Origin of the sequence: Streptomyces sp. NPDC048643, assembly GCF_040650615.1 — a bacterium.
In the GTDB taxonomy this organism is placed as follows: Bacteria; Actinomycetota; Actinomycetes; order Streptomycetales; family Streptomycetaceae; genus Streptomyces.
Genome location: NZ_JBEZHO010000022.1, coordinates 1 through 57,671, shown reverse-complemented (window position 1 = coordinate 57,671; position 57,671 = coordinate 1). Strand labels below are relative to the sequence as shown.

47 protein-coding genes and 1 pseudogene (1 of these 48 running past the window's edge) are annotated in these 57,671 nt (G+C 71.5%); 18 read left to right on the top strand and 30 right to left on the bottom strand.

Annotated features, from left to right (window positions below; genetic code table 11):
* Positions 1-2,141 carry the 3' portion of a RecQ family ATP-dependent DNA helicase gene (locus AB0C62_RS22300; protein WP_362975635.1) on the top strand. 64 nt of this gene lie to the left of the window's left edge, so the window shows 2,141 of its 2,205 coding nt (coding positions 65-2,205); its start codon lies beyond the left edge, outside the window; its stop codon occupies positions 2,139-2,141.
* A 224-nt stretch (positions 2,142-2,365) separates the two neighbouring features.
* A complete protein-coding gene (locus AB0C62_RS22295) occupies positions 2,366-2,998 on the top strand; it encodes a hypothetical protein (protein WP_362975633.1) in 633 nt (210 codons plus the stop codon).
* A gap of 460 nt (positions 2,999-3,458) precedes the next feature.
* Here AB0C62_RS22295 and AB0C62_RS22290 read toward each other — a convergent pair whose 3' ends face one another.
* The 3 genes from AB0C62_RS22290 to AB0C62_RS22280 all read right to left on the bottom strand — a co-directional run bounded on the left by AB0C62_RS22290 (position 3,459) and on the right by AB0C62_RS22280 (position 5,575).
* Entirely contained in the window at positions 3,459-4,085 is a 627-nt protein-coding gene (locus AB0C62_RS22290; protein ID WP_362975632.1) for a hypothetical protein, read from the bottom strand.
* A gap of 68 nt (positions 4,086-4,153) precedes the next feature.
* The gene (locus tag AB0C62_RS22285; protein WP_362975630.1) at positions 4,154-4,855 is read right to left on the bottom strand and encodes a ribonuclease HII; all 702 of its coding nucleotides are present in this window, start codon (positions 4,853-4,855) and stop codon (positions 4,154-4,156) included.
* Between the two features lie 96 nt (positions 4,856-4,951).
* Positions 4,952-5,575 (bottom strand): TetR/AcrR family transcriptional regulator, encoded by a 624-nt coding sequence (locus AB0C62_RS22280; RefSeq protein WP_362975628.1) that lies wholly within the window; start codon positions 5,573-5,575, stop codon positions 4,952-4,954.
* A gap of 238 nt (positions 5,576-5,813) precedes the next feature.
* On the opposite strand from AB0C62_RS22280, the gene AB0C62_RS22275 reads away from it, so the two are divergent.
* On the top strand, positions 5,814-7,361 hold the full coding sequence (locus tag AB0C62_RS22275; RefSeq protein ID WP_362975626.1) for an MFS transporter: 1,548 nt from the start codon (positions 5,814-5,816) through the stop codon (positions 7,359-7,361).
* A gap of 97 nt (positions 7,362-7,458) precedes the next feature.
* Here the strand turns inward: AB0C62_RS22275 and AB0C62_RS22270 are convergent, their stop codons facing one another.
* The 4 genes from AB0C62_RS22270 to AB0C62_RS22255 all read right to left on the bottom strand — a co-directional run bounded on the left by AB0C62_RS22270 (position 7,459) and on the right by AB0C62_RS22255 (position 12,172).
* Positions 7,459-8,934, bottom strand: coding sequence for a DUF4173 domain-containing protein (locus tag AB0C62_RS22270; RefSeq protein ID WP_362975751.1), 1,476 nt, complete (start codon positions 8,932-8,934; stop codon positions 7,459-7,461).
* A gap of 946 nt (positions 8,935-9,880) precedes the next feature.
* Positions 9,881-10,789, bottom strand: coding sequence for an ADP-ribosylglycohydrolase family protein (locus tag AB0C62_RS22265; protein WP_362975624.1), 909 nt, complete (start codon positions 10,787-10,789; stop codon positions 9,881-9,883).
* A 12-nt stretch (positions 10,790-10,801) separates the two neighbouring features.
* Complete coding sequence (locus AB0C62_RS22260) at positions 10,802-11,461, bottom strand: histidine phosphatase family protein (RefSeq protein ID WP_362975622.1); 660 nt, start codon at positions 11,459-11,461, stop codon at positions 10,802-10,804.
* Positions 11,462-11,566: 105 nt separating this feature from the next.
* Entirely contained in the window at positions 11,567-12,172 is a 606-nt protein-coding gene (locus tag AB0C62_RS22255; RefSeq protein WP_362975620.1) for a DUF4937 domain-containing protein, read from the bottom strand.
* A gap of 155 nt (positions 12,173-12,327) precedes the next feature.
* Here AB0C62_RS22255 and AB0C62_RS22250 point away from each other — a divergent pair, with 155 nt between their 5' ends.
* A complete protein-coding gene (locus tag AB0C62_RS22250; RefSeq protein ID WP_362975618.1) occupies positions 12,328-12,861 on the top strand; it encodes a TerD family protein in 534 nt (177 codons plus the stop codon).
* 178 nt (positions 12,862-13,039) lie between these two features.
* Here AB0C62_RS22250 and AB0C62_RS22245 read toward each other — a convergent pair whose 3' ends face one another.
* Together AB0C62_RS22245 and nrdR are read right to left on the bottom strand one after the other, a co-directional pair.
* Positions 13,040-15,943 carry a vitamin B12-dependent ribonucleotide reductase gene (locus tag AB0C62_RS22245; protein WP_362975616.1) on the bottom strand — a complete coding sequence of 968 codons (2,904 nt, stop codon included), beginning with the start codon at positions 15,941-15,943 and terminating at the stop codon, positions 13,040-13,042.
* Between the two features lie 162 nt (positions 15,944-16,105).
* Positions 16,106-16,657, bottom strand: coding sequence for a transcriptional regulator NrdR (gene nrdR, locus AB0C62_RS22240; protein WP_362975614.1), 552 nt, complete (start codon positions 16,655-16,657; stop codon positions 16,106-16,108).
* A 519-nt stretch (positions 16,658-17,176) separates the two neighbouring features.
* Here nrdR and lexA point away from each other — a divergent pair.
* On the top strand, positions 17,177-17,953 hold the full coding sequence (gene lexA, locus AB0C62_RS22235) for a transcriptional repressor LexA (RefSeq protein WP_362975612.1): 777 nt from the start codon (positions 17,177-17,179) through the stop codon (positions 17,951-17,953).
* 222 nt (positions 17,954-18,175) lie between these two features.
* Here the strand turns inward: lexA and AB0C62_RS22230 are convergent, their stop codons facing one another.
* From AB0C62_RS22230 to AB0C62_RS22215, 4 genes are all read right to left on the bottom strand, one after another.
* Positions 18,176-20,242: an ATP-dependent DNA helicase gene (locus tag AB0C62_RS22230; RefSeq protein WP_362975610.1), complete on the bottom strand. Its 2,067-nt coding sequence runs from the start codon at positions 20,240-20,242 to the stop codon at positions 18,176-18,178.
* 187 nt (positions 20,243-20,429) lie between these two features.
* Positions 20,430-21,296 (bottom strand): GNAT family N-acetyltransferase, encoded by an 867-nt coding sequence (locus AB0C62_RS22225; protein ID WP_362975608.1) that lies wholly within the window; start codon positions 21,294-21,296, stop codon positions 20,430-20,432.
* Positions 21,297-21,332: 36 nt separating this feature from the next.
* Positions 21,333-23,294, bottom strand: a complete 1,962-nt coding sequence (locus tag AB0C62_RS22220; RefSeq protein WP_362975749.1) for an IucA/IucC family protein — start codon at positions 23,292-23,294, stop codon at positions 21,333-21,335.
* Between the two features lie 215 nt (positions 23,295-23,509).
* Entirely contained in the window at positions 23,510-24,856 is a 1,347-nt protein-coding gene (locus AB0C62_RS22215) for a diaminobutyrate--2-oxoglutarate transaminase family protein (RefSeq protein ID WP_362975747.1), read from the bottom strand.
* Positions 24,857-25,294: 438 nt separating this feature from the next.
* On the opposite strand from AB0C62_RS22215, the gene AB0C62_RS22210 reads away from it, so the two are divergent.
* Together AB0C62_RS22210 and AB0C62_RS22205 are read left to right on the top strand one after the other, a co-directional pair.
* Entirely contained in the window at positions 25,295-26,524 is a 1,230-nt protein-coding gene (locus AB0C62_RS22210) for a hypothetical protein (RefSeq protein WP_362975606.1), read from the top strand.
* A gap of 188 nt (positions 26,525-26,712) precedes the next feature.
* Positions 26,713-27,897: a hypothetical protein gene (locus tag AB0C62_RS22205; RefSeq protein WP_362975604.1), complete on the top strand. Its 1,185-nt coding sequence runs from the start codon at positions 26,713-26,715 to the stop codon at positions 27,895-27,897.
* Between the two features lie 88 nt (positions 27,898-27,985).
* Here AB0C62_RS22205 and hflX read toward each other — a convergent pair whose 3' ends face one another.
* The 6 genes from hflX to miaA all read right to left on the bottom strand — a co-directional run bounded on the left by hflX (position 27,986) and on the right by miaA (position 36,437).
* Positions 27,986-29,482 (bottom strand): GTPase HflX, encoded by a 1,497-nt coding sequence (hflX, locus tag AB0C62_RS22200; RefSeq protein WP_362975602.1) that lies wholly within the window; start codon positions 29,480-29,482, stop codon positions 27,986-27,988.
* 351 nt (positions 29,483-29,833) lie between these two features.
* Positions 29,834-31,342: a M1 family metallopeptidase gene (locus tag AB0C62_RS22195; RefSeq protein WP_362975600.1), complete on the bottom strand. Its 1,509-nt coding sequence runs from the start codon at positions 31,340-31,342 to the stop codon at positions 29,834-29,836.
* A 113-nt stretch (positions 31,343-31,455) separates the two neighbouring features.
* The gene (locus AB0C62_RS22190; RefSeq protein WP_362975598.1) at positions 31,456-33,642 is read right to left on the bottom strand and encodes an HD domain-containing protein; all 2,187 of its coding nucleotides are present in this window, start codon (positions 33,640-33,642) and stop codon (positions 31,456-31,458) included.
* 290 nt (positions 33,643-33,932) lie between these two features.
* Positions 33,933-34,802 (bottom strand): diaminopimelate epimerase, encoded by an 870-nt coding sequence (gene dapF, locus AB0C62_RS22185; RefSeq protein WP_362975596.1) that lies wholly within the window; start codon positions 34,800-34,802, stop codon positions 33,933-33,935.
* 49 nt (positions 34,803-34,851) lie between these two features.
* On the bottom strand, positions 34,852-35,391 hold the full coding sequence (locus AB0C62_RS22180) for a hypothetical protein (RefSeq protein WP_362975745.1): 540 nt from the start codon (positions 35,389-35,391) through the stop codon (positions 34,852-34,854).
* Between the two features lie 107 nt (positions 35,392-35,498).
* Positions 35,499-36,437: a tRNA (adenosine(37)-N6)-dimethylallyltransferase MiaA gene (gene miaA / locus AB0C62_RS22175; protein WP_362975594.1), complete on the bottom strand. Its 939-nt coding sequence runs from the start codon at positions 36,435-36,437 to the stop codon at positions 35,499-35,501.
* Between the two features lie 182 nt (positions 36,438-36,619).
* Between miaA and AB0C62_RS22170 the strand changes: the two genes are divergently transcribed.
* Together AB0C62_RS22170 and AB0C62_RS22165 are read left to right on the top strand one after the other, a co-directional pair.
* The gene (locus tag AB0C62_RS22170; protein ID WP_362975592.1) at positions 36,620-36,874 is read left to right on the top strand and encodes a hypothetical protein; all 255 of its coding nucleotides are present in this window, start codon (positions 36,620-36,622) and stop codon (positions 36,872-36,874) included.
* 24 nt (positions 36,875-36,898) lie between these two features.
* Positions 36,899-37,162 carry an antitoxin gene (locus AB0C62_RS22165; protein WP_362975590.1) on the top strand — a complete coding sequence of 88 codons (264 nt, stop codon included), beginning with the start codon at positions 36,899-36,901 and terminating at the stop codon, positions 37,160-37,162.
* Between the two features lie 430 nt (positions 37,163-37,592).
* On the opposite strand, the gene AB0C62_RS22160 is transcribed toward AB0C62_RS22165, so the two are convergent.
* The 5 genes from AB0C62_RS22160 to AB0C62_RS22140 form a co-directional block, all read right to left on the bottom strand.
* Complete coding sequence (locus AB0C62_RS22160; protein ID WP_362975588.1) at positions 37,593-38,321, bottom strand: class III extradiol dioxygenase subunit B-like domain-containing protein; 729 nt, start codon at positions 38,319-38,321, stop codon at positions 37,593-37,595.
* A 139-nt stretch (positions 38,322-38,460) separates the two neighbouring features.
* A complete protein-coding gene (gene miaB / locus AB0C62_RS22155) occupies positions 38,461-39,993 on the bottom strand; it encodes a tRNA (N6-isopentenyl adenosine(37)-C2)-methylthiotransferase MiaB (protein ID WP_362975586.1) in 1,533 nt (510 codons plus the stop codon).
* 174 nt (positions 39,994-40,167) lie between these two features.
* Complete coding sequence (locus AB0C62_RS22150; protein ID WP_362975584.1) at positions 40,168-40,590, bottom strand: hypothetical protein; 423 nt, start codon at positions 40,588-40,590, stop codon at positions 40,168-40,170.
* Between the two features lie 300 nt (positions 40,591-40,890).
* Positions 40,891-41,766, bottom strand: coding sequence for an alpha/beta hydrolase (locus AB0C62_RS22145; RefSeq protein ID WP_362975582.1), 876 nt, complete (start codon positions 41,764-41,766; stop codon positions 40,891-40,893).
* Positions 41,767-42,011: 245 nt separating this feature from the next.
* On the bottom strand, positions 42,012-42,395 hold the full coding sequence (locus AB0C62_RS22140; protein WP_362975743.1) for a MazG nucleotide pyrophosphohydrolase domain-containing protein: 384 nt from the start codon (positions 42,393-42,395) through the stop codon (positions 42,012-42,014).
* Between the two features lie 231 nt (positions 42,396-42,626).
* Between AB0C62_RS22140 and AB0C62_RS22135 the strand changes: the two genes are divergently transcribed.
* Positions 42,627-43,625, top strand: a complete 999-nt coding sequence (locus AB0C62_RS22135) for a TAXI family TRAP transporter solute-binding subunit (RefSeq protein ID WP_362975580.1) — start codon at positions 42,627-42,629, stop codon at positions 43,623-43,625.
* A 24-nt stretch (positions 43,626-43,649) separates the two neighbouring features.
* On the opposite strand, the gene AB0C62_RS22130 is transcribed toward AB0C62_RS22135, so the two are convergent.
* Together AB0C62_RS22130 and AB0C62_RS22125 are read right to left on the bottom strand one after the other, a co-directional pair.
* The gene (locus AB0C62_RS22130) at positions 43,650-45,062 is read right to left on the bottom strand and encodes a HAMP domain-containing sensor histidine kinase (RefSeq protein WP_362975578.1); all 1,413 of its coding nucleotides are present in this window, start codon (positions 45,060-45,062) and stop codon (positions 43,650-43,652) included.
* A 9-nt stretch (positions 45,063-45,071) separates the two neighbouring features.
* Positions 45,072-45,758 (bottom strand): response regulator transcription factor, encoded by a 687-nt coding sequence (locus AB0C62_RS22125; RefSeq protein WP_362975576.1) that lies wholly within the window; start codon positions 45,756-45,758, stop codon positions 45,072-45,074.
* 318 nt (positions 45,759-46,076) lie between these two features.
* Between AB0C62_RS22125 and AB0C62_RS22120 the strand changes: the two genes are divergently transcribed.
* From AB0C62_RS22120 to AB0C62_RS22085, 8 genes are all read left to right on the top strand, one after another.
* Positions 46,077-46,853: an amino acid ABC transporter ATP-binding protein gene (locus AB0C62_RS22120; RefSeq protein WP_362975574.1), complete on the top strand. Its 777-nt coding sequence runs from the start codon at positions 46,077-46,079 to the stop codon at positions 46,851-46,853.
* Between the two features lie 104 nt (positions 46,854-46,957).
* Positions 46,958-47,791, top strand: a complete 834-nt coding sequence (locus tag AB0C62_RS22115) for a glutamate ABC transporter substrate-binding protein (protein WP_362975572.1) — start codon at positions 46,958-46,960, stop codon at positions 47,789-47,791.
* A gap of 151 nt (positions 47,792-47,942) precedes the next feature.
* A complete protein-coding gene (locus tag AB0C62_RS22110; RefSeq protein ID WP_362975570.1) occupies positions 47,943-48,611 on the top strand; it encodes an amino acid ABC transporter permease in 669 nt (222 codons plus the stop codon).
* Positions 48,608-49,501, top strand: a complete 894-nt coding sequence (locus tag AB0C62_RS22105; protein ID WP_362975568.1) for an amino acid ABC transporter permease — start codon at positions 48,608-48,610, stop codon at positions 49,499-49,501. The genes AB0C62_RS22110 and AB0C62_RS22105 overlap by 4 nt, the downstream gene beginning before the upstream one ends.
* Positions 49,502-49,674: 173 nt before the next feature.
* Positions 49,675-51,420, top strand: a complete 1,746-nt coding sequence (locus AB0C62_RS22100; RefSeq protein ID WP_362975566.1) for an FAD-dependent monooxygenase — start codon at positions 49,675-49,677, stop codon at positions 51,418-51,420.
* A gap of 33 nt (positions 51,421-51,453) precedes the next feature.
* A complete protein-coding gene (locus tag AB0C62_RS22095; protein ID WP_362975564.1) occupies positions 51,454-51,615 on the top strand; it encodes a putative leader peptide in 162 nt (53 codons plus the stop codon).
* Between the two features lie 74 nt (positions 51,616-51,689).
* Complete coding sequence (locus AB0C62_RS22090; RefSeq protein ID WP_362975562.1) at positions 51,690-52,235, top strand: cysteine dioxygenase; 546 nt, start codon at positions 51,690-51,692, stop codon at positions 52,233-52,235.
* The gene (locus AB0C62_RS22085) at positions 52,232-52,642 is read left to right on the top strand and encodes a rhodanese-like domain-containing protein (RefSeq protein ID WP_362975560.1); all 411 of its coding nucleotides are present in this window, start codon (positions 52,232-52,234) and stop codon (positions 52,640-52,642) included. Before AB0C62_RS22090 ends, AB0C62_RS22085 begins: the two co-directional genes overlap by 4 nt.
* Before the next feature lie 179 nt (positions 52,643-52,821).
* Here the strand turns inward: AB0C62_RS22085 and AB0C62_RS22080 are convergent, their stop codons facing one another.
* From AB0C62_RS22080 to AB0C62_RS22065, 4 genes and pseudogenes are all read right to left on the bottom strand, one after another.
* Positions 52,822-55,356, bottom strand: a complete 2,535-nt coding sequence (locus AB0C62_RS22080; RefSeq protein WP_362975558.1) for an FtsX-like permease family protein — start codon at positions 55,354-55,356, stop codon at positions 52,822-52,824.
* On the bottom strand, positions 55,353-56,066 hold the full coding sequence (locus tag AB0C62_RS22075; protein ID WP_362975557.1) for a helix-turn-helix domain-containing protein: 714 nt from the start codon (positions 56,064-56,066) through the stop codon (positions 55,353-55,355). Before AB0C62_RS22075 ends, AB0C62_RS22080 begins: the two co-directional genes overlap by 4 nt.
* Positions 56,067-56,363: 297 nt before the next feature.
* Positions 56,364-57,290 carry a recombination regulator RecX gene (gene recX / locus AB0C62_RS22070; RefSeq protein ID WP_362975555.1) on the bottom strand — a complete coding sequence of 309 codons (927 nt, stop codon included), beginning with the start codon at positions 57,288-57,290 and terminating at the stop codon, positions 56,364-56,366.
* 3 nt (positions 57,291-57,293) lie between these two features.
* Positions 57,294-57,671: pseudogene (locus AB0C62_RS22065) on the bottom strand (DNA recombination/repair protein RecA); the annotation flags it as partial.

Here is a 57,671-nt window from a genome sequence, read left to right as displayed (position 1 = left end):
TGCGGGCAGCCGCCGACACCGTCCTGGCCCGGCTCGTCGGCGCCCGGGAGGGCGAGGCGCGCCTGCGCGAGGATCAGTGGCTCGCCATCGAGGCGCTGGTGGCCGACAAGCGCAGAGCACTGGTCGTGCAGCGCACCGGCTGGGGCAAGTCCGCGGTGTACTTCGTCGCGACCGCGCTGCTGCGCGAGCGGGGCGCCGGACCCACGGTGATCGTCTCTCCGCTTCTCGCGCTCATGCGTAACCAGGTGGAGGCGGCCGCCCGCGCCGGCATCCGCGCACGGACGATCAACTCCTCCAACACGGAGGAATGGGAGACCATCCAGGCCGAGGTGGCGGCGAGCGAGGTCGACGTCCTGCTGGTGAGTCCGGAGCGGCTCAACAACCCCGACTTCCGCGACCAGGTGTTGCCCAAGCTGGCCGCCGCCACGGGCCTCCTGGTGGTCGACGAAGCGCACTGCATCTCCGACTGGGGCCATGACTTCCGGCCGGACTACCGCCGCCTGCGCACCATGCTGGCCGACCTGCCGCCCGGCGTCCCGGTGCTGGCGACCACCGCGACGGCCAACGCGCGCGTGACGGCCGACGTCGCCGAACAGCTCGGCACCGGGGGCAGCACGGACGCACTGGTCCTGCGCGGCCCGCTGGACCGGGAGAGCCTGAGCCTGAACGTGCTGCGGCTGCCCGACGCCGCGCACCGGATGGCCTGGCTCGCGGAGCATCTCGACGATCTGCCGGGCTCCGGCATCATCTACACCCTCACGGTGGCCGCTGCCGAGGAGGTCACCGCGTTCCTCCGCCAGAGCGGGTACACCGTGACGTCGTACACCGGGAAGACGGAGAACGCCGACCGTCAGCAGGCCGAGGAGGACCTGCTCGCCAACCGCGTCAAGGCGCTGGTCGCCACATCGGCGCTCGGTATGGGATTCGACAAGCCCGACCTGGGATTCGTGGTCCACCTGGGCTCCCCCTCATCCCCCATCGCCTACTACCAGCAGGTGGGACGCGCGGGCCGCGGTGTGGAGCACGCGGAGGTGCTGCTCCTGCCGGGCAAGGAGGACCAGGCGATCTGGGAGTACTTCGCCTCGATCGCCTTCCCGCCCGAGGAGCAGGTGCGGCGCACGCTGGACGTGCTGGCCCGGGCCGAGCGTCCGCTCTCGCTGCCCGCTCTGGAGCCGCTGGTGGATCTGCGCAGGTCCCGCCTGGAGACCATGCTCAAGGTGCTCGACGTGGACGGCGCCGTGCACCGGGTCAAGGGCGGCTGGATCTCCACGGGGACACCCTGGACGTACGACACCGAGCGCTACGCCTGGGTCGCCAAGCAGCGCGCCGCGGAACAGCAGGCGATGCGGGACTACGTCTCGACGACCGACTGCCGCATGGAGTTCCTGCGGCGGCAGCTGGACGACGAGGGAGCCGCGCCGTGCGGGCGTTGTGACAACTGCGCGGGCGCCCGCTTCCAGGCATCCGTGTCCTCCGCCGCCCTGGACGCGGCGAACGGAGAACTCGGGCGCGCGGGAGTCGATGTCGAACCCCGCAAGATGTGGCCGACCGGACTGCCCGCGGTCGGTGTCGATCTGAAGGGACGTATCCCGGCGGGCGAACAGGCGTCTCTGGGCCGCGCTCTTGGACGCCTGTCGGACATCGGCTGGGGCAACCGGCTGCGGCCCCTGCTCGCCCCGCAGGCACCGGACGGTCCCGTACCGGACGACGTTGCCAAGGCGGTGGTCGGCGTCCTGGCCGACTGGGCGAAGGGCCCCGGAGGCTGGTCCTCCGGGCAGCCCGACGCGCAGCCCCGCCCGGTCGGCGTCGTGACCGTGGCCTCCCGCTCACGTCCGCAGCTGATCCGGTCGCTCGGCACGGGTATCGCGGAGATCGGCCGCCTCCCGCTGCTGGGCTCCGTGGAGTACGTCGGCGACGGCGCGCACATCTCCCGGAGCAACAGCGCTCAGCGGTTGAAGGCGCTGGACGGCGCGTTGTCGGTGTCGCCGGAGCTGGCCGCCGCCCTGAAGGAGGCCGAGGGTCCGATCCTGCTGGTGGACGACGCCACGGAGACGGGCTGGACGCTCGCCGTGGCCGCGCGGATGCTGCGCAGAGCCGGGGCTCAGGGAGTGTTGCCGCTGGTCCTCGCCGTGCAAGCGTGACCCGCGTGTCCCCGGGCTGAACACCGGGCAGGTATATAGGCGGCCAATCGCCAGAAAACGGTCCGTGGCCCCAATTGCTCGTTGCCGCAACCCAGTTCGACAGGAAGAATTGGAGTCCGCTCCCCGCTCGGTTCGCCCGTGGTCCGGTAGGGCTCTGCTGCGGCGTGCGCATCCCCCAAGTCCGACCCCGCCCGCAGTCTGGGCGCGTAGCCGAAGGGAGGACCGTGACCTTCGGATTCGCTCCGTCCTCGGCGGCATCCATGTCGACGTCTCCCGACCTGTCTGCCGCTTCCACCAACCCACTGGCCCGCATGCTCGAACCCGCCGAATGGGCCTCGGCCGGAATTCCGCTGCTGCGCAATCCCCGTGAGGTCGTCAGCGGGCTGCACGCCCGGCACCGGCCGAGACCGGCGACGGCGGTCGTGGCGGTACTCGATCCGGAGGAGCGACTGCTGGCGAGCGCGTCGTTCACGCGGCGTTCCACCCCCGCGGACGGCTGGATGTTCCGTAACGCGCTGCTCGCGCAGTTGCGCAAGGTCATCCCGCACGACCTGCGGCGCCGTTCTCCGGTGCGTACGGCCGTGCTGCTGTACTGCCGGGACGGCGACGCGCGTTGGACCGAGGAGGACGGGGCGTGGATGTGGGGGCTGCGGGACGCCTGCACCCTTCATGGGCTGCGCTGCGGCGCCTACATCACCCTCACGCGTGACGGCTGGCAGGTCCTCGGCGAGGGGCGCGGTGGACGCCGGCCCAACACGGACTCTCCGCCGGAGTTCTTCACGGGTGAGGCGCTGCCGCCGCTGCCCCGGACCGGAGGGGCGGCGTCGGAGGTACTGCGCCGGGCCGCCGCCCGCTGAGCCGTTGGCCCAGGCGGGTCCGACCGACTGACCCGACACTGACGCACTGTCGGCCCGCCCGGGAGGGGAAGGCGGGCTGCCGCGACCACTCGAGCGCTCGTCCCGATCTGGCGGGCCGTGCGCTGCCCCGACGGCCCTGCCGGTCCGACGGCTCCATCGGGGACCCGCCCGCATCCCCGGCCACGCGCACGTCCTCACCGACGGACAGAACCCAGGACGCCCCACCGAACGCCACGGGAGCTCGCACGACGGGCCCGGTGATCGCCACAGAACATCCGGGGTCGCCGAACAGGGGTGGCATGCGCATGCCACCCCTGGCGGCGCACGTCAGCCCTGCACATCTCACCTTCAGAGCACAGTGCGCCTTGCGGGTAGGACGAAGCGACCGCCGTGCAGGTGCCACCGCGGCGGCACCTTCGACATCCCGCGGGTCGCGTTCCGGACGAGGTCCGGAACGCGATCAGACGCCTGCGCCCAGGACCGAGTTGATCTGCTGCGCGTCACCGCAGACGATCAGCAGGGCGCCGGCCCGGCCGAGAGCCAGCGGCAGGCCCGAGGCGACAGCCTCGGCGGAACCACCGTTGACGGCGACCACGACCACAGGGCGGGACGCGGCACGGCCGGCGGTGGAGGCGTCGGCGTAGAAGACGTCGTCACCCGCTTCGTGCTGCGCCCAGTAGGCGGCCTCACCGAAGGAGAGCTCGTGCGCGGCCCACGGGTGGAGGTCGCCGGTAGTGATCACCAGCACCTCACCAGGGGCGCGGCCCGAGTCCAGCAGCAGGTCGACGGCTTCTTCGGCGGCGTCCAGCGCGCCCTCGGCCGAGGCCGGGATGATCTGGAGCTGCGGGGCGGCGGTAGCGGGCGCCGCAGCCTTGACGGACGGCCCCGGCGTGGCCACGACCGGCTCGCGCACGGTGCGTTGGGCCGGCATGGGCCGGACAGGACCCGGGCGGCCAGGACGTGGCGGAGCCACGGGGCGGGGACCGGGTACGGGGCGAGGGGTCGGCGCGGTGCGGCTGCTGGCCGGGGTGACGCGGGGACCCTGGGCACTCTCGTGAATCTGAGGCTCCTCGGGAATGAGAGGCATGAGCTGATACTTATCAAACGCCGATGCGAGTCGCGTCGACGGGTGGTACATGAGTGCGAACAAAATCGTCAGAAATCGAAGCCGAGCTGACCCTCGATCTCCGGAACGTTTCCGTCCGCCCAACTGCGGGCTTTCTTGAGATGCCGCCACTGGGGCAGCGCATCAAGATACGCCCACGACAACCGGTGGTACGGGGTGGGCCCCCGCTCCTCCAGCGCGGCCTTGTGGACCGGCGACGGGTAACCCGCGTTGGCCGCAAAACCGAAGTCTGCATGTTCGATGCCCAGTTCGGCCATCATTTTGTCGCGCTGAACCTTGGCGATCACGGACGCGGCCGCGACAGCGATGCAGGACTGGTCGCCCTTGATCACCGTACGGACCTTCCAGGGGGCGCCGAGATAGTCGTGCTTACCGTCGAGAATGACCGCGTCGGGGCGGACCGGCAAGGTCTCCAGGGCCCGCACGGCCGCGAGACGCAGAGCGGCCGTCATGCCCAGTTGGTCGATCTCCTCGTGGGAGGCGTGCCCGAGGGCGTACGACGTCACCCACTTCTCCAACTCCACGGCGAGCACGGTGCGGCGCTTCACGGTCAGGAGCTTGGAGTCGGTGAGACCTTCGGGGGCGCGGCGCAGACCGGTGACGGCGGCACACACGGTGACGGGGCCGGCCCAGGCACCGCGGCCCACCTCGTCGACACCGGCGATGACCTTCGCTCCGGTCGTGGCGCGGAGGGAGCGCTCGACGGTGTGGGTGGGTGGTTCGTACGGCATGGCGTCCTCAGACTACGCCGCCCGGAGGCCGCCGCGACACCCAGGCCCCCCGAGCGGCCGTGCGGCCCGCGGCGATGCCGGTCGGGGCGACAGCGATCAGGCGGCGCCGCCGCGCAGCAACGGGACCATGAGCTGGTCGATCATCCCCTGCAGATCCTGATCGCTCCATTCGCTCGCGCACACCTTGGAGCGGTACATCATCATCGCCGGGATGACGTCGAAGACGTACGCGTTGGCGGCGTCCGGTCGAACCTCGCCGCGGGCGATCCCACGGTGGATGACGTCCCGGAGCAGACGCATGGTCGGCTCCACGACCCCGCCGAGGATCACTCTGTTGAAGCGTTCGGCCTGGGTCACGTCGCATTCGTGAAGGACCGAGCGGAGCGCGAAGCCCGGCTGCGAGAACATCGCCTCACGCACCCGGCGGCACAGTTCGAGGAGGTCCTCCCGGACGCTGCCGAGGTCGGGGGCCTCGGTCAGGTTCGGCAGGCCCGCCTGGAGCGCGTCGGCGACCAGGTCCTCCTTTGAGGGCCAGCGGCGGTAGACCGCGGCCTTCCCGGTCTGGGCTCGGGCGGCGACACCCTCCATGGTGAGGCCGTTCCAGCCGACCGTGCCGAGCTGTTCCAGGGCGGCCTCGAGGATCGCGCGCTCGAGAACGGCACCGCGCCGGCGCGGGGAGGACGCCTGAGCGGGGGCGGCCGTCCAACGCGAAGTAACCATCAGAGTGTCTCCGTTGTGCGGGGAGTGTGCGAGGAGCGGACATCGGGGTGGGGACGAGCGGCGGGACATCGGTTCGGGGCGAGCGGCTTGCGGGCGGACCGTTCACGGGGAGCGGCGATCCGGTCGACATCTTCGGGCAGGGACTTCAGTGAACGCTTGCGTTCACTGTCGGGGACTCACTACCGTTGACGCGACAGTGAACGCGAGCGTTCACTAACGCACTTGTGGGGGAACCAAAGTGACGACCTCTCAGTTGATTCAGGACACCAAACCAGGTGCGGCACGCCGGGAGGGGCATCCCGGCATCGCGCTCACCGTCATCGCGGCCTGCCAACTCATGGTGGTACTCGACGCGACGATTGTGAACATCGCGCTCCCGCACATTCAAGACGCTCTCAAGTTCAGCACCACCGACCTGACATGGGTGGTCAGCTCGTACACCCTGACCTTCGGCGGGCTGCTGCTGCTCGGTGCGCGAGCCGGTGACATCCTCGGCCGGCGCCGGGTCTTCATGGCCGGCATCCTGCTGTTCACCTTCGCCTCGCTGCTCGGCGGACTCGCCCAGGAGCCGTGGCAGTTGCTTGCCGCGCGTGCGTTGCAGGGCGTTGGCGGTGCGATCGCCTCGCCGACCTCGCTGGCCCTGATCACCACCACCTTCCCGGAGGGCCCGGAACGGAACCGGGCGTTCGCCGTCTTCGCGACGGTCTCGGCCGGCGGTGGCGCCATCGGCCTGCTCGCCGGCGGCATGCTCACGGAGTGGCTCGACTGGCGGTGGGTCCTCTTCGTCAACGTGCCCATCGGCATCCTGATCGCCGTGCTCGCGCCGATGTACATCAACGAGTCCGAACGCCATCCGGGACGCTTCGACATCGCCGGTGCGCTCACGTCCACGGCCGGCATGGCATCCCTGGTGTACGGGTTCATCCGCGCCGCGGAGGACGGCTGGAAGGACAGCCTCACGATCGGGTCGTTCACCGCGGCCGTGGTCCTGCTGGTGGCCTTCGCGTCCATCGAGACACGGGCCAAGGAACCCATCACGCCGCTGCGCATGTTCGCCGACCGCAACCGCTCCGGCACGTATCTGATCATGCTCAGCCTCGCCGCCGCGATGTTCGGCATGTTCTTCTACATCGTGCTCTTCGTGCAGAACGTGCTGGGGTACAGCCCGATCTCGGCCGGGGTGGCCTTCCTGCCGGTGACCGTGGCGATCGCCATCGGCGCGGGTCTGTCGCAGCGGTTCCTGCCGGTGCTCGGGCCCAAGCCCTTCATGATCACGGGATCGGCCCTGGTCACCCTCGGGCTCGGCTGGCTCACCTTCATCAGCCCCGACGACTCCTACCTCGGCGGTGTCCTCGGCCCGATGCTGCTGTTCGGCTTCGGCATGGGTCTGAACTTCGTGACGCTGACGGTGACCGCGGTCGCCGGTGTCGCCCAGCACGAGGCGGGCGCGGCCTCCGGTCTGCTCAACGTCACGCAGCAGGTCGGCGGTTCCCTCGGCCTCTCCATCCTCACCACGGTCTTCGGCACGGCCAGCCGTGACGAGGCGCAGAAGCAGGTCCCGAAGTTCCTGGCGGAGGCGTCGCCCGGGCAGAAGGCCGAGTTCGCCAAGACGCACCAACTGCCCTCCCCGTGGAGTCACGACGTGCTGGCCCAGGGCATCTCGACCGCCTTCGTGCCGGCAGTGGCGATGGGCCTTCTCGCCCTGATCGTCGCCACGCTGGTGATCAGGGTCCGCAAGAGCGACCTGGAGGCCCTCTCCGGGACGCCGGCTCCGGTCGCGGGCTGAGGAACCGTACAGCGGAGGCCGGGCCAGGGTCCTGAGGGCCCGACGGCGAGAGCCATGGCCCGGTCCACCGCTGTGCGAAGCACATGCATGACGTGCCTCAGCGGTACATGAGATCGTCCCCGACCCGGCTGCACACGCTCCAGTCCGCGGAGCTGGACGGCGGGCGAGCACGAAGGATGTCCCGGGCCCGGGCCTCACCCCAACTGGTCGCGTACCAGGGCTGATCGTCATGCCCCAGGTCATCGGCGATCATCCGCAGCGCGCACGACCGCATCGGCTCCTTGAGCTTGTCCAGGGCGGGTACGGCGTCTGCCGAGAGACTCCGCGCGTAGTCGAGGTCGAACTTCTGCGTGTCCTCGTACCGCTGGACGTTCCGCTCGGCGATCAGGCTGTCGGGCGACATCAGTCCGAACGCGAGCACACCGGCCGCCGCACTGGCCGCGACGGCGCGGGGAAGCCAGCGGGCACCCCACACACCGGCCGCCATGATGAGCACGATGACGAGCCCGAGCCACAGCTCACCGGCGACCACCGACACCCTCAGCCGCGTGAGTCCATAAGCCTCCACATACATGTCCATACGTCGCACAGCGGATGCCACGACAACGAGCGCCAGCGCGCACAGAGTTCCCAGCACACCGCGCACCAGTTTGCGGTCGGCCGCGCCGTCCCGTGGCGCCCAGCGCAGCGCGAACACCACGACCAGCAGGGTCAGCAGTGTGACGAGCAGCAGTTGCCAGAAGCCCTGGCGCGCGTACTCGGCGTAGGTCTCGCCGGTCTTCTCCAGTACGGCGTCGTAGCCGCCGAACAGGACGGCGAGCTGGACCGCGTTGAAGGCGGCGAAGAGCAGCACCAGCAGGATCAGCGGCAGGGCCCACTCGACGCGGTTCCGCGGACGCCCGGCGGGCACCACGACCCGGTCCCAGTGTGCCGGTGCGGCTGCCGTGTGGGCCACCGCCAGGGCTCCGACGAGGCCGACCGCCAGCAGCACCACGCGCCAGGGTCCGCCCGTGACGGAGGCGTCCGGCATCAGGTCGCCGAGCAGACTCGCGAAAGCGGAGTCGGCCCCGGCGAACAGCGCGCCGAAGACCAGCAACAGGACCGCGGTCACCACGAGCGCGCGCAGTCCGACCCCCACGCTGCGACGGGCGCCTCCGAAACGTTCCCGCAGCCCACGCCAACCCCAGAGGGGCCCGGGGACAAGGGCGTTGAACACGCCGATCGGACTGAGGAGCACCGCGGCCCAGGTGCGTCCACCGTTCAGCGCGAGGGAGCCCAGCGCGAGCGCGGTCACCACGGCGAGGAACGACGGCCAGTCCGCGTCCCGCAACGCGGGCACGATCAGCAGGCCGAGGCCGCCCACGGCCCAGACCAGGCTCCACGCGCGCGTGCGGCGTCCCGCGGCCCGGCCGGCGAAGTAGGCGGCGAGCGCGGCGGGGATCGCGACCAGCAGGAGGTTGATCGCCAGACCGTCGTCGAGGAGCAGCATGCTCAGCACGCCGGTCGCGAGGACGGCCCACAACGTGGCCGTCCGCACGGGCGCGGGCGGCGCGCCCTGCAGCCCGGCCAGCAGCGAGGCGGACGGGGGCGGTGGAGTCGCCCAGCTGCCGCTTCCATGGATCTCCCGGTCCGCACGTGCCCGGGGCGCCACCCCGCCGGCCGCCGCTCGGGCACCCTGCTCCGGCACGCCGCCCCCGGACCCGTCGGCCGAGCCCGAACCGGAGGGGTGATCGGTACCCGCGCCGACCCCAGGCCCGGCAACGGCACCGGCACCAGCACCAGCACCAGCACCAGCACCACGGTCAGCCGTTCCCTTACGGGCTGCCACGGCATCGGGATCGTCCGCGACGCCGGGCTCTTCTGCGACGCTCGGCTCGTCCGCCCTCGCGGACCCGCCTGCGGCCCGAGGACGGTCCTCGCCGGAGGTTCCCCCCTCCTCAGGTCCCGACGTCTCCCCCTCGTCGCCGGAAACGGTGCTCGGAGCCGGGCGCGATCCGGTCTGCTCGGCCGCGTCCCCGGGCTCCGTGGCCTTCGGACGCCGCGCGGCGGCCTCCGGACGCTTCTTGCTCTCTCCCGGGCTTCTGCGTGTCGCCGATGCCTCGTCACTCGGCTCCGGCGTGGACGGTATGTCGGACAAGGGACCCCCTCCCGACCGGTCTCCGGGCAGCCCTCGACGCGCCACTGCGGCGGGGAGGCTGCCGACCGGTGTCTCGTCGGCGCGCACCCGCCAAGATCAACGGGCGGCGTGGCGCACAGGCTATCCACGGTCAACGCGGCTCAGGGAATGGCCGGGGGGCTGTAGCGAGCCTGTGACAGAGGAGTGGTTTCCAGCGCGGGACTCCGCCTCTGGACCGACCGTTCAGGCAACCGCCCGATCCTTCCAGGGCGACGACCGAGCGCCACGCGCGCGGGCATCCCTCAGCGCACAGTCGTCAGCCCCCGGCCCACCTCAGCGAGCAGCCCGCCGGAAATCGGTCCGGCGCCCTGCCCGGTCGGGGGTGTCCACGGATGCCGGACACCTATCCGGCCGACGCCTGCACCCACCCGGGCAGCTCCTCCGTGGCCTCCAGCCACGCTCCGGGAGGCGATCCGGCCTTCCCCGAGGCGACTACTCCGCCCACGATGGCGCAGGTCGTGTCCACGTCGCCCCCGACCTGGGAGGTGACCCAGAAGCCCTTCTCGTAGTCGCCCAGGGCGCGGGCGGCCGACCAGAGGGCGAAGGGGACGGTGTCGTGCGCCGACGTGCGCCGTCCGCAGCCGAGGACGGCGGCGACGGTCGCGGCGTCGCCGTAGTCGAGCATGTCCCGGGCGCGCCGCAGGCCGGCGCCGACCGCGCTGCGGGGTACGAGGGCGATGACCCCGTCGAGCAGGGTCTCGGCACTCGGCGGGCCCGCCGGATCGGCGGCCAGGGCGGCGGCCGCGGCGACGGCCATGGCGCCGACCACGGCCTCGCGGTGCTGGTGCGTCGTGTAGGCGGAGATCTCCGCCTGGTGGGTCGCCTGCTCCGGGTCGTCGGCGTACCAAGCACCCAGAGGGGCGATCCGCATGGCCGCGCCGTTGCCCCAGGAGCCCTGCCCCTTGAACAGGGCGGACGCCAGCTCGCGCCAGTCGCCGCCCTCACGGATCTGCCGCAGCATGCGGTTGACCGCCGGGCCGTAGCCCCGGTCGAAGTCATGGTGCTCGGCGAAGGAGTGGGCGAGCCGGTCCTGGTCGATGCGGTGGTGTGCGGCCAGCACCGCGACCACGGAGCAGGCCATCTCGGTGTCGTCGGTCCACTGCCATGGGGTGGGCGGCAGTTCACGGCGCTTGAGCAGCGGGTAGTTCGCGGGCACGAAGAACTGCGAGCCCAGCGCGTCCCCCACCGCGAGGCCGCGGAGGCTGGCGAGGGCGCGGTCGAGCCGGCCGTCGGGAGAGGAGTCAGCGATCATCGCTCTGCCACTCTATCCGGTGAATCCGTACGATTCCGGCTCACGCCAGCGATCGAAGGGGCGGTCCAGCGTGTAGCGGCCGTCGTCCCCCAGAACGAGCATCCGCGTCTCGCCGTTCCCCGGGTTCGACAGCGACTCGAACTCGGCGACCGTCCAGTGGAACCAGCGCATGCAGAACAGCCGCATCGCCAGTCCGTGGGTCACCAGGAGCACGTTCGGCGGATGGTCGGGGGCCTCGAAGCTCCGGTAGAGGCTCTCCAGGAAGCCGCCGACCCGGTCGTAGACGTCCGCTCCGGACTCGCCCTGCGCGAACCGATAGAAGAAGTGTCCGTAGGCGTCCCGATAGGCCTTCTGGAGACGTACGTCGTCACGGTCCTGCCAGTTGCCCCAGTCCTGCTCGCGCAAGCGCGACTCCTCGCGCACCCGGACGAGCCCAGGGTCGAGGTGGAAGGCGCGGAACGTCTCGTGGGTCCGCCGGTACGGGGAGACGTAAACGCTTACGCGCTCGCGGCCGAAGACCTCGTGCAGCCGTTCACCGGTCTCGGCGGCCTGTTGCCAGCCCTTCTCGGTGAGCGCCAGCGCGTGGTCGGGCTCGCGTTCGTACACGGTGTCATCGGCATTGCCCACCGACTCGCCGTGGCGGACTAGAACGATGCGCCGTGGTCGTGCCATGCCAAAACCCTAGATCGTGTCGGCGCGGATCGAGCAGTCGTACGGGCTCATACGGCGTAGGTCACACCGTTCCCGCACATCAGGGACGTCGGCGGGAAGGGGCCGTCAGACGATCCAGCCGGGTTCCAGTTGCACGATGTCGCCGGCGAGGGCGGCCACGTCGGCCTCGATCTGGGCGCGCAGGGCGAGCCTCTCCACCCGTTCCTCGCGGTACTTGCCGTGCTCGGCGGACGAGTGCCACATGGACAGGACCAGGAACTCGCTGCCCGGTGCCTCACCGAACAGCCCGCGCACCATGCCGGGCGAACCGGCCATCGCGGGGTTCCAGACCTTCTCCTGCATGAGCGCGAAGTGCTCGGCGCGGTCCTCGTGGACACGGCAGTGCGCGACCCGCACCACGTCGGCGTCCGTGAAGCGCGGCTCGAAGCCGGTCTTCACGTCGAAGCGGTGGTCGAACAGTTTGACCTGGGTGTCCTTGAACGTGCCGGACTGCGCGGCGGCCAGCCGGTCGTGAGAGCGGGCCATGAACGAGTCGTAGAAGGCGCGGCTCTCCCAGAAGGAGAAGATGTGGGCGACGCCGGACCGGCCCCTGCTCCATCCCCCGCCCTGCCCCCGGAAACCCGGCTCCCCCAGCAGCCCCGCCCACTTTCGCTGCCCCCGTTCGAAACCGCGGCGATCGACCACGGTGCAGCGAATCCACTTGACCAGCACCGCGCCATCGTAAGGCCACGGAGCGTGGCCCCGGTCACGGTCCGGCGGACTTGATCCGCGCGGGTGCCCCCGCGCGCGTGGCACGATGGGCAACCGGCCGTGCCTGCGGGGCAGTTGGCCAGGTCACTGCTGGGACAACGGGGAGGGGAGATCCGATGAACGGTCTCAACAAAGGCATACGCAAAGCCGAGTTGGCGGTCAAGTGGGATCCGAGTCCGGTCGGCGAGCCCGCGACCGATCTCGACATCATCGCGGCGACGTATCCGGCGTCCGCACCGCAGGGGGATCCGGCCTATGTCGTGCACTTCGACAGCCGGTCCCCGGACGGCACCATCTATCTGAACCGCGACAGCAAGGACGGCAAGGGCTTCGGCTGGGACGAGGTCATGACCCTGGAGCTCGATCGTCTCAACAGCCAGTACGCGCGCGTGGTGGTCGGCGTCCTCATCCAGCAGCGCACCGGGCCGAAGACGTTCGGCGGGGTTCTGAACCCCGGATTCCGGCTGCGCGAGGGGTACACCGTCCTGACGGAGGGCGACTTCGGTGACGTACTGGGCGCGACGGCCGCGACCATAGGGGAGTTCGTGCGCGACCACTCCGGGGAGTGGACGTTCCACCCCGGCGTCCACGGCTTCGACACGGACCCCGCGACGTTCGCGCGTGTCATGGGCAGCCCGCAGGAGGCGTGAGGCCACGCCGTCCCGCCCCCTCCGGGCATCGGCGCCCCCGGCGCCTCGACGCCTTGGCGCGCGTCAGTCGATCACCGTGTCTCCGGGGCTCTCCGAGGGAGCAACGCCGCAGGGCGGTGGAGCCGTCTCCCGGCTCCACCGCCCTGACCTGCTGATGCGCGCCCGCTGGGCGCCGGCGTCAGCTACAACCGCTGGTCGAGCCGCAGCCCTCGCAGATGTAGCAGGAACCGGCTCGCTGCATCTTCGTACCGCACGAGAAGCAGAGCGGGGCGTCGGCCTGGATGCCCAGCTGCATCTCCACGAGCTCGGCGCTGGTGTGCGCCTCCTTCAGGGCCGGCACAGCCACCGCGGCCTCGGCCTTCGGCGTGGCGACGGCCTTCAGCTCCTGCGCGAGGGGCGCCGACTGGGCCAGCCCCTCGACGTCGACGTCGACGTCGTCCTCGGAGTGCTCGTAGGAGCCCGTCTCCAGGTGACGCTGACGCTCCTCGGCGGAGTGGATGCCGAGCGCGGAGCGCGTCTCGAAGGGCAGGAAGTCGAGCGCCAGGCGGCGGAAGATGTAGTCGACGATCGACTGCGCCATCCGCACGTCCGGGTCGTCCGTCATGCCGGCCGGCTCGAAGCGCATGTTGGTGAACTTGGAGACGTACGTCTCCAGGGGCACGCCGTACTGGAGGCCGACCGAGACGGCGATCGAGAAGGCGTCCATCATGCCGGCGAGGGTGGATCCCTGCTTCGACATCTTCAGGAAGACCTCGCCGAGACCGTCGTCCGGGTAGGAGTTGGCGGTCATGTAGCCCTCGGCGCCGCCCACCGTGAAGGAGGTGGTGATGCCGGGACGCCCCTTGGGGAGGCGCTTGCGGACCGGGCGGTACTCGATGACCTTCTCGACCGCGGTACGGATGGTCTCCTCGGCCTTGGCCGTGACCTCGGTCTTCTCCTTCTCCTTGGTCTTGGCGGAGAGGGGCTGGCCGACCTTGCAGTTGTCGCGGTAGATGGCGAGCGCCTTGACGCCCATCTTCCACGCCTCGAAGTAGACCTCTTCGACGTCCTCGACGGTCGCCGTCTCGGGCAGGTTGACCGTCTTGGACAGCGCGCCGGAGATCCACGGCTGGATCGCGGCCATCATGCGGACGTGGCCCATCGCGGAGATGGAGCGCTCGCCCATGGCGCAGTCGAAGACCTCGTAGTGCTCGTGCTTGAGGCCGGGGGCGTCGACGACATTGCCGTTCTCGGCGATGTGGGCGACGACCGCCTCGATCTGCTCCTCCTGGTAACCCAGGCGGCGCAGGGCCTGCGGCACGGTGCCGTTGACGATCTGCATCGAACCGCCGCCGACCAGCTTCTTGAACTTGACCAGCGCGAGGTCGGGCTCAAGACCGGTGGTGTCGCAGGACATCGCGAGACCGATGGTGCCGGTCGGGGCGATGACCGAGGCCTGCGCGTTGCGGAAGCCGTTCTTCTCGCCGAGGCGGACGACGTCCTGCCAGGCCTCCGTGGCGGCGGCCCAGATCGGGGAGTCCAGATCGTCCGCGCGGGGGGCCGTCGTGTTGGCTTCGGCGTGCTGCTTCATGACCCGCAGGTGGGGCTGCGCGTTGCGGGCGTAGCCGTCGTACGGGCCGACGACCGCGGCGAGTTCGGCGGACCGCTTGTACGAGGTACCCGTCATCAGGGAGGTGATGGCGCCGGCGAGCGCGCGGCCGCCGTCGGAGTCGTACGCGTGGCCCGTCGCCATCAGCAGGGCGCCGAGGTTGGCGTAGCCGATGCCCAGCTGACGGTAGGCGCGGGTGTTCTCGCCGATCTTCTGCGTCGGGAAGTCCGCGAAGCAGATGGAGATGTCCATCGCGGTGATGACCAGCTCGACGACCTTGGCGAAGCGCTCGATCTCGAAGGACTGGCGGCCCTTGCCGTCGTCCTTGAGGAACTTCATCAGGTTCAGCGAGGCGAGGTTGCAGGACGTGTTGTCCAGGTGCATGTACTCGCTGCACGGGTTCGAGCCGTTGATACGGCCGGACTCCGGACACGTGTGCCAGTTGTTGATCGTGTCGTCGTACTGGATGCCCGGGTCGGCGCAGGCCCAGGCCGCCTCGGCCATCTTGCGGAAGAGCGACTTGGCGTCGACCTCCTCGATGACCTCACCGGTCATGCGCGAGGTGAGACCGAACTTGCCGCCGGCCTCGACGGCCTTCATGAACGTGTCGTTCACGCGGACCGAGTTGTTGGCGTTCTGGTACTGGACGGACGTGATGTCGTCGCCGCCCAGGTCCATGTCGAAGCCCGCGTCCCGCAGGGCGCGGATCTTCTCCTCTTCCTTGACCTTGGTCTGGATGAAGTCCTCGATGTCGGGGTGGTCGACGTCGAGAATGACCATCTTGGCCGCGCGGCGGGTGGCGCCGCCCGACTTGATCGTTCCCGCGGAGGCGTCGGCGCCGCGCATGAAGGAGACGGGACCCGAGGCGTTGCCGCCGGAGGAGAGGAGCTCCTTGGAGGAGCGGATGCGCGAGAGGTTCAGGCCGGCGCCGGAACCGCCCTTGAAGATCATGCCCTCTTCCTTGTACCAGTCGAGGATCGACTCCATGGAGTCGTCGACGGACAGGATGAAGCAGGCGGAGACCTGCTGGGGCTGCGGCGTCCCGACGTTGAACCAGACAGGGCTGTTGAAGCTGAAGATCTGGTGCAGGAGGGCGTACGCCAGCTCGTGCTCGAAGATCTCCGCGTCGGCGGGCGACGCGAAGTACTTGAAGTCCTCGCCGGCCTTCCGGTACGTCTTCACGATGCGGTCGATGAGCTGCTTGAGGCTCACCTCACGCTGCGGGGTGCCGACGGCACCTCGGAAGTACTTGCTGGTGACGATGTTGACCGCGTTCACCGACCAGGAGCCGGGGAACTCGACGCCACGCTGCTCGAAGTTGACCGAGCCGTCGCGCCAGTTGGTCATGACGACGTCACGGCGCTCCCACTGCACCTCGTCGTACGGGTGCACGCCCGGGGTCGTGTGAATACGCTCGATGCGCAGTCCCTTGGTGGCCTTGGCCCCGCCCTTGGTGCGAGATCCTCGTGCCGGACCGCTCGCCGTCTCTGTCATGCCGCCTCCCTGTATCAGGCTAAAACGCCCTGAAAGGCCACGTTCTTCCCGTGGCGCGATGTGTTTCTGGTGCCGCGTGCCGCAGAGCACGGCTGGTCGCAGCAGGTCTGTGTGCGTCACCCACCAGCGAGGACCGGACGCTCCGGGCGTCCGGCCCCGCGGTCAGTCGGCGGCGGTGGCGGACACGGGAACCTCGACGGCTCCTCCGCGTCCGCGGTCGTTCTCGTCGCGCACCACGGCCGGGTCGTCGTCGTCCGCGGCGGTGCGCTGCGTCACTTCGCGAAGCTCCGTGATGGCGGCTTCGAAGTCGTCGAGCGAGTTGAAGGCCCGGTAGACCGAGGCGAACCTCATGTAGGCCACCAGGTCGAGCTCCTGCAAGGGGCCGAGTATGGCCAGGCCAACGTCATGGGTGGTCAGTTCGGCACTTCCGGTGGCACGCACCGCTTCCTCGACCCGCTGGCCGAGCTGGGCGAGCGCGTCCTCGGTGACCGGCCGCCCCTGACACGCCTTGCGGACGCCGTTGATGACCTTGGTGCGACTGAAGGGCTCGGTCACGCCGGACCGCTTCACCACCATCAGCGAGCACGTCTCCACGGTCGTGAAACGACGGGAGCAGTCGGGGCACTGGCGGCGCCTGCGGATCGACGTGCCGTCGTCGGTCGTACGGCTGTCGACGACGCGGCTGTCGGGGTGCCTGCAGAAGGGGCAGTGCATGGCTCCAACCCTCCTTCACAGCACGGCTCATAGACCTCTCGGGACCTCCTGGACCCCGCGAAGCAGCCTCAAGCATAGGCGATGTCCGAGGGCCCGGAGACCCGGGGGACCACAACTTCTGGGCTGCTGTCGCAATCCAACCACTAGATGTGGGGCCTGACCCGTCAAGTCGCCCCATCCCCGCGTGTCGCGCACGTAAGGGCATGTGTCGCGCAGGCATACCCATCCCGGACACGCGGGGATAGCGTGGTCGGCGCACGGAAGGGGAGCCGGTTCCCGGCCTGCCGGCCAGGGAATGGCAGACTGGGCGTCGGCCCAGGTCAGCGAGGACGGCCACCGCTTGCGGCGGTGAAGAGTACAGCAATGGATGCTTTTGTCCGTCCGGCGCGTCGACAGCTATACACCCAGACACATGATCACGACAGACAAACCGCGGTTTTTCACTCGAACGTGTGTTTGGCGCAACCTTTCGAAAGCAACTACCGTTGTCCAGCAGGGAGACCATCGAGAGGGGCCGACGTGACCACCACCGCAGACAGCGCCACCATCACTGCCCAGGACCGCTCCCAGGGCCGACTCGAGCCGGTGCATGCGATGAACGAAGCCGCGAATCATGAGGGGCCCAAGCGCTCCATGCCTGGGCGACCTCCAGGCATCCGAGCCGACAGCTCGGGACTCACGGACCGGCAACGCCGGGTGATCGAGGTGATCCGCGACTCCGTGCAGCGGCGCGGTTACCCGCCGTCGATGCGGGAGATCGGACAGGCCGTAGGCCTTTCCAGCACCTCCTCGGTCGCGCATCAGCTCATGGCACTGGAGCGCAAGGGGTTCCTTCGCCGGGACCCGCACCGCCCGCGCGCCTACGAGGTGCGGGGCTCCGACCAGTCGTCGGTGCAGCCCACGGACACGGCGGGCAAGCCGGCCGCGTCGTACGTACCGCTCGTCGGCCGGATCGCCGCCGGTGGCCCGATCCTCGCCGAGGAGTCGGTCGAGGACGTGTTCCCCCTCCCCCGCCAGCTGGTCGGCGACGGTGAGCTGTTCGTCCTGAAGGTCGTCGGAGACTCGATGATCGAGGCCGCCATCTGTGACGGGGACTGGGTGACGGTCCGCCGCCAGCCGGTCGCCGAGAACGGCGACATCGTCGCCGCGATGCTGGACGGCGAGGCGACGGTGAAGCGCTTCAAGCGCGAGGACGGCCACGTGTGGCTGCTGCCGCACAACTCCGCGTACCAGCCGATCCCCGGTGACGAGGCGACCATTCTCGGCAAGGTCGTCGCCGTGCTGCGCCGGGTGTGACACCGCGGGGGTGGATCACCACCCCCGCCCCAGACCGGACCCCGGAACCAACTGCGCCGGTTCCGGGGTCCTGTGCGTGCTGTTGCAGCCGCGCCCCTGGTACGCAGAGGGGCGCGGCCCACACCGACCGGGCGCCCGGCACGCGGCCCGAGCGCCCGCCGCCGACGGCGCCGAGCTGAGCCGGGCCACCGACCCCCCGCGGCGCGCGCCGCGGAGACCTGCCTAGGCGTCCTCCGAAGCCTCCGTCGCCTCGAGGTTCTCGGCTGTCCCGGCCGGCTCCGTCGCGGACGCGGCCTGCTCCGCCGCCGCCGTCCTGACGGCCTCGGTCTCCTGCGCCTTCTGGTCGATCGCGGCGAGGGACCGGCGGACCTGGTTGCGGTCCGTGGTGTACCAGAAGTCGGGCAGCGAAGCCTTCAGATAGCTGCCGTAGCGGGCCGTGGCCAGGCGTTGGTCCAGTACGGCGACCACGCCGCGGTCACCGGACGCGCGGACGAGACGGCCGGCGCCCTGGGCCATCAGCAGCGCGGCGTGGGTGGCGGCGACGGCCATGAAGCCATTGCCTCCGTTGTCCTCGACCGCCTTCTGGCGGGCGCTCATGAGCGGGTCGTCCGGACGCGGGAACGGGATCTTGTCCATGACGACCAGCTGGCAGCTCGTGCCCGGCACGTCCACGCCCTGCCAGAGTGACAGCGTGCCGAAGAGGCAGGTCTTCGGGTCCGCCGCGAAGTTCTTGATCAGCTCGCCGAGCGTCTCCTCGCCCTGGAGCAGGATCGGGTACTCGGGGATGCGGGTGCGCAGCTCCTCCGCCGCGAGCTGGGCAGCGCGCATGGAGGAGAACAGGCCGAGCGTGCGACCGCCGGCGGCCTGGATCAGGTCGGTCAGCTCGTCGAGCATGTCGCCGCGGTCCGCGTCACGGGCCGGGCGGGACAGGTGCTTGGCCACATAGAGGATGCCCTGGCGGGGGTAGTCGAAGGGCGAGCCGACGTCGACGCCCTTCCACTGGGGGATGTCGTCGCCCGCCGTGCCTTCGGGGGCGAGGCCGAGGGAGGCACCCACGCCGTTGAAGTCGCCGCCCAGCTTGAGTGTCGCGGACGTCAGGACGACGGAGCGGTCCGTGAAGAGCTTCTCCCTCAGCAGGCCCGACACGTTCATCGGGGCGACGCGGAGCGAGGCACCGAAGCGGTCGTGGCGCTCGTACCAGACGACGTCCCATTCGGAGCCGTTCGTGATGCGCTCCGCCACGTCGTGCACCGACTCCACGGAGGCCAGGGCCTGCTTGCGTACGGCGTCCTCGTCCTGGACGGACTTGTCGCGGGTGGAACCCAGGGCCGAGATCACCTGGCGGGCGGCGTCCCGGAGCGCCATCAGCGCGTATCCGAGGTCCTCGGGGATCTCCTCCAGGCGGCCGGGCAGGGCCAGCTCCATCAGACGCTCGAAGCCCTCGGCCGCGGTCTGGAGCTGGTCGGCCACCTTCTCGTTGACCAGCTTCGCGGAGCGGCGGACGGCGCGGTTGACCTGGCCGGGGGTGAGTTCGCCGGTGGCGACGCCGGTCACGCGGGAGACCAGTTCGTGGGCCTCGTCGACGATCAGGACCTCGTGCTGCGGGAGGACCGGGGCGCCCTCGATGGCGTCGATCGCGAGCAGCGCGTGGTTGGTGACGACGACCTCGGCGAGCTTGGCGCGCTCACGGGCCGCCTCGGCGAAGCACTCCGCTCCGTAGGCACACTTGGTGGCGCCGAGGCACTCGCGGGACGACACCGAGATCTGGCCCCAGGCCCGGTCGGAGACGCCGGGGGTGAGGTCGTCACGGTCGCCGGTCTCCGTCTCGTCCGACCAGTCGCGCAGCCGCAGCAGGTCCTGACCCAGCTTGCTGGTGGGGGCGGCGGCCTCGAACTGGTCGAAGAGTCCCTCGTCCTCGTCCTGCGGCATGCCCTCGTGCAGGCGGTGCAGGCACAGGTAGTTCGACCGGCCCTTCAGCATCGCGAACTCGGGGCGGCGGCGCAGCAGCGGGTGCAGTGCGTCGACCGTGCGCGGCAGGTCCCGCTCCACGAGCTGCCGCTGGAGGGCCAGGGTGGCGGTCGCCACGACCACCCGCTCTCCGTGGGCGAGCGCGGGCACCAGATACCCGAGGGACTTTCCGGTGCCGGTGCCCGCCTGGACCAGCAGGTGGGAGCTGTCGTCGATGGCACCCGCGACGGCTTCGGCCATGGTCACCTGGCCGGGGCGCTCCGTGCCGCCGACAGCAGTGACGGCAGCATGCAGGAGTTCGGGGAGTGAGGGCTTCGTCATAGCGGTGCCAGCCTACGGGGCGCCACTGACAGCCGGGCGATCAAGGCCACGGCCGGGGGCGCGATCAGGTCGGGTGCGGGAAGGGCGGTTCCGACGGCCGGTGGGAAGGGGTCCGCAGGCGTGGAGCGGACGGGAACTCCTCGAACGGGAACCTGACCGGGTCGAGCGGTGTACCAGGAGTGACGGCTCACAGCAGATCGCGCAGAGCCCGGTCCCGGACCATGAGGGCGGCCCGTTTGTCGGGCAGGTCGACCTCGGCGGAGTAGCGGAAGCCGGCGCTCAGGAAAGCGGAGACGGAGGGTGTGTTGCGCAGGTCGGGTTCCGCGACGACGCGGGCACAGGAGGGACGCTTGTCCAGGATGTGGTCGGCGACGGCTTTGAGCAGGACGGAGCCGAGACCTCGTCCACGGTCGGCGACGGTGCCGATGAGGAGATGGATGCCCGTGTCGTGGGGCCGGGCGGGGTAATGGCGCGCCAGGGGATCGAGGTCCGCGCGGTAGATCTCCCAGTAGCTCATCGGAATGCCGTCCAGCACCCCGAGACAGGGCACGCTGCGTCCGTCTCCGTCGACCTGCGGGCGCAGGTGCTTCTCGACGACGGACTCGGGGCCCTCCAGTTCCCAGAAGGCCGCGACGGCGGGGTCGTTCATCCAGCGCGACACGAGCGGAGCGTCCCGGTCGGGCCGCACGGGGACGAGCTGGAAGACGCCGACGCCGGTGGGGACCGGACCCCAGCCGGCGACCCGGTCGAGCAGATCGCCTCCGCCCGCACCGCTGTCTGCGACCGACGAGCCCACGACACCGTCGATTCCTGCCTCCGCAAGGGTCCAGGGCTCACCGACGCCGGCCCCGGCGTCCCCGGGCTGCTCCTCCCCCCGGGCGAACAGGGCGATCAGTTCGTCCGGAAGGCGCAGATCGAGGGTGTCCTCGCAGTCCGTGGCGGCGCCGGGGTCCGAGCCGGTGTGCGGGCGGGTTCCGGTGTCCGGGCCGGATCCGGGAGCGACCTGCGCGGCGTGATCCGTGGCGGCTTCGGTGCTCGCGTCGGTGGGAGGCACGAGGCTCCTCTCAGGAGACGGGGTGGGTCATGTTCCTCAGGAATGAAGGGGGTTGGAGATCGTGACGTAGACGGACTGGGTGTCGACGGGGCCGACGAGTTCGTCGAGGCCGTGCAGCCGGGTCAGCAGGTTGGCCTTGCAGCGCAGGACGGGAGAGTCGAGCAGCAGGGCGGGCAGAGGCGTGCGGAGCCGGGCCGGGCCGGTGGCGACATCCGAGAGGAAGCGACGGAAGGCGGCGATCAACAGCCTCTCGTCGGCAAGCCGTTGGGAACCGAACGCGCCGATGAGTCCGAGGACGTTGTTGATGGCGAGGTAGTAGGCGAAGCGTTCGTCGGTGACGTCGTCGGGGACGAAGGTGTCGCTGTGCTCGCCGATGCCGGGCAGCCGGGCGTCGAGGTCGGCGCGGCGGGAGGCGCGGAAGTAGTAGCCCTGGTTGTCGCGGTAGCGGCCGCCGGTGGGCCAGCCGTCCGCGTCCAGCAGGAGCAGGGTGTTCTGCTGGTGGGCCTCCAGGGCGATGCCCGCCTCGCTGTCGAGCCAGAGGACGGGGCGGACGACGTGTTCGAGATAGCGCAGGAACCACTCGGCGGCGACGGCGCCGCGCGGCCGCCCGGTGCGCGCGGCGAGCCCGGTGACGAGTTCGGTGAGCCGGGACCGCATGAGGGGGCGGCCGTCGGCGGAGTGGTGAGGTCGGGGTGAGACGAGTCCCGCGACGCAGCCGGCGTCGTCCGCCGGACCGAAGGGGTTGTGCCGGATCATCACGTCGAGCCCGTGCACGGGACTGCCGTCCGGCCCGTCGACGGCGAGCCAGGCCGGGTCGCGGACGATGTCGAAGCCCGGGTGGACGGCCTGCCACTCCTTGGACAGGCCGCTGCGCAGGAGGCGGTGGACCTCGACTCCCCGATGGAGTTCCTTGCGGAGGTTCTCGCGGCGGGAGTTGGTGATGCGCAGCCCCAGGGAGAGTTTCAGCATCGCGGCAGCGCCGGAGCGGTAGACGGTACGGACGGAGGAGGTGGGGTGCCACGCCTCGCCGAGCGGGCCCAGGTCCAGGAGCAGTCCGGCGTCCAGCAGGGCGGCGGTCTCCGTGCGGTGCTTCAGCTCGCGCATCTGCCAGGGGTGCAGGGGCAGCGCGGCGGCGTATCCGTCGGGGAGCACCAGGTCGGCGCCGGCCAGCCGCAGGGTCAACTGCGCGGCGGACACGGGCCGGCCGCGTTCCGTCCACGCGGAGTCGGTCGCGAGCAGGGAGGGGGCGACGGCCATCCAGTGCAGCGGGAAGGCCCCGCGCAACTCGGGCGAGTAGAGGGCGCCTTCTGCGTCGGAGAGCCCTTCGCGGCCCTTCGGGGTCGGGTGCAGCGGGTGGCCGAGGAGGAGTGCCTGTTCGGCGGCCAGGAAGCGGTCGCCCGTGTCGGCGGGGTGTTCCCGCCGGTCTTCGATGAACACGGCGGTGCGCCGGACGGAGTCGGCGACGCGTCCCACGAGGTCGGCACCCTCACCGGCCGGGCTGTCCTGCGTACGGCCCGCGCGGCGGTCCGGCGCCGCCAGGGGCTGATCGGTACGGGGCGACGCGACGAGCGAGAGCGAGACGGTGGACAGCTCGTCGGAGAGTGCCTCGTCAGCGGTGTCCTCGCCGACGTCGACGGCCCCGGCGGGCGCGGGTCGGCCGCCGTCGGCGGCCCGGTCGGCCGCGGTCGGCGCGCCGGAGGCGACCGCCTCTCGTGCGAGGAGTGCGGCCACGGTCACCGCGTCCGCGGGAGGTGCGCCTTCGGGAGCGTAGGCGAGGTGCGGGAGGCCGAAGCGGTGCCAGCCGGTGGCGGACCAGTAGTGGACGGGGACCAGCAGGATCGCGCCGCTGGCGGGGAGCGGGATGCGGAGGGTGCCGTGGTCCGGGGCGGCCAGGTCGTTCTCCCGTACCCAGCAGCGCAGCAGGTTCTCGACTGCCGCGGCCTGGGCGGCAGTTCGGGTGTCGGGTTGCTCCAGCGGGTCGGCGGTGCACCCGCGCAGCCACTCGGACTCCCGGCGGCCGGCCTTCTGCCGGGGAACCGATTCCGCCACGGAGCGTCGCAGGGGCGGTTCCCCTGCTGCTCCCTCGTGTGCGAGGGGGCGGTGGTCGGGTACGGGGGTGGTGTTCACGGGTATTCCTTGGAGGTCGTTCGGGTGGGCGCGGCGACACACCGGAGTGCTGGGGGATGCGTCGGGCTCGGGACGGCTACGGACCGTCACCGGGGACGGTCGGCGCCCCGCGTCCCGTCCCGTCCGGGACGCCGGTCCTCGCGGGCCACCGCCCGCACCGCGTCCGCGAGCCGGTCGAGGACGGCGGTCGTCTGTTCGTCGCTGATCGTCAGTGGGGGGAGCAGGCGGACGACGCTCGACCGGCGGCCGCCAAGCTCCACGATCAGGCCCCGGTGCAGGCATTCCCGCTGGACGGCTGCGGCCAGTTCGGGAGCGGCCGGCCGGGGACCGCCGGGCGCGGGGGCCACGGGTGCTTCCGGGTCCACGCATTCGAGGCCGATCATCAGGCCTCTGCCGCGCACGTCCCCGATGATGGGGAACTCCGCTGCCAGCGAGCTGAGTTCGGTCAGCATGCGGGCTCCGACGGTGGCCGCGCGCTGGGCCAGGCCGTTCTCACGGACGTACGCGAGGGTGGCCGTGCCGGCGGCCATGGCGAGCTGGTTGCCGCGGAACGTGCCCGCGTGGGCGCCGGGTTCCCACACGTCGAGGTCGTCGCGGTAGACGACGACGGCCAGCGGCAGGCTGCCTCCGATGGCCTTGGACAGGACCATCACGTCGGGGGTGATCCCGCTGTGCTCGACGGCCCAGAAGGCGCCGGTCCGGCCCACTCCGGTCTGGACCTCGTCCGCGATGAGCGGGATGGACCGCGCCGCCGTGATCTCCCGCATCCGCCGCGTCCAGGTGTCGGGCGCCGGCATCACGCCGCCTTCCCCCTGGACGGGTTCGAGGATCATCCCCGCGGGGAGGGGCACCCCCGACTTGGTGTCGTCGAGAAGCGACTCCGTCCACCGCGCGCCGAGTTCGGCGCCGCGCTCGCCACCGACGCCGAACGGGCAGCGGTAGTCCTGCGGGTAGGGCAGGCGCGCGACCCGGACGTCGGTCGCGCCCCCGGAGGCTTCGAGCGCCCCCGCGGTCATGCCGTGGTACGCGCCGGTGAACGCGAGGAGGCCGGTGCGCCCGGTGGCGGCGCGCACGAGCTTGAACGCGGCCTCCACGGCGTCCGTGCCGGCCGGGCCGCAGAACTGGATGCGCGCCCGCTCCGCGAACCGCGGGGGCAGCGTGCGGAACAGCTCGGTGGTGAAGGCGTCCTTGACCGGGGTCGCGAGGTCGAGGACGTGCAGCGGCGCACCCGAGTCCAGGACCTTCCTGATCGCCTCCAGGACGACGGGGTGGTTGTGCCCGAGGGCCAGCGTCCCGGCGCCGGAGAGGCAGTCGAGGTAGCGGCGGCCGTCGGCGCCCTCGATGGTCAGGCCGCGCGCCCGCACCGGAACGATCGGCAGGGCGCGCGCATAGGTGCGGGCCGCGGACTCGCGCGCCGACTGGCGTCGCAGGATCCCCTCGTGCGCCGCGCGCGCTCCCTCGGTCGCTGCGGAAGCGCCGTCGCGCGCTTCTTCGGCTTCACCAGGGGCCTCCGACGGCACCACCGCTGATTCGGTCACGGCCACGACTTCAGGTCCTCCCGCTGTCCAGAGGCGAGTTGGCGAGGGGTTCTGAACGCAGGCCTCAGGCCCCCCGTACGTATCAACGACGCCAGGGGCGTTGGGAAGCGGGTGGATCGAAGATCCTTGCCGTGACGGAACCGTTGCCGTTCCGTCGGATGTCCCCCACAGCGAGCGCATAGTGTGTGGTGCCGTTCAGCGATACCGAACGATCGCCGGTCACGGCCGGCCGATCGGCACCAACCGGTCCCGTGCGTCCCGCACGTCCCGTACCAACGGGTTCCGGACCGACGGATCCTGACCAGTTCACAGACGCCCAGGGGGAGTTGCACCATGCGATCCATACGCCCGCCCTTCGCCGCACGCCGAGGGAGGGGCGCGCGCCGCGGAACGTCCCCCGTTCTGGCCGCGGTCGGCCTCACCGCGGCGCTGGCGCTGACCGCCACCGCCTGCAACTCGGGCGACGACAACGCCGACGCCAAGTCCAGCGCCTCCGCGTCCGCGAGCAGCGACGGGAAGATCAAGATCCCCGACGACCTCAAGGACAAGCTCAAGGAGCACGGCTTCGACGTCGACAAGTGGAAGGACGGCGCCTGGAAGAACTGGGACCGGGACGACTGGCTGCGCGAGGCCGACGACTTCATCAACCCGATCATCAAGGGCCTGTGGGACCCCGAGCGGATGCGCGGGGCCGACGACCCGGACCAGAACAAGGGCGTCGACGACGCGGACCTCACCGGTGACCAGGGCGTCACCGACCCGGAGCCGGCTCCGGTCACGGCGCGCGCCGTGAAACCGGCGTACCACGCCGGGGTGCCCGAGGCGGGCAAGGTGTTCTTCGACTCGCCCGAGGGCACGATGGTCTGCTCGGCGACGGTGGTCGAGGACCCGGCTCACCCGGGCAAGTCCAACCTCGTCTGGACGGCGGGCCATTGCGTGCACGCGGGCAAGAAGGGCGGCTGGTACCGCAACATCGCCTTCGTGCCCTCGTACAACGACGCCGGCAAGACCGCCGCGCAGCTGCAGAACGCGCCGCGCGAGGAGGTCGCCCCCTACGGGGTGTGGTGGAGCGACTGGGCGCAGACCTCGGACCAGTGGATCGAGCAGGGCGGCTCGACCGGCGGGCAGGGAGCCTCGTACGACTACGCCGTGCTGCATGTGACACCGGAGAAGGGCAGTGACGGCAAGTCACTGGAGGAGAAGGTGGGTTCGGCCCTGCCGGTGAACTTCAACGCACCCGCCGTGACGAAGGTGTCGAGCATCACGGCGACGGGCTACCCGGCCGCGCCGCCGTTCGAGGGCCAGCAGATGTTCCAGTGCACGGACAAGCCGGGACGGCTGTCGGTCGCGCAGGCGGACCCGACGATGTACCGCATCGGCTGCACCATGACCGGCGGTTCCTCGGGCGGCGGCTGGGTGGCCGCGGGCTCGGACGGCAAGCCGGCCCTGGTCTCCAACACCTCGATCGGCCCGGTCAAGTCCGGCTGGCTGGCGGGCCCGCGGCTGGGCCCGGTGGCCAAGGGCGTGTACGACTCGGTGAGCGGGAAGTTCGCCGGGCAGTGACGGCGGGCGACGTGACACGTCGCCTTTCAACACGGTGGGCCGGTGCGGAAGAACGTTCACCGGCCCACCGCCGTTCGTCCCCAACTGCCCATGCATAGTGGGGTGTCACGTCCGGGCGGGTCCCATGAGGGGCCGCCCCGGCGCACGACGGACACAGGGCACAGAGCTTCAACGGGGGTTACCGCAGCATGCGTTCTTCAAGACGGCGTCGTACGGTCCTCGCCGCCACCGGCCTGGTGGCCGCGCTGGCGCTCACCGCGACCGCCTGCGAATCCGGCGACGACAGGGCGAGCGGCGGGTCCACCGTGTCCGCCTCGCCGGGTTCCGCGAGCGGCGACGACAAGATCAAGGTCCCGGACGACATCAGGGACAAGCTCAAGCAGCACGGCATCGATGTCGACCAGTGGAAGCACGGCGCCTGGAAGAACTGGGACCGGGACAAGTGGCTCGGTGAGGCCGAGGACTTCGTCAACCCGGTGATCGACGGCCTGTGGAAGCCGGAGCGGATGACGTCCGCCGAGGATCCCGACAAGACGATCTCCGCGAAGGACGCGACGGCGGACCAAGGCGTCAGCGACCCGGAGCCCGATCCGGTGCGGGCGCAGGCGGAGAAGACCCCGTACCACGAGCACGCGGCGCCCGTCGGCAAGGTCTTCTTCGACTCCCCCAAGGGCTCGATGGTCTGCTCGGGCACGGTCGTCAAGGACGTGAACCACCCGGGGAAGTCCAACCTCGTGTGGACCGCGGGCCACTGTGTGCACGCGGGCGGGGACGGCGGCTGGTACCGCAACATCGCCTTCGTGCCGTCGTACAACGACCAGGGGAAGTCCGAGGCCCAGCTCGGCACCGCGACGGCCTCGGAGGTCGCGCCCTACGGCCAGTGGTGGGCGGACTGGGCCTCGACGTCCCAGGAGTGGATCTCGGGCGGCGACGAGACGGGCGGAGCGGGCGCGCCGTACGACTACGCCCTGCTGCACGTGAAGCCGGAGCAGGGCGGCAAGTCCCTGGAGGAGACGGTCGGCAACGCGCTGGCCGTGGACTTCTCCGCGCCGTCCACGCGGGAGGTCGGCGCGATGGGCGCCTGGGGCTACCCGGCCGCGCCGCCGTACAACGGCCTGAAGATGTTCAAGTGCGTCGACAGGCCGGGGCGCCTCTCGCTGGACCCGGCCCTGCCGACGATGTACCGCATCGGCTGCACCATGACCGGTGGCTCGTCCGGCGGCGGCTGGTTCCGCGTCGTCGACGGCAGGACCGAGCTCGTGTCGAACACGTCGATCGGCCCGGCCGGCAACACCTGGCTCGCGGGCCCGCGGCTGGGGCGCGGCGCGCGAGCGCTGTACGAGCAGATGAGCAAGGAGTACGGCGGCCGGTAGCCGCGAGCACGTCGACCGGAGCCGCTCCACGACGAAGTCCCGCCCCCTCGTGGAGGGGGCGGGACTTCGTCGTGCACGACGCGGATGTCTAGCGGAGCGCGGGCTCCGCGACGTACGGAGCGAGGTCCGCGGCCAGTTCCTCGTGCACCCGCAGCTTGAGCAGGGTGCCCTCCGCGGTGTGCTCCTCGGAGATCACCTCGCCCTCGGTGTGCGCACGCGCGACCAACTGGCCCTGCGTGTACGGCACGAGCGCCTCGATCTCGACCGAGGGGCGGGGCAGCTCGTTGTCGATCAGGGCGAGCAGTTCGGCGATGCCCTGGCCGGTACGGGCCGAGACGGCGATGGAGCGCTTCTCGATCCGCAGCAGCCGCTGGAGCACCAACGGGTCCGCCGCGTCCGCCTTGTTGATCACGACGATCTCGGGCACCTTCGTCGCGCCGACGTCCCGGACGACCTCGCGCACGGCGGCCAGCTGCTCCTCCGGGTCGGGGTGCGATCCGTCCACCACGTGCAGAATCAGGTCGGAGTCGCCGACCTCCTCCATCGTGGAGCGGAACGCCTCGACCAGGTGGTGCGGCAGGTGCCGGACGAAACCGACCGTATCGACCAGCGTGTACAGCCGGCCGCTCGGGGTCTCGGCCCGGCGCACGGTCGGGTCGAGGGTCGCGAACAGCGCGTTCTCGACGAGGACGCCCGCGCCCGTGAGGCGGTTGAGCAGGGACGACTTGCCGGCGTTGGTGTAACCGGCGATCGCGACCGAGGGCACCTTGTGGCGACGGCGCTCCTGGCGCTTGATGTCGCGGCCCGTCTTCATGTCCGCGATCTCCCGGCGCATCTTCGCCATCTTCTCGCGGATACGACGCCGGTCCGTCTCGATCTTGGTCTCACCGGGACCACGGGTGGCGAGACCGCCGCCCGAGCCGCCGCCCATCTGACGGGACAGCGACTGACCCCAGCCGCGGAGCCTCGGCAGCATGTACTGCATCTGCGCGAGCGCGACCTGCGCCTTGCCCTCTCGGGACTTGGCGTGCTGGGCGAAGATGTCGAGGATCAGGGCCGTACGGTCGATGACCTTGACCTTGACGACGTCTTCGAGGTGGATCAGCTGGCCCGGGCTCAGCTCACCGTCGCAGATCACCGTGTCCGCGCCGGTCTCGATGACGATGTCCCGGAGTTCGTTGGCCTTGCCGGAACCGATGTACGTGGCCGCGTCGGGCTTGTCGCGGCGCTGGACGACGCCGTCGAGCACGAGCGCTCCCGCGGTCTCCGCGAGGGCGGCCAGCTCTGCCAGCGAGTTGTCCGCGTCCCGAACGGTCCCCGTGGTCCAGACACCGACGAGGACGACGCGCTCCAGACGGAGCTGTCGGTACTCGACCTCGGTGACGTCCTCGAGCTCGGTGGAGAGGCCCGCCACGCGGCGCAGGGCCGCGCGCTCGGAGCGGTCGAGCTGGTCGCCGTCCCGGTCTCCGTCGATCTCTTGGCTCCAGGCGACGTCCTCTTCCATCAGGGCATCGGCCCGAAGACCTTCGGGGTAGTTCTGCGCGGGGCTCTGCGCGTCCTGGGAAGGGGAAGAAGAGGAGGTCATTGGATCCTTACGTAGAGGGGAGAGCGGAAGGCCGACAGATGTCGTCCGTCACAGGGAACAACGCCCGGGGCCGCCGGGAGATTCCCGTTCACCGCCGGGTCGCCCCCGGTGAGGGGGCTGCTCCGTCGGCTCGAAGATGGTCGCACGGTACGGGCCGTCTCGTCACGCGCTTAACGGGCACCGCCGCGCACCTGCGGACATGCCCACTCGGGGTGCTCCGACGCGCTCCTCGACCGGCGCCGGCCACGCGCCGTCGCCGCGCCACCACACCCCGTCGTGCCGGTGCCACCGGTCCGCGGCGCGGCGGCCGGACCCGTTCCGTGGCCGCACGCGCGCGCGGTCCCCGCTGTCTCACGCACCCTTGCGGGCCTGCGGGGCGTCGCTCTTCCAGTCGGGGTGACCCGGCATCGGGGGTGTCTTCTCGCCGGAGAGCCACGCCTTGAAGAAGCCGCTCAGGTCGCGGCCCGCCATGGCGGACGCCAGGTCCACGAAGTCGGCCGTGGAGGCGACCCCGTCGTGGTTGACCGTGACCCAGGTCCGCTCCAGGCGCTCGAAGGCCGGGCGGCCGATCTCCTGGCGCAGCGCGTACAGAGCGAGGGCCGCGCCGTCGTAGACGTTCGGCCGGAAGATGCTGATCTTGTGGCCGGGCTTCGGTCCCTTGGGCGCCGCGGGCGGCCCGCCGGCGGCGCGCCACGCGTCGGACATGCCGTAGGCCGCCTTCATCCGCTTCTCCATGGGCCGGTTCGCCTTCTCCTCGGCGTACAGGGCCTCGTACCAGGTGGCGTGTCCCTCGTTCAGCCACAGGTCGGACCAGGTGCGGGGGCTGACGCTGTCGCCGAACCACTGGTGGGACAGCTCGTGCACCATGATCGACTCGACGTACCACTTCGGGTAGGCGGGCTCGGTGAAGAGGTCCTTCTCGAACAGGGAGAGCGTCTGTGTCTCCAGTTCGAAGCCGGTCTGCGCCTGGGCCATCAGCAGGCCGTACGTCTCGAAGGGGTACCGCCCGACCTTGCTCTCCATCCAGGCGATCTGGTCGGGGGTCTTGGCGAGCCACGGTTCGAGCGCGGCGCGGTCCTGGGTGGGGACGACGTCGCGGACGGGCAGGCCGTGCGGTCCGGTGCGGTGCAGCACGCTGGAGCGGCCGATGGAGACCTGGGCCAGCTCGGTGGCCATGGGGTGTTCGGTGCGGTACGACCAGGTGGTGGCCCCGCGGGCCCGGTCGGTGCCCGCCGGCAGACCGTTGGCCACCGCCGTGTAGCCCTCGGGGGCCGTGACGTGGAAGGTGAACATCGCCTTGTCGGAGGGATGGTCGTTGCACGGGAAGACCAGGTGCGCGGCGTCGGCCTGGTTGGCCATCGCGAGGCCGTCCTTCGTGCGGACCCAGCCGCCGTCCTGGTCCTTGGCGGGGACCGGGTCGCTGGTGTGGCGCACGGTGATGTGCAGCGGACTCCCGGCGGGCACCGTCCTGGCCGGGGTCACCACCAGGTCGTCGCCCGCGCTCGCGAAGTCGGCGGGCGAACCGTTGACCTCGACCGACCGCACGGTTCCGTGGGCGTAGTCGAGGTTGACGCGGTCCAGTCGGGCGGTCGTGAGGGCGTCGATGGTGGTGACGGCCGTGAGCGGCTTGTCGTTGGCGCCGGAGTAGGTGAAGGCGAGGTCGTACGACTCGACGTCGTAGCCGGGGTTGCCGAGGGTGGGGAAGAGCCGGTCGCCGATGCCGAGGGCCGTGCCCGGGGAGGGGGCGCTCGCGGCGATCAGGCAGACGGAGACGGCCGAGGCGAGCAGGGCCGCCTGGACGCGGCGGCTCCTCGGGCGGCTGGGAACGGGGGCAGGGGCGGGGGCGGCTTCGAGCGGCATGGACCACCGCTACCAGCGCGCGCCGGGGCGATGGTGGCGACGCGCGACCGGCCCACCCGAACGTGTCCCTCCGGAGGCTCATCGGGCGAGCGCGGCCGTCGGGGGCCGGGGGGCTACTGGGCGGCCGCCGGATGCTGGGCCCGGCTCACGTCGAACACTCCGGGCACGTTGCGCATGGCGCGCATCAGGCCCTGGAGGCGTGCCGCGTCCGGGAGTTGGAGGGTGTAGGTGTGGCGTACGCGCTGCTGGCTGGGGGGTTCGACGGTCGCCGACACGATGGCGACGCCTTCCCCGGCGATGGCCTCGGTGAGGTCGGCCAGCAGGTGCGGCCGACCGAAGGACTCCGCGACCAGCGTGACGCGGCACTCGGTGGTGGCGCCCCAGCGCACACCGACCTCCGGGCGCCCGTCGCCCTTCATCCGTGCCGCTCCGGGACACTCCACGCGGTGCACGGTCACCACTCCCCCGCGCACGGCGAAGCCGGTGACCTCGTCGGGCGGTACGGGCGTACAGCAGCCGGCCATGCGTACGGAGGCGCCCGGCTGGTCCACGAGGGCGTTGGCGGGGCGGGTGACGTGTGCGGCCGTGGGACGCGTCGGCGGGGTCTCGGCGGGCGGCCTGGGGCCCGTGGCGGCGGCCTCCTCGGCGCCGGGTGCGGGGTGGGTGGCCATCCAGCGCTGGATGGCGATCCGGGCGGCGGCCGTGTGCGCGTGCTCCAGCCACTCCCTGGAGGGCTCGGAGGCGGGGTCCTGGCCCATGAGGAGCTGAACGGTGTCGCCGTCCTTGAGGACCGTACTCAGCGTCGCCAGGCGGCCGTTGACGCGGGCGCCGATGCAGGCGTGCGCGTCTTCCCCGTACTGCGCGTACGCGGCGTCGACGCAACTTGCCCCCTCCGGAAGGCCCAGTGAGCCGCCGTCGGCACGGAACACGGTGATCTCGCGGTCCTGGGCCAGGTCTTCGCGCAGCGTCGACCAGAAGGTGTCGGGGTCGGGGGCGCCCTGCTGCCAGTCAAGGAGGCGGGAGAGCCAGCCGGGGCGGGTGGGGTCGGCGCGCTCGCCCTCGAAGGGTCGGTCGCCGCCTCCGTCGGGCTGGTCCTCGGACGGGACGGCGTAGGGGTTGCCGAGCGCGATGACGCCGGCTTCGGCGACCTTGTGCATCTGGTGGGTGCGGATGAGGACTTCGGCGACCTGGCCGTCGCCCCGGGTGACCGCCGTGTGGAGCGACTGGTACAGGTTGAACTTGGGGACGGCGATGAAGTCCTTGAACTCCGAGACCACCGGGGTGAGACAGGTGTGGAGTTCGCCGAGCACGCCGTAGCAGTCGGCGTCCTCGTTCACGAGGACGAGGAGCCGGCCGAAGTCGGCGCCGCGCATCGGACCGCGCTTGCGCGACACGCGGTGCACGGAGACGAAGTGCCGTGGCCTTATGAGGACTTCGGCCTGGATGCCGGCGTCGCGCAGGACCACCCGCACCTCCTCGGCGATCTCCGCGAGCGGGTCGTCGGCGCGGCTCGCGTTGTCGACGATCAGCTCCCGGGTGTGCTCGTACTCCTCGGGGTGCAGGATCGCGAAGACGAGGTCTTCCAGTTCGGTCTTGAGCGCCTGGACGCCGAGACGCTCGGCGAGGGGGATCAGCACGTCGCGGGTCACCTTGGCGATGCGCGCCTGTTTCTCCGGGCGCATCACGCCGAGGGTCCGCATGTTGTGCAGCCGGTCGGCGAGTTTGATCGACATCACGCGGACGTCGTTGCCGGTCGCGACCAGCATCTTGCGGAAGGTCTCCGGTTCGGCGGCGGCGCCGTAGTCGACCTTCTCCAGCTTGGTGACGCCGTCGACCAGGTAGCAGACCTCGTCGCCGAACTCCTCGCGGACCTGATCCAGCGTCACTTCCGTGTCCTCGACGGTGTCGTGGAGCAGGGAGGCCGTCAGCGTCGTGGTCTCGGCGCCGAGTTCGGCGAGGATGAGGGTCACGGCGAGCGGGTGCGTGATGTAGGGTTCGCCGCTCTTGCGCATCTGACCGCGGTGCGAGGACTCCGCGAGCACCCACGCCCGGCGCAGGGGTTCCAGTTTGGCGTCGGGATGGTGGGCGCGGTGGGCCTCCGCCACATGCCCGATCGCGTCCGGCAGCCGGTCGCGCGCGGTGGGTCCCAGCAGCGCGGCCCGGCCCAGTCGCCGCAGGTCGATGCGCGGACGCCCCTTCCTGCGGTGCGCCGGGGCCACTCCGGGTTCGAGCGGGGCCGTGCGCTGCGGGGCGGGCGTTGCGGGGCCTGGCGTCGCGGGATTCGTCGCCTCCGCACTCATGGGCACCTCCGGCTGCGTAAGACCGGCGGACGGGTGCCCCAGGGCGTACTCGGCTCAGGGGATGGTGTCGGTCCCCCGTCCGGGCCGGTGCTTGATGCTACCGAGCCCACCACGCCCGGTTGACCGCCTCTCGCCGAGCGTGAAACGGATCACCCATTCGAGCGACTGTCCGGGGGTTTACAGTTTCGAACTTCTGGAAGGGGCGGCACGGACGTACGGCAGGAAGCGGTGCGGAGGCACTCCCGCGTGTCCAACGGGACCGCGCGGCACCCGGCCGGCCCTCGGGTCGTTCAGCTCAGGGCGCCGGCCGGCCAGTCCGCGTCGATCTCGCCCTCGGCGACGATCACCGCGGGGCCCGTCATCTCGATCTCGCCGTCGGCCCGCTCGGTGATGACCAGGCGTCCGCCGGGCACGTCGACGGTGTAGGTCGCCGGGGTACCGGTCACGGCCGGGTCGGCGCCGTCACGGCGGGCGGCGGCGACAGCGACGGCACACGCGCCGGTGCCGCACGAGCGGGTCTCGCCGGAGCCGCGCTCGTGGACCCGCAGGGCGACGTGGCGCGGCCCGCGGTCGACCACGAACTCGACGTTGACCCCGTCCGGGTACACCGAGGCCGGGGTGAACGGCGGCGGCGTGTAGAGGTCGCCGGCGTCCGCGAGGTCGTCCACGAAGGCGACGGCGTGCGGGTTGCCCATGTTCACGTTGCGCGCGGGCCAGCTGCGCTCTCCGACGGCGACCGTGACCTGTGCTTCGGGGAGGAGGGCCTTGCCCATGCCGACGGTGACGTCACCGTTCTTGGCGAGGTGCACGGTCTTGACGCCACCGCGCGTGGCGACCGTGAGGTCGCCCTCGGCCACGTGTCCGGCGCGCTGGAGGTAGCGGGCGAACACCCGCACTCCGTTGCCGCACATCTCGGCGACCGAGCCGTCGCCGTTGCGGTAGTCCATGAACCACTCCGCGTCGGCGGCCATCGCCCGGGCCTCCGGGTGGGCCGCGGAGCGCACGACGTGCAGCAGACCGTCGCCGCCGATGCCCGCACGGCGGTCGCACAGGGCGGCGACAGCGGCCGGAGGGAGGTCGATGGCGTTCTCCGGGTCGGGGACGATCACGAAGTCGTTCTCGGTCCCGTGTCCCTTGAGGAAGGCGATCCGCGTGCTCATCCCTCGATCGTACGGGGTCGGATCCGGGCGTCGCGGTCCGGCGCCCGGGTCAGCGCAGTCGCGCCACGCGCCACACGGCGAGCACCGCCACCGCGGCGACGGCCACGACGTAGGCGATCACCACGCGCCAGTCCGGGCGGTGGCCGGAGCCGCGCGCGGGGAAGCCGGGCAGGGCGTAGCCGACGCGGCGGGCGGCCATCATGCCCCAGCCGGCGGCGCACGAGCAGATCAGCAGGCCGAGCATGGCGACCACGGCACCGCCGTCACCGAACTCGAAGGCCAGCGGGAAGGCGAACATCAGGGAGCCGGTGGCGGCCAGCGCCACGATGGGCGCGAGCTGCCAGATGCGCAGCCGGCGCTGCGGGCGCAGCTCGACCTCGACCTCGGGCTCGGGGGACATCGCGCCGGGCTCGGGCCCGTCGGCGATCACCCCGGCCGGGATGTCGTCGGGTCCGTCCGAGCTGAGGGGTTCCCCGCCCAGCTCGGGCTCGACGCCGCGATCGGCGTCCGGGTCGATGCTCAGACCGTCTCCGTCCGGAAGGGCACCGTGCTCAGTGCCTCGTGCAGTGTCGCGAGGGCCGGCCTCCATCGCCACGCGCCCTCCCAACTCGGACTTCACTGGTCGATCGAAGCTCGATGATGGCACGCCGCCGGAGGCCCCGATGACGGCCGGAGCGTCCCGATGCCATGACGTGATCAGGCTGTGACCGGTCGTTCGACCAACGCCAGTGCGAGCTCGGGAAGTTCTGTGAGATCCGCCGCAGCCCCACTGAGCCAATGCACCCGGGGGTCGCGCCGGAACCATGAATCCTGACGGCGCGCGAAGCGCTTGGTGGCACGGACGGTCTCCGCGCGCGCCTCGTCCTCGGTGCACTCCCCGGCGAGCGCCGTGAGCACCTGCTGGTATCCGAGCGCGCGTGCCGCCGTGCGCCCCTCGCGCAGGCCGTGCGCCTCCAGGGTGCGCACCTCGTCGACGAGCCCGGCGTCCCACATGCGGTCGACCCGGCGGGCGATGCGCTCGTCCAGCTCGGGGCGCGCCACGTCGACGCCGATCTGCACGGTGTCGTACACGGAGTCGTGGCCGGGGAGGTTGGCGGTGAAGGGCTTGCCGGTGATCTCGATGACTTCGAGGGCGCGGACGATACGGCGGCCGTTGCTGGGCAGGATCGCGTGCGCGGCCTCGGGGTCCGCCATGGCGAGCCGGGCGTGCAGGGCGCCGGAGCCGCGCAGGGTCAGCTCCTCCTCCAGGCGGGCGCGCACCTCGGGGTCGGTGCCGGGGAACTCCAGGTTGTCGACGGCCCCGCGCACGTACAGTCCGGAGCCGCCCACCAGGACCGGCCAGCGGCCCTCGGCGAGCAGGGCGTCGATACGGGCGCGGGCGAGGCGCTGGTACTCGGCGACGCTGGCCGTGACGGTCACGTCCCAGATGTCGAGCAGATGGTGCGGAACTCCGCCGCGTTCCTCGGCCGTCAGCTTGGCGGTGCCGATGTCCATCCCTCGGTACAACTGCATGGAGTCGGCGTTGACGACCTCGCCGCCGAGGCTCTTGGCGAGGAAAACGCCCAGATCGGACTTTCCTGCCGCGGTCGGTCCGACGACGGCGATGACCCGGGGGGCGGGGGGTGCGCTGCTCACGGTCCCAGTCTCGCAAACCCCGGGGCCTCTCCCCTAACGAGCTACGTGACGGGCCCGGTCCGGGTTCGTTGCCTGTTGCGAGGTTCCACCCGCCGGCGTCGAGAGCCGGTGACCCGGGCGACGCAATCGGACGCACCGGGCAACGCGGAATTTCGCCCTCACGAGTAACGTATGGAGCGGATATGGGCGTATTTGCACGGCTTCTCCGGAGGTCGAAGGCGACGGAGGAGGCGTCAACCGCCGAGGCGCAGGCCCCCGCAGGGCCGGTCGGCGCCGAGGCGAAGGTGGCGGTGGACGCGGAGGGTTCGTCCGGGAGCGCGGGCGGGGCGACGGCGGGAACCGCCGAGGCCGGCACCGCGGAGGACGTCGACATCCCGAGGCAGCAGACCGCCGACCAGGCCGCCGACAACGAAGCCGGTGAGAGCGCCCGCAGGTAACTGCCCCGCGAGGGAAGGCGAACCATGGGTCTGATGGACAATCTGAAAGCCAAGCTGGAGCCGGCCAAGGACAAGGTCTCGGGGCTCGCGCAGCAGCACGGGCACAAGGTCAACTCCGGCCTGGAGAAGGCCGCCAAGGTCGTGGACGAGAAGACCAAGCACAAGTACAGCGACACGATCCGGACGGGCACCGGCAAGGCGAAGGACGCCATGGACCGCCTCGCGGCGAAGGAGGGCGACGGCCCGGCGACACCGCCGGACATGCCGACGCCGCCTCAGGCACCCTGATCGACGCGCACATCGGCGGACGGCCGCGAAGCCCCGTGCTTCCGGCCGTCCGCCGTTTCCGCGGACGGCTTCGCGACGGCGGATCGGGGATGCCGGCGACGGATCGGGGATGCCGTGATCCCCGGGCGCACCGGCCCTGGTCACCGAGTCACCGAGTCGCCGGGTCGCCGGGTCGCCGGTTTCACTGTTCTCGCCGGAGGTCCGGGCCGGCCCGGACCGTCCGCGTCGACAGGCTGGGAGCGAGGAACGGGGCAACCCGGCCGAGCACGCCGCAGCGGCGTCGCCGGGAGCGAGCACGGCAGTCGCCGCTACCGCATCCCGGGTACGGCGTACGTCACGGAGTCCCCGCCACGGACTCCCGGTCGGGACAACCAGAGCCGCCGGACCGGGTCGACGGGCCCGCCCCGGACCGCCGAAGCCCGGCGCGCCCTCAGGACCAGGCCGCCACGATGTATCCGACTCCGTAGGGCGCGTCGTCGTAGAGCAGGGCGCCGGCCAGACCCGCGCCCTCCGCGGCGCCCGCGAGGACCTGCCAGGGGGCGCGCCCGGCGACCTTCAACTCCTGGGCCAGTTCCGCGTCCAGCGCCTTGAGCGCCTCGACGTCCGCTGTTCCGAGGGCGCGGGCGGCCTCCGCGTCGAAGCCCACCGCGCGTTCGTCGAGATAGCCAGGCGCCTTGAGCGTCCGGCACGCGCTGGCGTCGCCCATCACGAGCAGCGCTACGCGCTCGGCGCGCGCGCCGAGCTGAGCCCCCGTCCGGAGGCACCGCTCGGCTTCCAGAGGCTCGCCCACGCCGACTCCCTCGACGGGGGCGTCGGACCAGCCGGTGCGCTCCAGCAGCCAGGCGGCGACGGCCAGGGAGGCCGGGAGCTGACGGTCCGCGGTGTCGGAGCCCGTGTCGGGCGCGCTCTCTCGGCCGAGGCGGACGGCGAGGTCGACCCCGAAGCCGGCGAAGGAGCCGCGCGTTCCCTCCGGGTGCGGTCCGCGGCCGCTCTGCTCGGCGGGGCCGACGACCACCAGCAGGTCGGGGCGGGACGCGGCGAGCACGCCCAGCGCGTCCGTGCACGCCGCGCGCGCGGCGTCCAGCTCGGATGCCGCGCCGGCGGCGACATCGGGGACGAGCAGCGGGGGGCAGGGGCAGACTGCGGCGGCTACAAGCATGATCCGCAGCGTAACGGTGTCGCCCGGAGGCTGCCCGGGGCCGGACGCGCGGGAACGGGCCCTCAGCCACCCCGGCAACGGCCTGAACACCGAGGCCCCGTGGCGGGGTGCCCCGTCGCCGGGCCCCGTCGGACGCGGCTCAGTCGCAGCCGCAGCCGCTGCCGGCGCCTGCGGCGACCGGCAGGGGCTCGGGGGCACCGATCCTCGGCAGGCCGAGCATGACGCCCGCCGGCTTGGCGGCCGCGGCGGCGTTGCGCTTCTCCCAGGCGTCTCCCGCGCGCGTGCGCCGCACGTCCAGGACGGCGCCCTCGGCGAGGAGATGGTGCGGGGCGGCGTACGTGATCTCGACGGTGACCACGTCACCGGGACGGACCTCCGCCTCGGGCTTGGTGAAGTGGACCAGGCGGTTGTCGGGGGCGCGGCCGGAGAGCCGGTGGGTGGCGCCGTCCTTGCGGCCCTCACCCTCGGCGACCATCAGCTCCAGCGTGCGGCCGACCTGCCGCTTGTTCTCCTCCCAGGAGATCTCCTCCTGGAGGGCGACGAGACGCTCGTAGCGCGCCTGGACGACCTCCTTGGGGATCTGCCCCTCCATGGTGGCCGCCGGGGTGCCGGGGCGCTTGGAGTACTGGAAGGTGAAGGCCTGCGAGAAGCGGGCCGCGCGGACGGCGTGGAGGGTCTGCTCGAAGTCCTCCTCCGTCTCGCCGGGGAAGCCCACGATGATGTCGGTGGTGATCGCCGCGTGCGGGATGGCGGCCCGGACCTTGTCGATGATCCCGAGGAACCGCTCCTGACGGTACGAACGGCGCATGGCCTTCAGGACCGTGTCCGAGCCGGACTGCATCGGCATGTGCAGCTGCGGCATCACGTTCGGCGTCTCGGCCATGGCGGCGATCACGTCGTCGGTGAAGTCGCGCGGGTGCGGCGAGGTGAAGCGGACGCGCTCCAGTCCCTCGATCTCTCCGCAGGCGCGCAGCAGCTTGCTGAAGGCCTCGCGGTCGCCGATGTCGCTGCCGTACGCGTTGACGTTCTGGCCGAGGAGCGTGATCTCGGAGACGCCCTCGCCGACCAGGGCCTCGATCTCGGCGAGGATGTCGCCGGTCCTGCGGTCCTTCTCCTTGCCGCGCAGCGCCGGGACGATGCAGAAGGTGCAGGTGTTGTTGCAGCCGACGGAGATCGACACCCAGGCCGCGTAGGCGCTCTCGCGGCGGGTCGGCAGTGTGGAGGGGAACGCCTCGAGCGACTCGGCGATCTCGACCTGCGCCTCCTCCTGGACGCGGGCGCGCTCCAGCAGGACCGGCAGCTTGCCGATGTTGTGCGTGCCGAAGACGACGTCCACCCAGGGCGCCCGCTTCACGATGGTGTCGCGGTCCTTCTGGGCGAGGCAGCCGCCGACGGCGATCTGCATGCCGGGGCGCTTCGTCTTCATGGGGGCGAGGCGGCCGAGGTTGCCGTAGAGCTTGTTGTCGGCGTTCTCGCGGACGGCGCAGGTGTTGAAGACGACGACGTCCGCGTCGCCGTCCGAGCCCGCGGGGGCCCGCACGTAACCGGCGTCCTCCAGGAGCCCGGAGAGCCGCTCGGAGTCATGGACGTTCATCTGACACCCGTAGGTGCGCACTTCGTACGTCTTGGATTCCTGAACGTCCACTGCCTGACTCCGGTCGCCGCTGCTCATGTGACAAGGGTAGGCGGTTGCCGGAGTGCGTCAGGACGCAGGCGCCCCACGGCCGGGACGCCGCACGGGCCGGCCGGGTCCGGGCCCCCGCGGGCACGGCCGTGGCCAGCCCTCAGGTCCGTGCCGCTCCCGGTCACGCGCAGGCTGTCGCCGTGCCGCGCGGGGTGTCCGGGGTCACGCCGTGATCGTGGCCCGCAGGACGTCCTCCACCGCTACCGTCGGCCGGCCCAGCAGCCGGGCGAGCGCGGGGTCCGCGGGGGCGAACGCGCCCTGGCGGCTCGCGGCGAACTGCCCGACGAGGAGGTCGGCCGCCGACTCGGGGACGCCGTGGCCGACCAGACCGGCCCGGTAGTCCCCGTCGGAGACGACGACCCGGCGGATCGTGCGGCCCGAGATCCGCGAGGCGATCTCCGCGACGCCCGCCATGTCGACGGTCTCCGCGGCGGTCAGCGCCGGCGTGAACCCGTCGAACTCGTCCGTGTCGCCCACGAGGGCGAGCGCCGCCGCCTCGGCGAGGTCGGTGTGGGCGGTCCAGGCGACCGGCCCGTCCTCCGGGGCGAGCAGTTCCCCCGTCTCGACGGCCGCCCCCAGCAGCATCGCGGCGGAGCCGGCGTAGAAGCCGTTGCGCAGGGAGGTGAAGGGCGGCCGGCTCCGGTACGACCCTCACGCTCATCGCCACGCCCGAGGAGCACCGCGACCCCGAACTCTCCCGCACCGCCCGTGAGGCCGTTCTCGCGGCGATCACCACGGACGCGCCGGTCACCGCGGCCGTCACCCTGCGCGCGGTCCTCCCCCGGACCGACGCCCTGACCGCGCCGGAGCGCGGGCTCATGGAGGAGTGGCTGGACCGGATCGCCGCGTCCGCCGACCGACCGCCGACCGCCCGCCGATCCGCTGTCAGACGAGGTCGGTGAACCGTTCCGCGACCGTCTTCGCGGCGGCGCCCAGCAGGATCGTGTAGTGGTTGGAGTCCTCGACCAGTTCGGTGGGCAGGTCCACCGAACCGCCGGTCCAGCGCTCGACCACGGTGGCGGGCAGCATCGGCGGCTCCTGGCCGAGCAGCCCGAGCGGCGCGTGCAGCAGCAGCGCCGGGACGGACAGCCGCTCCAGGTCCGCGGCGAACCGGTCCCCGGAGGCCAGCAGATCGCGCCCGTCCTGTCGTACGGCCTCCTCGCGCGCCGTGGACCGGCGGGCGCCCTCGGGACCCGTGAGGTCGTAGCGGACGTACGTCTCGACGTCGGCGTTCCAGTCCGGGCCGAGCGCCGGGTGCGCGCGGAAGAAGTCGACGTACTCCTGGTCGGTCTCGTACGTCCGGCCGAGCCGCACTATCGCGGGCCCGAGCGTCACGTCGAGGATGCCGTCGAGATCGGCGCCGGGCGGCACCGGCAGGGGCAGCCCTCCGTCGACGAGCAGGAGCCGGTCGAACAGTTCGGGCCGGCGCGCGGCGGCGAGCAGCGCGACGTACGCGCCCATCGAGTGCCCGGTCAGCGCGACCGGGGCGCCCGCACCGAGGCCTTCCGCGAGTCGGCACAGGTCGCCGGCGTGCCGGTCGAGGCCGTACGGACCCGGGGTGTCGGTACTGCCGCCGCGTCCCCGCAGGTCGGGCGCGAACAGGCTCCACTCGTCGGGGAGGTGGCGGGCGAGGGCGCCGAACGCCATGCCGGACGCGGTGATGCCGTGGGCGGCGAGCGCGGTCCGCGGCCCGTCGCCGAACCGCAGGACCCGCAGGGTTCCGCCCTCGACGGGCAGATCGAGTTCGGCCGGCTCGTCCATGCGCTCCTCCTGCTCGTCCCGGCGGCCGGGCGACATCGCCGGCCGGTTCGCTCAGCGACGTCGCAAGGCGCCGCTGAGCGAAGTTAACAAGCGGGCCCGAAGCCGTGGAAGAGGTGCGCGCGCACGTCCGGGCCCGGCGCGAGAGGAGCCGTCGGGACCATCTCGGCGCCGGACGGCCGGAACACCACCGGGCTGAGCCCGGACCCGGGCGGCCGGAGCGCCACAAGCCCGCCCCCGCAACGCCCCTAGGCGTCCGGCGCGCTCCATCCCTGGCGGCGCAGGACCTCCGCGACGTCCGGGGCCCGGTAGTGCTCGCCCTTGAGGACCTTGCCGTCGGCCCGACGGGCGACGTGGCCGTCGGGGCCGATCTTCGTCATGTTGGCCCGGTGGATCTCGGCGACCACCGCGTCGAGGTCGATCCCGTGGACGAGTGCCGTGCCGTACGCCACGTACACGACGTCGGCGAGCTCGTGCGCCAGCCGGTCGAGGGGGCCCTCGGCCGAGACCTCCGCCACTTCCGCGGCCTCCTCGGCCAGCAGCTCCCCGCGGTGCGCGGCCAGCCCCGGCGAGACCTCGGTCGGGACGCTGCGGGCTTCCAGGCCGAACGCCCGGTGGAACTCCCGGACCAGCGAGGCCGGAGAGGGAGGAGCGTCGGGCGAGGGTGCGGCGGCCGGATCGGCAAGGACGGAAGCGCCCTCCGAAGCGTCCGGAGACGCCACCGCGGAAGCTGCTTGAGCTGCGGGACAAGGGTCCTGCGACGGGAAAGACGGCTGCATGGGCCGAGCCTATCGATCCGCCGGACCCCCTCTCCGTCGTCCCGGCCTGGTCAGGACCGCCCTCGGGCTGGCAGGATCGCGCGCATGTTCCAGGCACTCCCCCGTATCGGCAGACGCCGCGCGCTGTTCGGCTCGGCGGCCGTCCTCGCGGTCGTCGGGCTGCTGCTGTGGTGGCTGCTGCCCCTCGGCGAGGAGTCCCCGCGCGGGACGATCACCTTCAGCGCGGGCACCCCGACCGGGGTCTACCAGAAGTACGGCACGCTCCTGCAGGGAGCCATGGCCAAGGACATGCCCGATGTCGACGTCAAGCTGCTGAACAGCGACGGGTCGCAGGAGAACGTCCGGCGCGTGGCCACGGGTGAGGCCGACTTCAGCATCGCGGCGGCCGACGCCGTGGAGACGTACATCCTGCAGAACAAGCCGGGCTCGGGCCGGCTGCGCGGCTGCTCGCGGCTGTACGACGACTACGTGCACCTGGTGGTGCGGCGCTCGTCGTCCATACGGTCGGTGGCGGACCTGAGGGACAGGAAGGTCGCCGTCGGTCCGACCGGTTCCGGGGTACGGCTGATCGCGAACCACGTGCTCCAGGCGGCGGGACTGGACGCCGCCGACGACATCGAGCCCCTCGACAACGGCATCGCGGACATGCCGGAGATGCTCAAGGACCACAAGATCGACGCCTTTTTCTGGTCCGGTGGCCTGCCGACGAGCGCCGTGCTCGGGCTCTCCGAGACCGACGACATCCGTCTGGTGCCGATCGGCAGCGACCTCGTCAAGAAGCTGCACGAGCAGGGCGGTGCCTCGCGCTACTACCGGGCCGCGGTGATGCCCGCCGACGCCTATCCGAAGGCACAGCGCGGCGCGGCCGTGCAGACGCTGGCCGTGGCCAACTTCCTGATCACGCGGGACGACGCGGACGCGAACCTGACCGAGGACCTCACCCGCACGGTGATCGGCAGCCGCGACCGCATCGGCCAGAAGGTGCACGCGGCCCAGCTCGTGGACCTGCGCACCGCGATCTACACGGACCCGCTGCCCCTCCACGAGGGCGCACGGCGCTACTACCGGTCGATCAAGCCGTAGCCGACCGCACGGGACGTACGCCGCTCACGTCACCCGCCCGGGTTCCGACCTCGGCACCGTCACCGTCACGCGCAGACCCTGCGGCTCCTGGTGGTCGTACGCGATGGACCCGCCGCCCGCCTCCAGGAGGGCCCGCGAGATGGAGAGGCCGAGGCCCGAGCCCTTGACGTTCTGGTGGACGGCGCTGCGCCAGAACCGGTCCCCGATGCGCGTCAGGTCCTCGTCCGTGAGGCCGGGACCGCAGTCGGTTACCACGACGGTCGACGTCTGGCCGTTGGACGCGACCGTCACCTCGACGCATCCGTCCTCGGGCGTGAACTTGACCGCGTTGTCGATCACCGCGTCCAGGGCGCTCGACAGGGTGACCGGGTCGGCCCAGGCGGTGGTGGCCGGGCAGCTCCCCACCAGTCGTACGCCCCGGCTCTCGGCGACCGGCTGCCAGGAGGCGACCCGCTCGGCGGTGAGCGCGCCGATGTCCGTGAGGCACACGTCGGCCTCCGCGTGCTCGGCGAGCGCCAGGTCGAGCAGGTCGTCCAGGACCTGGGCCAGGCGCTTGCCCTCGGTGCGGACGGAGGCGATCTCCTCGTTGCCCTCGGGCAGTTCGAGGGCGAGCAGCTCGATGCGCAGCAGCAGTGCGGAGAGCGGGTTGCGCAACTGGTGCGAGGCGTCGGCGACGAAGGCGCGCTGCTGTTCCAGCACGTCCTCGACGTTGTCGGCCATCTCGTTGAACGACCGGGCCAGCCGCTGGAGTTCCGGTGGCCCGCCGGCCGCCGCGACGCGGGACTTGAGGCGCCCGGTCGCGATGTCGTGGGTGGTGGCGTCGAGGACGCGTACGGGGCGCAGCACCCAGCCGGTCAGCCGCAGCGCGGCTCCGACCGCGAGGAGCATCGCGGCGATCTCGCCCGCTCCGATGATCAGCCAGCCGTGCAGGGTCGCGGACCGCATCTGCCCGGTCGGCGAGTCGGTGACGACGACGGCGATGACGTCGCCGTCCTTGATGACCGGGGAGGCGACGACGAGTCGGTGGCGCTGCCAGGGCCAGACCTGCTGCGGGTCGTGACTGCGGCGGCTGACCAGCGCCTCGTTGAAGGCGTCGCGGGCCACCCCCGTCCGGGGCAGACCCCAGTCGTCCGGGGCGTTGGCCATGGGCTTGAGGTTGCGGTAGAAGACGCCGGCACGGATGCCGTACACCTCGTAGTAGCGGGCCAGCTCGGTGCGCAGCGTCTCGGCGCGTTCGTCGGGGAAACCGCCCTGGGTGCCGCTCGGCGGTTCGGTGACGTACTGCGCGAGGGCGGAGAAGCGGGCGGTGTCGTCGATGCGGTCGACGACGACACGCTGCTGCCGGGCCGCCGCGACGCTGACGGCGAGCGGGACGCCGAGGGCGAGCAGGACGGCCGCCATCAGGACGATGAGCAGCGGGAGGAGACGCGTGCGCACCCGTGCCCGCTACCCGGCCGGGGCGACGAGCCGGTACCCGACGCCGCGCACGGTCTCGATCAGCGCCGGCATGCGCAGCTTGGACCGCAGCGAGGCGACGTGCACCTCCAGGGTGCGTCCGGTCCCCTCCCAGCTGGTGCGCCACACCTCGCTGATGATCTGCTCGCGGCGGAACACGACGCCGGGGCGCTGGGCGAGGAGTGCGAGCAGGTCGAACTCCTTGCGGGTCAGCTGGACGGTCGTGCCGCCGACGGTGACCTGCCGGTTGGGCAGTTCGATGCGGACGGGGCCGAGGACCAGCGCGGCCTCACCGGGGGACGCGGCGTCGTCGTGGGCGGTGCGCCGCGCCACGGCGTGGATGCGGGCGAGCAGTTCCCCGGTGTCGTACGGCTTCACGACGTAGTCGTCGGCGCCGAGGTTGAGGCCGTGGATGCGGGACCGCACGTCCGCGCGCGCGGTGACCATGATCACCGGGGTTGCGGTCCGCTTGCGGATCTTGCCGCAGACCTCGTAGCCGTCCTGGTCGGGCAGTCCGAGGTCGAGGAGGACGACCCCGAACCCGTCGCTCTCCGGGACGAGGGCCTGCAGGGCCTCCTCGCCGCTGCGGGCGTGCGTGACGTCGAAGCCGTGCCGTGCGAGCACGGCGGACAGGGCCGCGGCGACGTGGTTGTCGTCCTCGACGAGCAGCAGTCTCATTCCGGCCCCCTCCGGTTCATCGGTCGTACGGTCTCGGCGCGTGCACTGTCGTACGGTCTCGGCGCGTGCACTGTGGCATGGTGCGCGCACGCGTGCGCCAACAAGGAAGTCACGCCGATGGACAAGGACGGAGTCAAGGGCCTTCGGGTTGCCTGCGGCTTCCGTTACCCAGCCGGTACGCGCCTTCGCGCCGGCCATTACGACACGTGTCCGATTGCTACCGGATCGTGATGCTCAAGTTCCCCTCAGATGTAATGACGCTGGTCGTACGGGGTCACTACTGTCCTCCGAAACCGAGGAGGACGGAGCCCCAAAGCGATGACCGAAGTATCGGTGGCCAAGGACGACCTGGCCGGGACCGACGAACTGGTCGTCCTGAAGAGCGTCAACAAGCACTTCGGCGCGTTGCACGTACTCCAGGACATCGACCTGACGATCACACGGGGTGAGGTCGTCGTGGTCATCGGACCGTCCGGGTCCGGGAAGTCCACACTCTGCCGCACGATCAACCGCCTGGAGACCATCGATTCGGGTGACATCTCGATCGACGGCAAGCCGCTGCCCCAGGAGGGCAAGGGGCTCGCCCGGCTCCGGGCCGACGTGGGCATGGTCTTCCAGTCCTTCAACCTCTTCGCGCACAAGACCGTGCTCGAGAACGTGATGCTGGGCCAGATCAAGGTCCGCAAGACCGACAAGAAGGCGGCGGCGGAGAAGGCCCGCGCGCTCCTCGACCGCGTCGGCGTCGGCACGCAGGCCGACAAGTACCCGGCGCAGCTCTCGGGCGGCCAGCAGCAGCGTGTCGCGATCGCGCGGGCACTGGCGATGGACCCGAAGGTCATGCTCTTCGACGAGCCGACCTCGGCGCTGGACCCCGAGATGATCAACGAGGTCCTCGAAGTCATGCAGCAGCTCGCCCGCGACGGCATGACCATGATCGTCGTCACCCACGAGATGGGCTTCGCCCGTTCGGCCGCCAACCGCGTCGTGTTCATGGCCGACGGCCGCATCGTCGAAGAGGCGGTGCCGGACCAGTTCTTCAGCAACCCGCGCAGCGACCGTGCCAAGGACTTCCTGTCGAAGATCCTGCACCACTGACAACTCCCGTCGTCCCTGACGTCACTCCTCGCGCGCGGGGCTCCGAGCGCGCGAACCGCCCTTCGACGGCCCGTACCTCTTTCTCCACGCAAAGGATGTTCTCCATGAAGCTCTCCAAGGTCGTCGCCGCCTCGGCCGCCGTGCTCGCCCTCACCGCCACCGCCACCGCGTGCGGTTCGGACGACAAGGACGACAGCGGCTCCTCGGGCGGCGGCAAGATCAAGGTCGGCATCAAGTACGACCAGCCCGGTCTCGGCCTGAAGCAGCCGGACGGCTCCTTCGCCGGCTTCGACGTGGACGTCGCGACCTACGTCGCCAAGGAGCTCGGTTACAAGCCGAGCCAGATCGAGTTCGTCGAGACGAAGAGCGCCGACCGTGAGAACGCGCTCGCCCGCGGCGACGTGAAGTTCATCGCGGCCACCTACTCGATCACCGACGAGCGCAAGCAGAAGGTCGACTTCGCCGGCCCCTACCTGCTGGCCCACCAGGACCTGCTCGTCAAGGCCGACTCGAACATCTCCAAGGGCACGGACCTCAACGGCAAGAAGCTGTGTTCCGTCACCGGCTCGACGTCGGCGGAGAACGTCAAGAACACCATCGCCCCGAAGGCCAACCTGCGTAAGTACAGCGGCTACTCGGAGTGCATCGCGGGTCTGCAGAGCGGTGCCGTCGACGCGGTGACCACGGACGACTCGATCCTCGCGGGCTTCGCCGCACAGGACAAGTACAAGGGTCAGTTCAAGCTCGCCGGCCTCAAGCTGAGCAACGAGAACTACGGCGTCGGCATCAAGAAGGGCGACGCCGCCCTCGAGAAGAAGATCAACGCCGCTCTCACCAAGATGGTCAGCGACAAGGCCTGGGACGCGGCGGTCAAGAAGAACTTCGGCACGAGCTACAAGAACGAGCCGGCCCCGAAGGTCGGCGTGATCGTCAAGTAGTCCGAAGTCACCAGGTAACGCAGGGACCTTCAGGTAACGCAGGAATCCGCGGTTCACGCGGGGTTCCGCTGGTGCGCCGCCGCCCGCCGCGATCACGGCGGCGGCGCACCGCGTCCGCCACGTACGCCACCACCCGGAAGCGCGGGAGATCGTGTTCGACTTTCTTCAAGGTTATGACGTCCTAGGGGCGTTCTGGACGACGGTGAAGCTCACCGTCTACTCCGCCCTCGGCTCCCTGATCCTGGGCACCCTTCTGGCCGCGATGCGGGTCAGCCCCGTCCCGCTCATGCGCGGGTTCGGCACCGCCTACGTGAACATCGTCCGGAACATCCCGCTCACGGTCATCATCGTCTTCAGCTCGCTCGGTCTCGCCGACATCTTCGGCGTCACGATGGGCGCGCCGGACAACTTCGATCTCCAGGGCTTCCGGCTCGCCGTGCTCAGCCTCGTCGGCTACACCGCGGCCTTCGTCTGTGAGGCACTGCGCTCCGGCATCAACACCGTGCCCGTCGGGCAGGCGGAGGCGGCCCGCGCGATCGGGCTGAGCTTCAGCCAGACTCTCCGGCTCATCGTGCTGCCGCAGGCGTTCCGCTCCGTCATCGTCCCGCTGGCGAACGTCCTGATCGCGCTGACCAAGAACACGACCGTGGCCGCCGCCATCGGCGTGGCCGAGGCCGCCACCCTCATGAAGACGATGATCGAGGCCGAGGCGCAGACGGTCCCCATCGCCGCCGTCTTCGCCTTCGGGTTCGTGGTCCTGACCCTCCCCACCGGCCTCATCCTCGGCTGGCTGGGCAAGCGACTGGCGGTAAAGCGATGACCTCCGTTCTCTACGACGCCCCCGCCCCCCGGGCCAAGCGCCGCAATGTGGTCCTCTCGGTCGTCTTCGTCGTCCTGCTCGCCCTGTTCCTGTGGTGGATCTGGACGGTGATGGACGACAAGAACCAGCTGAAGTGGGCCCTTTGGGAGCCGTTCACCACGGCGAACGCCTGGAGCACCTATCTGTGGCCGGGGCTTCTCGGCACACTGAAGGCCGCCGCGCTCAGCATGGTGATCGCCCTCCCGCTGGGCGCCGTCTTCGGCATCGCCCGGCTCTCCGACCACCGCTGGGTGCGCATTCCGGCCGGCGCCGTGGTCGAGTTCTTCCGGTCGATCCCGGTCCTGCTGCTGATGCTGTTCGCGAACGAGCTGTACGCGCGCTCCGCGGGCATCGCCAGTGAGGACCGCCCGTTCTACGCCGTCGTCACCGGCCTGGTCCTCTACAACGCCTCGGTCCTCGCCGAGGTCGTCCGGGCCGGCATCCTCGCCCTCCCCAAGGGACAGACGGAGGCGGCGTACGCGATCGGCCTGCGCAAGGGCCAGACGATGGGCAGCATCCTGCTGCCGCAGGCGGTCACCGTCATGCTGCCCGCGATCGTCGGCCAGCTCGTGGTCATCGTGAAGGACACCGCGCTGGGCGGCGTGATGATCGGCTACCAGGAGCTGCTCACCGCGCGCAGCACCCTCGCGGCCAACTACGCCAACGTGGTCCAGAGCTTCATCGTGGTCGCCGTCATCTTCATCATCGTGAACTTCGCGATCACCAGCTTCGCCTCCTGGCTGGAGGCGCGGCTGCGGCGCGGCAAGAAGTCGACCGGTGCGGTGCTCCCGGCGGACGACGCCGCGATCGCCGGGATCACGGGCACGAACGCCGGCGGCGGCGGTATCTGACAAGCAGTCAATCCGCGTGACCGGTGAGGGCAGTGGCATGATCGCCACTGCCCTCGTCACTTGACGCAAGCACCGGCAATGGGTTGCATACGTTCTGTGATCGTGCACCCCGCTCCACCTGCCTGTTCCCGTACGTCTCTCAGGACACCGCTCCGGGCAGGGGGCACCGCGTCGTGGACCCGGTGATCATCGTCGGAGCAGGGCCCGTCGGGCTCACGCTGGCCCTTGCGCTGGCCCGCCAGGAGGTCCCCTCCGTGGTCCTGGACGAGGGGCCGGGCAAGGACGAACAGCGGCTCGCGCGGAGTGTGGTGCTGCGCGAGGACACGGCCGCGCTGGTCGGCAGGCTCACGGGCCTCCCGCTCGACGACATCGGCTTCCGTTGGGCCGGATGGCGGTCGATGCGGCGCAAGCAGGTGATGCGCGAGGTCGCCTTTCCCGAACAGGCGAGCGGGATCGGAGCGCGGAGCGCCACCGGCCCCCGGGACACCGGGTTGTCCCGCGGTGACGGCCCTCGGGGGGCCGTCACCGCCCGGGGCACGGGTACCTCCAGGGGTACGGAAAGCCCGTCGGAGGCCGAGGAGTTCAGCGCTCCGCTGCACATCGCCCAGCACGAACTGACCGGCGCCCTGCGCGAGGCGATCGTCCATGAGCGGCTCGTCAAGGTCGCCGCCGACAGCCGTCTCGACTCCCTCGAACAGGAGACGTCCGGCGTCACGGCGCACACCCGTGGATCCAACGGAACCTGGTGGCGCGGCAGTTATCTCGTCGGCTGCGACGGACCCCGCTCGACGGTGCGCAAGCTCCAGGACATCCGCTTTCCGGGGCGTACCGCCGTCGAGCGGCACGCCGTGGCGGCCCTGCGCGCCGAACTCCCCTGGCCCGGAGAAGCGTTGCTGCACCGGCTGCCGCCGTGGCGCACGTCGGGACCCTCCGTCGGTGAGGTGACCGCGCGCCCGCTCGCGGAGGACGTGTGGCGGCTGGACTGGCTGCTGCCCCCGGGCAAGGACCTGGTCACGCCCGACCTGCTGGTCGCCCGCATCAGGGAGACCCTCGGCGGCTGGAGCGGCGGCGCCACCCCCGCGTACGAGCTGCTCGACACCGGCGTCCACACCGTGCACCACCGGCTCGCCCGGCGGTGGCGCGTCGGGCGGGTCTTCCTCGCCGGGGACGCGGCCCACCTGCTCGGCGCCCTCGGTACCCAGGGGCTGGACGAAGGGCTGCGGGACGCCGACAACCTCGCCTGGAAGCTGGCGCTCGCCTGGCACCACGGCCGGCACGAGGCCCTGCTCGACAGCTACCAGACGGAGCGGCGGGCCGTGGTCGCCGCCCGGCTGCGCGCCGCCGACCAGGCACTGCCCGTCCTGCGGGGTGGCGGCGGACTGCGGGCCTACGTCCCGGGATCCGCGCGCGGCCACGACGCGCTCCTCACGGACGGCCACCTCGGGCGCGGCCCGCTCGGCACGCCGGGGGCGTACGCCGACTCCCCGCTCGCACCCCCGCCCGTCGAGGCGCAGGCCCCTGTCGCCACCGAGCCCGGCGCTCCGGTCACCGATGTACGGGTGACCGCGGAGGACGGCTCGTTCGTACCGCTGCGCGAACGGCTCGGGCGCGGCGTCCTGCTCGTCGTGCTGATCGCGCCGGGCACCGGAGTGTGGGAACGCAAGCACTGGGTGACGGCCGGCATCATGCCCCGGCTCGCCGCCGCCGTGACCGCGCTGCCGCACCCCGCCGAGCTGCTCGTCGCGGAGAGCTATCCGGGCGCGGCAGCACACACCGTGCTCCTCGTCCGCCCCGACGGCCATCTGGTCACCGCGCTGAGCGGGGTCCGGCCGGCCGACCTGTACGAGGCGGCCGAGGCGGCCCTCGGCGGACCGGCGACGGCAGAGCCCGCCGCGGAGGCGACCGCCGGCCGGAGTTGAACGCTCCGTGACCACCCGAGCTGGGACGATCCGATGCCGTGGGCCCGTAGTGGTCCACATAGTGACAGTGAGTTGACCCGCCTGCACCGCCATGGTGTACTCCGGATCGTGACCGACACCTGTGTGCGCCTGTGGCGGAGGGTCCATATGGACCTCCTCCGCTATGCGGGCTGCGTGTGTCGCCCGTCCTTCTGACTTCGCATCCTTATCTCCCGCGCGCCGCTTCGTGCCCTCGCGCGCCCCTCTCGCGAACCCTCAGGACGGTCCGAGTGTCTGTGTCACCCGCTGTCTCCGCGTCCCCCGCTCTCCCCGCTGCCTCCGGCACCCCCACCCAGGCCGATCTGCTCGCCTTCGTCCGCCGTACGGCCGCCGACGCCGAGCTGATCGCCTCGCTCCCCCTCGACCCCGAAGGCCGCACCTGGGTGCGGCTCGAAGGCCCCGGCGGCAGCGAGGCCTGGCTGATCGGCTGGCCACCCGGCACCGGCACCGGCTGGCACGACCACGCCGAGTCGGTCGGCGCCTTCCTCACCGCGTCCGGTGAGCTCAAGGAACACTCGCTCGCCGCGCGGCTGCCCGCCGACGGCTGGAAGACCCTCGAACTCACCGAGGACATCGACCGGCACCGCACGCTGTCCGCCGGTACCGGCCGCGCCTTCGGCCGCCATCACGTGCACGAGGTCCTCAACGAGTCCGCCGAGGAGCACGCGATCTCGGTCCACGCCTACTACCCGCCGCTTCCGCAGATCCGCCGCTACAGCCGCACCGGCCAGGTGCTGCGCCTGGAGCACGTCGAACGCCCGGAGGACTGGCAGTGAGCACCCCTGACCCCGTCGGCATCGACGAACTGCTGGAGAAGGTCCGCGCGGGCCTCGACCGCGTGGAACCCGAGGAGGCGTACGCGGCCGCGCAGGCCGGCGAGGCCCTCCTCGTCGACACCCGCTACGCGGCCCTGCGTGACCGCGACGGCCTGGTGCCCGGCGCCCTCGTCGTCGAGCGCAACGAACTGGAATGGCGGCTGGACCCCGCCGGCAGCCACCGCGCTGCGGAAGCCACGAGCCATGACCTGAAGGTCGTGGTGTTCTGCAACGAGGGGTACGCGTCGAGCCTCGCCGCCGCGTCCCTGCGCCAGTTGGGGCTGCACCGGGCGACCGACCTGGTCGGCGGCTTCCAGGCGTGGAGGGCGGCCGGCCTGCCGGTCACGAGCGCCGACGAGGAGAAGTGAGCGTCCGACCGCAGGTGCACGCGGAACCGTGATTCGTCCCCGACGCGTACGAGGGCGGGCGCCCCTCGGGTAAGGGGCGCCCGCCCTTGTGCACCGCCTCTTACAGCCGCCCTCCTGGGCCACCGTTTCGGTCGTGACACTCACTCATCGACGGTGCGTCCCGCTCATCGGCCGCCGGCTCACTCCGTGGCCGTGGCCACCAGGACGGGGCGCGTCCTCAGGGCGACGCGTCCTGGCAGCGCGGTAGCCACCAGGACCAGCAGCCCGGCGACCGCGACGACCGTCAGGTACACGAGCGGAGTGACCGCGGGGGCAGCGCCGCCCGTCATGCCGACGCTGAAGGCCGTGAGGACGGCGAGCGCGATCCCGCTGCCGAGGGCCGTGGCGAGCAGCAGGACCGACAGTGCCTCGGTCCGCAGCATCCGCAGCACCTGACGGCGGGTCGCACCGGCGAGGCGGAGCATCGCGAACTCGCGGATCCGCTCGGAGACCGACATGGCGAGGGTGTTGACGACGGCGATGGCGGTGAAGGCCAGCACCAGCCCCATGGCGAGATGGTTCACCTCGGCGTTCGCCTGCTGCCGCTCGACCTGGACCGTGTCCGCCTCGGCCGGGGCGAGCACCCGCACGGCCGGGAACTCACGGAGCGTGGTCGCGAGTTGTGTCTGTGTGCGGGCTGTACCGACCAGGACGGAGGTGGCGAGTGGGTTGTCGACATGCCGGACGACCAGGTCATGGGCGAAGGTCAGATCCCCGAAGCCAAGGCCCCTGGCGTAGACGGCGGCGACCGTGAGCCGGACGGGCGTTCCGTCACCGAGGGTGAGACGCAGCCGGTCTCCGGGCTTCAGGTGGAGCTGGTCCGCGGCCAGTTCGCTGACCGCGACCGCTCCGCTGTCGAGGTCGTTCAGGGTGCCCGCCGTGACGTCCGGGTCCCAGGTGCGGGACAGACCGGCCGGTGTGACGCCCTGTGCCGCGTACTTGTCGAGGCCCACGCGGACGGTCGTGCGGACCACTTCGGTGACGACGTCGTGCCGCGCGCGCAGAGCCTGGGCCGCCGCCGCCGGAACACCGGGGCCCTGAGCGGCGAGCACCCAGTCGGCGCGGACACCGTCGCGCGCCTGGGCACGGGCCGCGTTCCCGAGCGTGGGCTGGACGAAGAGCACGGTGCAGGTCATCCCGACGAGGAGGGTGAGCGGAGTGACGACGGAGGCCATACGGGCCGCGTTGCCGCGGAGGTTGGCCCGGGCGAGGCGTCCCGCGGGGCCGCTCATCCGCAGCGGACCGGCGAGCACGGCGGCGGCAGCCCGGACCAGCAGCGGTCCGAGCAGGGAGACGGCGGTGGCGAGGACCACGACGGCCAGGAAGGTCACCGGCGTCGACGCGGGCTCGGTGCGCAGCGTGCTGAGCACGACGACGAGCACGGCTCCGCCCGCGAGGAGCACGAGACCGGCGAGCAGCCGGCCCCATGCCGGGCGCGTGCGCTCGACCCGTGCTTCGGCGAGGGCCTCGGCCGGGCGGATGCGAACGACGCGGCGGGACGAGATACGGGCGGCGGCCCAGGCGCCGAACAGCGTGGCGCCCACGGCGGCGAACAGGGGGAAGACGCTGACGGTGTGCTGAAGCGTGGACGGGAGGGCGCCCAGATCGACGAAGCGGCTGTACAGCCAACGGCCCAGTGGCAGGCCCACGAGGGCTCCGCTGACACCGGCGGCCGCTCCCACGATCAGGGCCTCGCGTCCGAGCAGTCTGCGGATCTGGCCCTGGGTGGCGCCGACGGCGCGCAGCAGGGCGAGTTCGCGGTGACGCTGCTGGACCGACAGGGCGAAGGTGCCCACGACCACCAGCACGGCCACGAGCAAGGAGGTGCCGCCCATCGCGCCGCCCATGCTGACCAGCCGGATGCGCGCGGCGGCCGCGTCCAGGAACTCGACCGGGCCTCGTTCGTCGCCCGAACGGACCTGAGCGGTGGTGCCGTTCAGTGCCTCGGCCACGGCCCTCTTGACCGCCTGGACGTCGGCACCGTTGTCGGGCAGCACGCCGATGACGCTGACCTGCCCGGGGTGCGCGGCCAGCCGCGTGGCCTCGGCGGTGGAGAAGAAGAGGGAGGTCTGGTGGCTGACGTCGGAGGTGGGCACGGCGATTCCGGTGACGCGGTAGGTGCGGGGTGACTGCGTCGACTGGACGGTGAGGCGGTCGCCGGGCTCCAGGTGAGCGCGCTCGGCGAAGTGCCGGTCGACGACGAGGTCGGTGTCCGCGCCGGGTGCGCGACCGGCGGTGAGCCGGTACGGAGTCAGCGCGGCGGAGTCCCAGGCGTGCCCGTAGGCGGGCCGGTCCTTCCCGACGGCGGAGTCGGCGGTCAACGGCTGCGCCAGGAAGGTCAGTTCGGGGACGACTCGGCGCACTCCGGGGAGATGGCGCAGCCGTGTGGCGAGGCCGTCCGCGAGCCAGGCCCGTTCGGCGATCGGCTTCGCCTTGTGCTTGACCTTGGTCTTGCCCTTCTTGTGCTTGACGGTCGTCCGGTGGACGTTCTGGTCGGCGGAGACCACGATCGGCGCCGCGGCGTAGCGCTCGGTGCGGATCGTGCCGCGCAGGCCGGTCTCCAGGAGAGTGCCGCAGGCGGTGATGAGGGCCGCCGCGCACATCAGGGCGACGAAGGGACCGAGGAAGCCGCCCTTGCGGGCGCGGACGGTCTTCACCGCGTAGCGCAGCATCATGTCGGTTCGCTCTCTGTCCTGTTGTGGGCCGCCTGGGTGTCGACTGCTGCGCTGTCGTGGGGCGCCGGATCGCTCTCGGCTCCGGTGTCCTTGTCCGGGGCCGGATGGGCGAGGAACCGGGTGAGGACGGTGCGCGCGCCGACGGGAGTGTCGGCGTCAGGGCGCTTGTAGCGGTGGAGGAGCGCGATGTACTCCTCGAAGAACGCGTGCAGTTCGGGCAGCGTGAGCCGGATGCGGCCGCGCGAGTACGGGAAGGCGTCGGCCCACGGGTCCTCGTCCGCGCCGGTCCGCACCTGCGTCTGGGCCTGCGCCTTCTCGAAGAGTTCGAGGTCGGCGGCGTAGGCGTGGTGGTTCAGTTCGTCCATGACGAGCCGCATCTCGGCGCTCTGCCGGCTGCGTGGCGGGAAACGCCGGTCACCGGGCACCGCCCGCCACCAACGCTCCCGGCCGTGACCGTGCGCCTCCGGCTGCTCCTCGACGAAGCCGTACCGGGCGAGTTCACGCAGGTGGTAGCTGGTGGCTCCGGTGTTCAGGCCGAGCTCGCGGGCCAGGCTCGCCGAGGTCGCCGGGCCGTGCAGGGTGAGGTGCTGGAGGACGCGCTGCCGCCGGGGCTGCGCGAGGGCCTTGAGCGTGGCGAGGTCGGAGAGTTCCGTGGAGACATGCGGCGCCTGCGCGGGTGCTGCCTCCTGTGTGCCGGGTTCCTGTGCCATGCGTACACAGTCGTCTGTGCACAGATGCCTGTGCACTGCGGTGACCAGGCGTCTTCTCTCGGGGGTTAACCCCACCCCACCCGGGACAAGTTGCCGTCGCAGCAGACAGGCGCACCAGGGCCGCAGCTCCTACGCCCCCGTGGACCCGTACTCACCCACACATGCGTCCGGGCCCCGAACGCGATCGGCGCCCCCGCGCGTCCACCGTGTTCGGAGCCCGTGACCGGACGACGGCGCGCCCGTGGTTGCGGGACACCGTGTGCTGCTGCTCCGGCGAGGGATCAGGACCCCGCGGACTCAGAACCCCTCGTCCGCGAGCCCTTCCGTGTCCTCGCCCTCTTCCTCCAACGCCTGCCGGACCACCCGCAGGGCCATGCCCTGGGAGTAGCCCTTGCGGGCGAGCATGCCCGCGAGGCGCCGCAGTCGCTTGTCGCGGTCGAGTCCGCGTGTGGAGCGCAGCTTGCGGGCGACCAGCTCCCGCGCGGTCGCCTCCTCCTGGTCGGAGTCGAGCTGTCCGACGGCCTCGTCGATCAGCGTCGGCTCGACGCCCTTGGTCCGCAGCTCCTGGGCGAGGGCTCGTCTGGCCAGTCCCCGGCCGTGGTGCCGGGACTCGACCCAGGCTTCCGCGAAGGCGCTGTCGTTGATCAGCCCGACCTCCTCGAACCGTGACAGGACCTCGTCCGCCATCTCGTCCGGGATCTCGCGCTTGCGCAACGCGTCCGCGAGTTGCTTCCGCGTACGCGCGGTCCCGGTGAGCAGACGCAGACAGATCGCGCGCGCCTGCTCGGCCGGGTCCCTCGGGGCCTCCCGCTTCTCGGCCCTCGACGAGGAGGGGGTGCCTCCGTCCTGCGGGTCGTCGGACGGCTCACCGAAACCGCCACGCCTCCGACGCCCTCGTCCACCTCGCGCTCCGCCCGCACCGCGGCCGGCGCCATCGCCACGCCGGGAGCCTTCGCCCGGCGGGCCGTCACTCCGCCGCGCGCCGAAGGCCGGCGCCCCGCCGCCGTCCGGATCACCGTCGCCCGGATCGTCGCCGAAGAAGCCGTCCCCGCCGTCGAGCCTGTCGTCGGCGGAGCCGTACGAACGGCCGCCGTACCCCCCGGCACCGCCGTACGCCCCGTCCCCGTCTCCGTCCGGGCCGCCGTCGCCCCCGCCGTACCCCTGCCCCGGCCCCGTGGGGGTGGCAGGGGAGGCGTACTCGGCCCAGTCGGTTCGCCGTGTCATGGACTAGCTCTTGGCCGCCGTGGCCCGGGCCTTGGTGGCCTTGGCGGCCGGAGCGGGCACCGCCTTCGCGGCGTCGTCCGGGGCAGCCGAGACCGCGGCGTCCGCGCCCGGCACGACGGTGGGCTCCTCGGTCTTCTTCACACCGACGCCCAGCTTCTCGAGGATCTTCTTCTCGATCTCGTCGGCGAGGTCGGGGTTGTCCTTCAGGAAGTTACGCGCGTTCTCCTTGCCCTGGCCGAGCTGGTCGCCCTCGTACGTGTACCAGGCGCCGGCCTTGCGGACGAAACCGTGCTCCACGCCCATGTCGATCAGGCCGCCCTCGCGGCTGATGCCGTGCCCGTACAGGATGTCGAACTCGGCCTGCTTGAACGGCGGCGCGAC

Bases quoted from the DNA above. Each gene is read 5' to 3' on its own strand.
- AB0C62_RS22205 (WP_362975604.1), top strand. From the start codon at position 26,713: ATGCGTTCTTCAAGACGGCGTCGTACGGTCCTCGCCGCCACCGGCCTG.
- AB0C62_RS22265 (WP_362975624.1), bottom strand. From the start codon at position 10,789: ATGATCGCTGACTCCTCTCCCGACGGCCGGCTCGACCGCGCCCTCGCC.
- hflX (WP_362975602.1), bottom strand. From the start codon at position 29,482: ATGACCTCCTCTTCTTCCCCTTCCCAGGACGCGCAGAGCCCCGCGCAG.
- AB0C62_RS22210 (WP_362975606.1), top strand. From the start codon at position 25,295: ATGCGATCCATACGCCCGCCCTTCGCCGCACGCCGAGGGAGGGGCGCG.
- AB0C62_RS22180 (WP_362975745.1), bottom strand. From the start codon at position 35,391: ATGGAGGCCGGCCCTCGCGACACTGCACGAGGCACTGAGCACGGTGCC.
- AB0C62_RS22120 (WP_362975574.1), top strand. From the start codon at position 46,077: ATGACCGAAGTATCGGTGGCCAAGGACGACCTGGCCGGGACCGACGAA.
- AB0C62_RS22250 (WP_362975618.1), top strand. From the start codon at position 12,328: ATGAACGGTCTCAACAAAGGCATACGCAAAGCCGAGTTGGCGGTCAAG.
- AB0C62_RS22105 (WP_362975568.1), top strand. From the start codon at position 48,608: ATGACCTCCGTTCTCTACGACGCCCCCGCCCCCCGGGCCAAGCGCCGC.
- AB0C62_RS22125 (WP_362975576.1), bottom strand. From the start codon at position 45,758: ATGAGACTGCTGCTCGTCGAGGACGACAACCACGTCGCCGCGGCCCTG.
- AB0C62_RS22260 (WP_362975622.1), bottom strand. From the start codon at position 11,461: ATGGCACGACCACGGCGCATCGTTCTAGTCCGCCACGGCGAGTCGGTG.
- AB0C62_RS22075 (WP_362975557.1), bottom strand. From the start codon at position 56,066: ATGGCACAGGAACCCGGCACACAGGAGGCAGCACCCGCGCAGGCGCCG.
- AB0C62_RS22145 (WP_362975582.1), bottom strand. From the start codon at position 41,766: ATGGACGAGCCGGCCGAACTCGATCTGCCCGTCGAGGGCGGAACCCTG.
- AB0C62_RS22095 (WP_362975564.1), top strand. From the start codon at position 51,454: ATGCCGTGGGCCCGTAGTGGTCCACATAGTGACAGTGAGTTGACCCGC.
- AB0C62_RS22165 (WP_362975590.1), top strand. From the start codon at position 36,899: ATGGGTCTGATGGACAATCTGAAAGCCAAGCTGGAGCCGGCCAAGGAC.
- recX (WP_362975555.1), bottom strand. From the start codon at position 57,290: ATGACACGGCGAACCGACTGGGCCGAGTACGCCTCCCCTGCCACCCCC.
- dapF (WP_362975596.1), bottom strand. From the start codon at position 34,802: ATGAGCACGCGGATCGCCTTCCTCAAGGGACACGGGACCGAGAACGAC.
- AB0C62_RS22135 (WP_362975580.1), top strand. From the start codon at position 42,627: ATGTTCCAGGCACTCCCCCGTATCGGCAGACGCCGCGCGCTGTTCGGC.
- nrdR (WP_362975614.1), bottom strand. From the start codon at position 16,657: ATGCACTGCCCCTTCTGCAGGCACCCCGACAGCCGCGTCGTCGACAGC.
- AB0C62_RS22190 (WP_362975598.1), bottom strand. From the start codon at position 33,642: ATGAGTGCGGAGGCGACGAATCCCGCGACGCCAGGCCCCGCAACGCCC.
- AB0C62_RS22150 (WP_362975584.1), bottom strand. From the start codon at position 40,590: ATGCTGCTGGGGGCGGCCGTCGAGACGGGGGAACTGCTCGCCCCGGAG.
- AB0C62_RS22115 (WP_362975572.1), top strand. From the start codon at position 46,958: ATGAAGCTCTCCAAGGTCGTCGCCGCCTCGGCCGCCGTGCTCGCCCTC.
- AB0C62_RS22160 (WP_362975588.1), bottom strand. From the start codon at position 38,321: ATGCTTGTAGCCGCCGCAGTCTGCCCCTGCCCCCCGCTGCTCGTCCCC.
- AB0C62_RS22230 (WP_362975610.1), bottom strand. From the start codon at position 20,242: ATGACGAAGCCCTCACTCCCCGAACTCCTGCATGCTGCCGTCACTGCT.
- AB0C62_RS22290 (WP_362975632.1), bottom strand. From the start codon at position 4,085: ATGCCTCTCATTCCCGAGGAGCCTCAGATTCACGAGAGTGCCCAGGGT.
- AB0C62_RS22080 (WP_362975558.1), bottom strand. From the start codon at position 55,356: ATGATGCTGCGCTACGCGGTGAAGACCGTCCGCGCCCGCAAGGGCGGC.
- AB0C62_RS22195 (WP_362975600.1), bottom strand. From the start codon at position 31,342: ATGCCGCTCGAAGCCGCCCCCGCCCCTGCCCCCGTTCCCAGCCGCCCG.
- AB0C62_RS22280 (WP_362975628.1), bottom strand. From the start codon at position 5,575: ATGGTTACTTCGCGTTGGACGGCCGCCCCCGCTCAGGCGTCCTCCCCG.
- miaB (WP_362975586.1), bottom strand. From the start codon at position 39,993: ATGAGCAGCGGCGACCGGAGTCAGGCAGTGGACGTTCAGGAATCCAAG.
- AB0C62_RS22285 (WP_362975630.1), bottom strand. From the start codon at position 4,855: ATGCCGTACGAACCACCCACCCACACCGTCGAGCGCTCCCTCCGCGCC.
- AB0C62_RS22245 (WP_362975616.1), bottom strand. From the start codon at position 15,943: ATGACAGAGACGGCGAGCGGTCCGGCACGAGGATCTCGCACCAAGGGC.
- AB0C62_RS22170 (WP_362975592.1), top strand. From the start codon at position 36,620: ATGGGCGTATTTGCACGGCTTCTCCGGAGGTCGAAGGCGACGGAGGAG.